This is a genomic window from Allobosea sp. 05T438 (assembly GCF_056396025.1).
On record NZ_JBFTKQ010000003.1, the window covers coordinates 110,808 to 165,780 of the forward strand.

At 67.3% G+C, this 54,973-nt stretch carries 54 protein-coding genes, 1 tRNA gene and 2 pseudogenes (2 of these 57 only partly in view); 27 read left to right on the top strand and 30 right to left on the bottom strand.

Features of this window, described 5'->3' with window-relative positions; translation table 11 throughout:
* The 3 genes from AC1DIN_RS08935 to AC1DIN_RS08945 form a co-directional block, all read right to left on the bottom strand.
* Window positions 1-1,359, bottom strand: the 5' portion of a protein-coding gene (locus tag AC1DIN_RS08935) for a L,D-transpeptidase family protein (protein WP_476809478.1). Its footprint begins 60 nt before the window's first position; the window shows 1,359 of its 1,419 coding nt (coding positions 1-1,359); the start codon lies at window positions 1,357-1,359; the stop codon falls past the left edge of the window.
* A gap of 198 nt (window positions 1,360-1,557) precedes the next feature.
* Window positions 1,558-2,511 carry an acetyl-CoA carboxylase carboxyltransferase subunit alpha gene (locus tag AC1DIN_RS08940; protein WP_441469398.1) on the bottom strand — a complete coding sequence of 318 codons (954 nt, stop codon included), beginning with the start codon at window positions 2,509-2,511 and terminating at the stop codon, window positions 1,558-1,560.
* Window positions 2,512-2,613: 102 nt separating this feature from the next.
* Entirely contained in the window at window positions 2,614-3,381 is a 768-nt protein-coding gene (locus AC1DIN_RS08945) for a class I SAM-dependent methyltransferase (RefSeq protein ID WP_441469397.1), read from the bottom strand.
* 157 nt (window positions 3,382-3,538) lie between these two features.
* On the opposite strand from AC1DIN_RS08945, the gene gloB reads away from it, so the two are divergent.
* The 3 genes from gloB to AC1DIN_RS08960 are packed head-to-tail and all read left to right on the top strand — an operon-like array spanning window position 3,539 to window position 5,527.
* Complete coding sequence (gloB, locus tag AC1DIN_RS08950) at window positions 3,539-4,303, top strand: hydroxyacylglutathione hydrolase (RefSeq protein WP_476809479.1); 765 nt, start codon at window positions 3,539-3,541, stop codon at window positions 4,301-4,303.
* Window positions 4,304-4,311: 8 nt separating this feature from the next.
* Window positions 4,312-4,767 (top strand): cupin domain-containing protein, encoded by a 456-nt coding sequence (locus tag AC1DIN_RS08955; protein WP_476809742.1) that lies wholly within the window; start codon window positions 4,312-4,314, stop codon window positions 4,765-4,767.
* A gap of 1 nt (window position 4,768) precedes the next feature.
* On the top strand, window positions 4,769-5,527 hold the full coding sequence (locus AC1DIN_RS08960; RefSeq protein ID WP_476809480.1) for a GNAT family N-acetyltransferase: 759 nt from the start codon (window positions 4,769-4,771) through the stop codon (window positions 5,525-5,527).
* Between the two features lie 111 nt (window positions 5,528-5,638).
* Here the strand turns inward: AC1DIN_RS08960 and AC1DIN_RS08965 are convergent, their stop codons facing one another.
* Window positions 5,639-6,115, bottom strand: a complete 477-nt coding sequence (locus AC1DIN_RS08965) for a DUF2938 domain-containing protein (protein WP_476809481.1) — start codon at window positions 6,113-6,115, stop codon at window positions 5,639-5,641.
* A gap of 188 nt (window positions 6,116-6,303) precedes the next feature.
* Here AC1DIN_RS08965 and AC1DIN_RS08970 point away from each other — a divergent pair, with 188 nt between their 5' ends.
* From AC1DIN_RS08970 to AC1DIN_RS08990, 5 genes are all read left to right on the top strand, one after another.
* Window positions 6,304-7,407, top strand: coding sequence for an ROK family protein (locus AC1DIN_RS08970; protein ID WP_476809482.1), 1,104 nt, complete (start codon window positions 6,304-6,306; stop codon window positions 7,405-7,407).
* 305 nt (window positions 7,408-7,712) lie between these two features.
* Window positions 7,713-10,244, top strand: a complete 2,532-nt coding sequence (locus tag AC1DIN_RS08975) for a DUF3772 domain-containing protein (RefSeq protein ID WP_476809483.1) — start codon at window positions 7,713-7,715, stop codon at window positions 10,242-10,244.
* Between the two features lie 4 nt (window positions 10,245-10,248).
* A complete protein-coding gene (locus tag AC1DIN_RS08980; protein WP_441469391.1) occupies window positions 10,249-10,773 on the top strand; it encodes a CAP domain-containing protein in 525 nt (174 codons plus the stop codon).
* A 99-nt stretch (window positions 10,774-10,872) separates the two neighbouring features.
* Window positions 10,873-12,075: a winged helix-turn-helix domain-containing protein gene (locus tag AC1DIN_RS08985; protein WP_476809484.1), complete on the top strand. Its 1,203-nt coding sequence runs from the start codon at window positions 10,873-10,875 to the stop codon at window positions 12,073-12,075.
* A 101-nt stretch (window positions 12,076-12,176) separates the two neighbouring features.
* Window positions 12,177-12,878 carry a DUF930 domain-containing protein gene (locus AC1DIN_RS08990; RefSeq protein ID WP_476809485.1) on the top strand — a complete coding sequence of 234 codons (702 nt, stop codon included), beginning with the start codon at window positions 12,177-12,179 and terminating at the stop codon, window positions 12,876-12,878.
* 59 nt (window positions 12,879-12,937) lie between these two features.
* On the opposite strand, the gene AC1DIN_RS08995 is transcribed toward AC1DIN_RS08990, so the two are convergent.
* From AC1DIN_RS08995 to AC1DIN_RS09015, 5 genes are all read right to left on the bottom strand, one after another.
* A complete protein-coding gene (locus AC1DIN_RS08995; RefSeq protein ID WP_476809486.1) occupies window positions 12,938-13,342 on the bottom strand; it encodes a (deoxy)nucleoside triphosphate pyrophosphohydrolase in 405 nt (134 codons plus the stop codon).
* Between the two features lie 11 nt (window positions 13,343-13,353).
* Window positions 13,354-13,869 (bottom strand): peptidase associated/transthyretin-like domain-containing protein, encoded by a 516-nt coding sequence (locus AC1DIN_RS09000; RefSeq protein WP_476809487.1) that lies wholly within the window; start codon window positions 13,867-13,869, stop codon window positions 13,354-13,356.
* On the bottom strand, window positions 13,866-14,795 hold the full coding sequence (locus AC1DIN_RS09005) for a DMT family transporter (protein WP_476809488.1): 930 nt from the start codon (window positions 14,793-14,795) through the stop codon (window positions 13,866-13,868). Before AC1DIN_RS09005 ends, AC1DIN_RS09000 begins: the two co-directional genes overlap by 4 nt.
* Window positions 14,776-16,026, bottom strand: a complete 1,251-nt coding sequence (gene argJ / locus AC1DIN_RS09010; protein ID WP_476809489.1) for a bifunctional glutamate N-acetyltransferase/amino-acid acetyltransferase ArgJ — start codon at window positions 16,024-16,026, stop codon at window positions 14,776-14,778. The genes AC1DIN_RS09005 and argJ overlap by 20 nt, the downstream gene beginning before the upstream one ends.
* 233 nt (window positions 16,027-16,259) lie before the next feature.
* Window positions 16,260-17,120, bottom strand: coding sequence for a peptidylprolyl isomerase (locus tag AC1DIN_RS09015; RefSeq protein ID WP_441469384.1), 861 nt, complete (start codon window positions 17,118-17,120; stop codon window positions 16,260-16,262).
* Window positions 17,121-17,488: 368 nt separating this feature from the next.
* Here AC1DIN_RS09015 and secA point away from each other — a divergent pair.
* Both secA and AC1DIN_RS09025 read left to right on the top strand, forming a co-directional pair.
* A pseudogene (secA, locus tag AC1DIN_RS09020) lies at window positions 17,489-20,030 on the top strand (preprotein translocase subunit SecA); the annotation flags it as partial.
* 47 nt (window positions 20,031-20,077) lie between these two features.
* Window positions 20,078-20,272: pseudogene (locus AC1DIN_RS09025) on the top strand (SEC-C metal-binding domain-containing protein); the annotation flags it as partial.
* 96 nt (window positions 20,273-20,368) lie between these two features.
* Here AC1DIN_RS09025 and AC1DIN_RS09030 read toward each other — a convergent pair.
* A complete protein-coding gene (locus tag AC1DIN_RS09030; protein WP_476809490.1) occupies window positions 20,369-21,424 on the bottom strand; it encodes an acyltransferase family protein in 1,056 nt (351 codons plus the stop codon).
* 197 nt (window positions 21,425-21,621) lie between these two features.
* On the bottom strand, window positions 21,622-22,119 hold the full coding sequence (locus AC1DIN_RS09035) for a c-type cytochrome (protein WP_476809491.1): 498 nt from the start codon (window positions 22,117-22,119) through the stop codon (window positions 21,622-21,624).
* A gap of 250 nt (window positions 22,120-22,369) precedes the next feature.
* On the opposite strand from AC1DIN_RS09035, the gene AC1DIN_RS09040 reads away from it, so the two are divergent.
* The 3 genes from AC1DIN_RS09040 to serA all read left to right on the top strand — a co-directional run bounded on the left by AC1DIN_RS09040 (window position 22,370) and on the right by serA (window position 25,160).
* Window positions 22,370-23,350, top strand: a complete 981-nt coding sequence (locus AC1DIN_RS09040) for an SPFH domain-containing protein (protein WP_441469381.1) — start codon at window positions 22,370-22,372, stop codon at window positions 23,348-23,350.
* Window positions 23,351-23,357: 7 nt separating this feature from the next.
* Complete coding sequence (locus AC1DIN_RS09045) at window positions 23,358-23,804, top strand: NfeD family protein (protein WP_476809492.1); 447 nt, start codon at window positions 23,358-23,360, stop codon at window positions 23,802-23,804.
* Window positions 23,805-23,900: 96 nt separating this feature from the next.
* Complete coding sequence (gene serA / locus AC1DIN_RS09050; RefSeq protein ID WP_441469379.1) at window positions 23,901-25,160, top strand: phosphoglycerate dehydrogenase; 1,260 nt, start codon at window positions 23,901-23,903, stop codon at window positions 25,158-25,160.
* Window positions 25,161-25,178: 18 nt separating this feature from the next.
* Here serA and AC1DIN_RS09055 read toward each other — a convergent pair whose 3' ends face one another.
* A complete protein-coding gene (locus tag AC1DIN_RS09055) occupies window positions 25,179-25,355 on the bottom strand; it encodes a hypothetical protein (RefSeq protein WP_441469378.1) in 177 nt (58 codons plus the stop codon).
* 188 nt (window positions 25,356-25,543) lie between these two features.
* Between AC1DIN_RS09055 and AC1DIN_RS09060 the strand changes: the two genes are divergently transcribed.
* Entirely contained in the window at window positions 25,544-26,551 is a 1,008-nt protein-coding gene (locus AC1DIN_RS09060; RefSeq protein ID WP_476809493.1) for an LLM class flavin-dependent oxidoreductase, read from the top strand.
* 165 nt (window positions 26,552-26,716) lie between these two features.
* Window positions 26,717-27,184, top strand: a complete 468-nt coding sequence (locus tag AC1DIN_RS09065; RefSeq protein ID WP_441469376.1) for a Fur family transcriptional regulator — start codon at window positions 26,717-26,719, stop codon at window positions 27,182-27,184.
* A 25-nt stretch (window positions 27,185-27,209) separates the two neighbouring features.
* Here AC1DIN_RS09065 and AC1DIN_RS09070 read toward each other — a convergent pair whose 3' ends face one another.
* Together AC1DIN_RS09070 and AC1DIN_RS09075 are read right to left on the bottom strand one after the other, a co-directional pair.
* A complete protein-coding gene (locus AC1DIN_RS09070) occupies window positions 27,210-27,482 on the bottom strand; it encodes a GNAT family N-acetyltransferase (protein ID WP_476809494.1) in 273 nt (90 codons plus the stop codon).
* Window positions 27,483-27,498: 16 nt separating this feature from the next.
* Window positions 27,499-29,121 (bottom strand): OpgD/OpgG family glucan biosynthesis protein, encoded by a 1,623-nt coding sequence (locus AC1DIN_RS09075; RefSeq protein WP_441469374.1) that lies wholly within the window; start codon window positions 29,119-29,121, stop codon window positions 27,499-27,501.
* Between the two features lie 274 nt (window positions 29,122-29,395).
* Between AC1DIN_RS09075 and AC1DIN_RS09080 the strand changes: the two genes are divergently transcribed.
* The 4 genes from AC1DIN_RS09080 to AC1DIN_RS09095 all read left to right on the top strand — a co-directional run bounded on the left by AC1DIN_RS09080 (window position 29,396) and on the right by AC1DIN_RS09095 (window position 34,027).
* Window positions 29,396-29,956, top strand: coding sequence for a glyoxalase superfamily protein (locus AC1DIN_RS09080; protein WP_441469373.1), 561 nt, complete (start codon window positions 29,396-29,398; stop codon window positions 29,954-29,956).
* 573 nt (window positions 29,957-30,529) lie between these two features.
* Window positions 30,530-31,675: a type III PLP-dependent enzyme gene (locus tag AC1DIN_RS09085; protein WP_441469372.1), complete on the top strand. Its 1,146-nt coding sequence runs from the start codon at window positions 30,530-30,532 to the stop codon at window positions 31,673-31,675.
* A 228-nt stretch (window positions 31,676-31,903) separates the two neighbouring features.
* Window positions 31,904-32,440 carry a GNAT family N-acetyltransferase gene (locus AC1DIN_RS09090; protein ID WP_476809495.1) on the top strand — a complete coding sequence of 179 codons (537 nt, stop codon included), beginning with the start codon at window positions 31,904-31,906 and terminating at the stop codon, window positions 32,438-32,440.
* 150 nt (window positions 32,441-32,590) lie between these two features.
* Window positions 32,591-34,027 carry a homospermidine synthase gene (locus AC1DIN_RS09095; RefSeq protein WP_476809496.1) on the top strand — a complete coding sequence of 479 codons (1,437 nt, stop codon included), beginning with the start codon at window positions 32,591-32,593 and terminating at the stop codon, window positions 34,025-34,027.
* A 16-nt stretch (window positions 34,028-34,043) separates the two neighbouring features.
* On the opposite strand, the gene AC1DIN_RS09100 is transcribed toward AC1DIN_RS09095, so the two are convergent.
* The 4 genes from AC1DIN_RS09100 to AC1DIN_RS09115 all read right to left on the bottom strand — a co-directional run bounded on the left by AC1DIN_RS09100 (window position 34,044) and on the right by AC1DIN_RS09115 (window position 37,638).
* Window positions 34,044-35,441 (bottom strand): MFS transporter, encoded by a 1,398-nt coding sequence (locus tag AC1DIN_RS09100; RefSeq protein WP_476809497.1) that lies wholly within the window; start codon window positions 35,439-35,441, stop codon window positions 34,044-34,046.
* Window positions 35,438-36,109: an LON peptidase substrate-binding domain-containing protein gene (locus AC1DIN_RS09105; protein WP_441469368.1), complete on the bottom strand. Its 672-nt coding sequence runs from the start codon at window positions 36,107-36,109 to the stop codon at window positions 35,438-35,440. Before AC1DIN_RS09105 ends, AC1DIN_RS09100 begins: the two co-directional genes overlap by 4 nt.
* Before the next feature lie 23 nt (window positions 36,110-36,132).
* A complete protein-coding gene (gene trxA / locus AC1DIN_RS09110; RefSeq protein ID WP_476809498.1) occupies window positions 36,133-37,032 on the bottom strand; it encodes a thioredoxin in 900 nt (299 codons plus the stop codon).
* Window positions 37,033-37,113: 81 nt separating this feature from the next.
* Entirely contained in the window at window positions 37,114-37,638 is a 525-nt protein-coding gene (locus tag AC1DIN_RS09115) for a prolyl-tRNA synthetase associated domain-containing protein (RefSeq protein ID WP_441469366.1), read from the bottom strand.
* Between the two features lie 238 nt (window positions 37,639-37,876).
* On the opposite strand from AC1DIN_RS09115, the gene AC1DIN_RS09120 reads away from it, so the two are divergent.
* Window positions 37,877-37,951, top strand: a tRNA-Gly gene (locus tag AC1DIN_RS09120).
* A gap of 207 nt (window positions 37,952-38,158) precedes the next feature.
* Here the strand turns inward: AC1DIN_RS09120 and AC1DIN_RS09125 are convergent.
* Genes AC1DIN_RS09125 through AC1DIN_RS09160 form a run of 8 tightly spaced genes read right to left on the bottom strand, consistent with a single transcriptional unit; the run spans window position 38,159 to window position 46,420 of the window.
* Complete coding sequence (locus AC1DIN_RS09125; protein ID WP_476809499.1) at window positions 38,159-38,944, bottom strand: SDR family oxidoreductase; 786 nt, start codon at window positions 38,942-38,944, stop codon at window positions 38,159-38,161.
* Complete coding sequence (locus tag AC1DIN_RS09130; protein WP_476809500.1) at window positions 38,944-39,873, bottom strand: dihydrodipicolinate synthase family protein; 930 nt, start codon at window positions 39,871-39,873, stop codon at window positions 38,944-38,946. The genes AC1DIN_RS09125 and AC1DIN_RS09130 overlap by 1 nt, the downstream gene beginning before the upstream one ends.
* Window positions 39,874-39,881: 8 nt before the next feature.
* Complete coding sequence (locus AC1DIN_RS09135) at window positions 39,882-41,321, bottom strand: FAD-binding oxidoreductase (protein ID WP_476809501.1); 1,440 nt, start codon at window positions 41,319-41,321, stop codon at window positions 39,882-39,884.
* 2 nt (window positions 41,322-41,323) lie between these two features.
* Window positions 41,324-42,007 carry an aspartate/glutamate racemase family protein gene (locus AC1DIN_RS09140; protein WP_476809502.1) on the bottom strand — a complete coding sequence of 228 codons (684 nt, stop codon included), beginning with the start codon at window positions 42,005-42,007 and terminating at the stop codon, window positions 41,324-41,326.
* On the bottom strand, window positions 42,004-42,666 hold the full coding sequence (locus AC1DIN_RS09145) for a flavin reductase family protein (RefSeq protein WP_476809503.1): 663 nt from the start codon (window positions 42,664-42,666) through the stop codon (window positions 42,004-42,006). Before AC1DIN_RS09145 ends, AC1DIN_RS09140 begins: the two co-directional genes overlap by 4 nt.
* Before the next feature lie 4 nt (window positions 42,667-42,670).
* On the bottom strand, window positions 42,671-43,915 hold the full coding sequence (locus tag AC1DIN_RS09150; RefSeq protein ID WP_441469360.1) for a Zn-dependent hydrolase: 1,245 nt from the start codon (window positions 43,913-43,915) through the stop codon (window positions 42,671-42,673).
* 7 nt (window positions 43,916-43,922) lie between these two features.
* The gene (locus AC1DIN_RS09155; protein WP_476809504.1) at window positions 43,923-45,272 is read right to left on the bottom strand and encodes a dihydroorotase; all 1,350 of its coding nucleotides are present in this window, start codon (window positions 45,270-45,272) and stop codon (window positions 43,923-43,925) included.
* A 50-nt stretch (window positions 45,273-45,322) separates the two neighbouring features.
* Entirely contained in the window at window positions 45,323-46,420 is a 1,098-nt protein-coding gene (locus AC1DIN_RS09160; protein WP_476809505.1) for a DUF917 domain-containing protein, read from the bottom strand.
* Window positions 46,421-46,535: 115 nt separating this feature from the next.
* Between AC1DIN_RS09160 and AC1DIN_RS09165 the strand changes: the two genes are divergently transcribed.
* The gene (locus tag AC1DIN_RS09165; RefSeq protein WP_476809506.1) at window positions 46,536-47,462 is read left to right on the top strand and encodes a LysR family transcriptional regulator; all 927 of its coding nucleotides are present in this window, start codon (window positions 46,536-46,538) and stop codon (window positions 47,460-47,462) included.
* Between the two features lie 55 nt (window positions 47,463-47,517).
* Here AC1DIN_RS09165 and AC1DIN_RS09170 read toward each other — a convergent pair whose 3' ends face one another.
* Window positions 47,518-47,685 carry a hypothetical protein gene (locus AC1DIN_RS09170; RefSeq protein WP_441469356.1) on the bottom strand — a complete coding sequence of 56 codons (168 nt, stop codon included), beginning with the start codon at window positions 47,683-47,685 and terminating at the stop codon, window positions 47,518-47,520.
* Here AC1DIN_RS09170 and AC1DIN_RS09175 point away from each other — a divergent pair.
* Genes AC1DIN_RS09175 through AC1DIN_RS09190 form a run of 4 tightly spaced genes read left to right on the top strand, consistent with a single transcriptional unit; the run spans window position 47,684 to window position 50,603 of the window.
* The gene (locus tag AC1DIN_RS09175; RefSeq protein WP_476809507.1) at window positions 47,684-48,481 is read left to right on the top strand and encodes a substrate-binding periplasmic protein; all 798 of its coding nucleotides are present in this window, start codon (window positions 47,684-47,686) and stop codon (window positions 48,479-48,481) included. The two genes, AC1DIN_RS09170 and AC1DIN_RS09175, sit on opposite strands and share 2 nt — an antisense overlap.
* 14 nt (window positions 48,482-48,495) lie before the next feature.
* On the top strand, window positions 48,496-49,245 hold the full coding sequence (locus tag AC1DIN_RS09180; protein ID WP_476809508.1) for an amino acid ABC transporter ATP-binding protein: 750 nt from the start codon (window positions 48,496-48,498) through the stop codon (window positions 49,243-49,245).
* 9 nt (window positions 49,246-49,254) lie between these two features.
* Window positions 49,255-49,929, top strand: a complete 675-nt coding sequence (locus AC1DIN_RS09185) for an amino acid ABC transporter permease (RefSeq protein WP_441469353.1) — start codon at window positions 49,255-49,257, stop codon at window positions 49,927-49,929.
* On the top strand, window positions 49,929-50,603 hold the full coding sequence (locus AC1DIN_RS09190; protein WP_476809509.1) for an amino acid ABC transporter permease: 675 nt from the start codon (window positions 49,929-49,931) through the stop codon (window positions 50,601-50,603). The genes AC1DIN_RS09185 and AC1DIN_RS09190 overlap by 1 nt, the downstream gene beginning before the upstream one ends.
* A 20-nt stretch (window positions 50,604-50,623) precedes the next feature.
* Here AC1DIN_RS09190 and AC1DIN_RS09195 read toward each other — a convergent pair whose 3' ends face one another.
* Complete coding sequence (locus tag AC1DIN_RS09195; protein ID WP_476809510.1) at window positions 50,624-51,475, bottom strand: NHL repeat-containing protein; 852 nt, start codon at window positions 51,473-51,475, stop codon at window positions 50,624-50,626.
* Window positions 51,476-51,549: 74 nt separating this feature from the next.
* On the opposite strand from AC1DIN_RS09195, the gene hydA reads away from it, so the two are divergent.
* Complete coding sequence (gene hydA, locus AC1DIN_RS09200; protein ID WP_476809511.1) at window positions 51,550-52,992, top strand: dihydropyrimidinase; 1,443 nt, start codon at window positions 51,550-51,552, stop codon at window positions 52,990-52,992.
* A gap of 18 nt (window positions 52,993-53,010) precedes the next feature.
* Here the strand turns inward: hydA and AC1DIN_RS09205 are convergent, their stop codons facing one another.
* Entirely contained in the window at window positions 53,011-53,958 is a 948-nt protein-coding gene (locus tag AC1DIN_RS09205; RefSeq protein WP_476809512.1) for an N-carbamoyl-D-amino-acid hydrolase, read from the bottom strand.
* Window positions 53,959-54,328: 370 nt separating this feature from the next.
* Between AC1DIN_RS09205 and AC1DIN_RS09210 the strand changes: the two genes are divergently transcribed.
* Complete coding sequence (locus AC1DIN_RS09210; RefSeq protein ID WP_476809743.1) at window positions 54,329-54,496, top strand: sugar-binding domain-containing protein; 168 nt, start codon at window positions 54,329-54,331, stop codon at window positions 54,494-54,496.
* A 237-nt stretch (window positions 54,497-54,733) separates the two neighbouring features.
* Here AC1DIN_RS09210 and AC1DIN_RS09215 read toward each other — a convergent pair whose 3' ends face one another.
* Window positions 54,734-54,973, bottom strand: partial view of an MFS transporter gene (locus AC1DIN_RS09215; protein ID WP_476809513.1) — the 3' portion only. Its footprint extends 999 nt past the window's final position; the window shows 240 of its 1,239 coding nt (coding positions 1,000-1,239); its start codon lies off the right edge, out of view; the stop codon is at window positions 54,734-54,736.

Sequence of the window (54,973 nt, forward strand, 5' to 3'; positions counted from 1 at the left end):
CAGCCCATTGGCCCGGCGCGGCGGCAGCGGCGCGCTGGTGCTGGTCGGCGTTGCCGGGACGACCGAGGCGATGGGCGCGCTGCCCTGGTCAGCCGTGGCGCTGGAACCGCCGCCGAAGACCGGCATGAAGCTGAGCGCGCGCTGCAGCAGGGGCTTTTCCTCGGCGGGTGCGGCCGGGGCGACCGGCGTCGAAGCCGCGCTCGCCAGCACAGGCGCCTGGAGGGCGTTGCCGGGGGCGACCTTGGCGAGCTGCGTCGCGGCCGGGGCTGCTGCCGGGCGCGGTGCAGCGGCAGGCTTTTGCTCGGGCTTGGCCGCCTCTTCCGCAGGGGCGGCGGCGATGGCGGCGAGCACGGCGTCATTGTCGGCCGAGGCAGCGCGGACGGTCGCCTTCGCCTTGCCCGAGTCGTCGAGGACGACGACGCGCGGGCCGACCGAGAGGGCATCGACGCGGCTGACGCCGACATCCCTGGACCCCCAGGACGCCGAGCGGTTGAGCGCATCGGAGCCGCCGGAAAGCAGGGTCTGCTTGAAGGACGAGTGCTGGTCGCCGTCGTCATAGATCAGCTTGATCGCCGGCGTGCCCTTAGCGACGAGCGAGGCGACCTGGACCTCATCCTGCTGGCGCTTCGCGGCGACGGCGGCCGGAGCCGAGCCGCCGTTGAAGACATAGCGGCCGCCGGTCACTGAGACGGCGGGCTCGTCGCGGGTGACCTCGAAATAATCCGTGCCTTCCTTCAGGTTCTTCCAGAAGGCGATGTTGGGGTCGAGGCGATGCTTGGCGAGGTTCTCCGGCGTCATCCGGAAGGGCAGGGCCTGCATCTGCACGGCGCGCTGGCCGGCGTTCTGCGCCTCGCGCACCAGCGCGTAGATCTCGCCGATCTGGTCGTCGGTCATCGAGTAGCAGCCGGCCGAGGAGCAGGCGCCGTGGACCATCAGATGCGCGCCGGTGCGGCCATGCGCCCGGTCATAGGCGTTCGGGTAGCCCATGTTGAACGAGACGTAATAGGACGAGTTCGGGTTCATCTGCTGAGGTGCGATAGCATAGAAGCCCTCGGGAGCCATGCGATCGCCCTCGCGCACCTTCGGGCCGAGCTGGCCGGACCAGCGGCACATCGGGAAGGTCTTGAGCAGGGCGTACTGACCGTCGGCCTTGCGCTTCCAGACCTCGAGCTCCGACTCCTTCTTGTAGGAGCGGATCAGGATCGGCTGATCCTTGCTCATGCCCTTCTCGGACATCAGCGCGTAGGTCGCGGTCGGGATCGGAATGTTGTGCCGGGCGGAGCCGCGATAACGCTCCTCCTCACAGGCTGCCAGCGTCAATGCAACAAAAGCCACGAGCGCGAGTTGCTTGATTGCCACGTCGTCAATCCCATCGAATGGCAGGCCGGGGGTGCGACCTGTGACTTCGCAAGACGGCCAAATTGTGCCCGTCGACTCGTTGTAGAAGCGTTAGCCTTGAGGGTTCCTTACCATAGGCTCGCCGAGTCTGGCCACATGGTCAACGGCCGGTAAAGAGCCCCCGTCTTCGCCGGGGGAGATATCTCATTTCGAGATTGCTCAGAGATTGCGCCCGATCGCGAGGAACTTTTCGGCCCGCTTCGCGACGATATCCTCGCCGCTGAGGCCAGCGAGATCGCCGAGCGCAGCCGCGATCGCGTCGCCAGCGCGGCTGATCGCCGCGTGCGCGTCTCGGTGGGCGCCGCCGGTCGGCTCCTGCACGATCCGGTCGATGACGCCGAACTTCAGCAGGTCCTGCGCCGTGATCTTCATGCCGGTGGCGGCGTCCTGCGCGCGGGCGGTGTCGCGCCAGAGGATCGAAGCTGCGCCTTCGGGCGAGATCACCGAATAGATCGCATGCTCCAGCATCAGCACGCGGCTGGCTGCGGCGATGGCGATGGCGCCGCCCGAGCCGCCCTCGCCGATGACGAGCGCGACGCTGGGGCTGCGCAGCCCCAGCCACGTTTCCGTCGAGCGGGCGATGGCCTCGGCCTGGCCACGCTCCTCGGCCTCGATGCCGGGATAGGCGCCAGCGGTGTCGACGAAGCTCAGCACCGGTAGGCCGAAGCGGTCTGCCATTTCCGCGAGGCGCACGGCCTTGCGGTAGCCTTCGGGCTTGGGCATGCCGAAATTGTGCCGGATGCGGGTCTCGGTCGAATCCCCCTTCTCCTGGCCGATGACGCAGACCGGCTCGCCGCGGAAGCGGCCGAAGCCGCCGACGATGGCCTCGTCCTCGCCAAAGGCGCGGTCGCCGGCGAGCGGCGTGAATTCCTCGATCAGCCCGGCGCAGTAATCCTTGAAGTGCGGGCGCTGCGGATGGCGCGCCACAAGCGTCTTCTGCCAGGGCGTCAGCGCGGCATAGATGTCCTTCAGCGCCTGGCTGGCCTTGGCGTCGAGCTTGCCGATCTCTTCCGACAGGGAAATGCCGTCGCCGCGTGCCTCGAGGGCCCGCAATTCATCCGCCTTCGCCTCCAGTTCGGCGACCGGTTTCTCGAAATCCAGATAGCTACGCATCGTGATCCAGTTCAGAATCCGCGCGAAAATCGGGCGGAACAGCGGTTTACGGCACAACCGGCGCGAAAGGCGGCGGACCTTGGCCGCGCCCCGGCAAAAAAGTCAACCCGTCCGGCTTTCCGTCGGCGGGGCCGCCGCGCGCGGGGTGGGAGCGGGCTGCGGCAGCAGGATTGGACGCAGCGCGAAGCTGCGCCGCGTCGCGCGCAGGGGCGCGCGCCGGTAGAACTGCTTGGTCGCGTCGATGACATGCACGCCCGCGAAGGGCAGGGACAGGCCGGCGCCGATCTGCTCCCAGACAGGGGCGGAACGCATCAGGAGCCGCCGCTGCAGCGGCGGGACGTAGAGCGCCTCCGCCCAATGCTCTGGCGAGAATTCGGCGGCGCGCATCAGCGCCGACAGCTGGCGGCGGCTGAAGGGGCGGCCCTGGCCGAAGGGCGTGCCGTCCATCCGGGCCCAGAGTCCACGCCGGTTCGGCACGACGAGGATCATCCGCCCGCCGGGATTGAGGACGCGCGCGACCTCGTCGAGCAGGTCGTCCGGGCTTTCCGTCTCCTCCAGCGCATGCACGAGGACGACACGGTCGATCGAGGCGGTCGGCAGCGGCAGCAGGGTGGGTTCGACCAGAGCCGAGGCGGAAAGGCCGGGCGCCGGCCAGTTCACCACGCCCTGCGCCGCCGGCATGAAGGCGATGGTCCGCTCGGCATCGATGCCGAGCACGGAAAGATAGGGCGTCGAAAAGCCGAGGCCGAGGAGGCGCTGGCGCGAGCAGTCGGGCCAGAAGCGCAGCATCGTTCGGCCGATGAAGCGCCGGGCCACATGGCCGAGCGGGCTGGCATAGAAGGCGCGCAGGTCGACGACGTCGAGAGGCATGGCGCTTGAGATGGAACGCCGCGCGGCCGAACGCAAGGGCAGGGCGGCGGCGGCAGGGGCCTGCTGTGTCGTTGCGGGTTGATCGGAGGCCGGGCATGGCTCATTCAGGAAGGCGATCATCCGCCCGCGCGACGGGCCGACCCTCCCGGAGGAAGCCATGCCGCTCGACCTTCACGTCTTCCGCACGCTCAGCGACAATGCCGGCGCGCTGCTCCACGATCCCGCCACCGGCGCCTGCGCGGCCATCGACGTGCCCGATGCCGGCGAGATGCTGGCCGCCGCCCGGCAGAAGGGCTGGACGATCAGCGACATCTTCATCACCCACGCGCATCACGATCACACGCAGGGCGTCGCGGAGGTGAAGCAGGTGACCGGTGCCACGGTCATCGGCCCGGCCGACGCTCGCGCCAGCGCGCCGCTAGACAAGGTGGTCGGCGAGGGCGATGCCGTCTCGCTCGGCGGGGAGCGCTTCGAGATCTGGCATACGCCCGGTCATTCCGACGGGCATCTCAGCTATGTCGGGCGCGGTGCGAAGCTCGCCCTCGTCGGCGACGTTGTTTTCGTCATGGGCTGCGGGCGCGTCCAGCCGGGACAGATGGAGCGGATGTGGACCTCGCTGTCGCGGCTGATGGCGCTGCCGGGCGATACGCGTCTCCTCGGCGGCCATGACTACACCCTGGCCAATGCCCGCTTCGCCCGCTCCGTCGATCCGGCGAACGAGGCGCTCAAGGCGCGCTTCGCCGAAGCCGAGAAGGCCAAGGCCGACGGCCGCTTCTGGGCGCTGACCACAGTGGCGGACGAGCAGGCGACAAACCCGTTCTTCCGTGCGGGCGAAGGCGCTCTCGCCGCTGCCGTCGGGCTGGTGGGCGCTTCGGCCGACAAGGTCTTCGCGGCGCTGCGCGAAGCCAAGAACCGGTTCTGACCATGCCGATGCGGCTCGACGGGCTGACGGCGGCCGAGGTCATCCGGCTGCTCGAACTCAAGCCTCATCCCGAGGGCGGCCATTACCGCGAGACCTTCCGCGATCCGGCCGGGCCGGAGGCCAGGGGCTTCTCGACCGCGATCTACTACCTGCTCGACACCGGCGAGACCTCGGAATGGCATCGCGTCGATGCTGCCGAGATCTGGCATCATTATGCCGGCGCGCCGCTGGTCATCACCGTCTCACCCAACGGTCATGACGCCTCGGCCCATCACCTCGGCACCGAGCTTGCCACCGGCCAGCGGCCGCAATTCGTGGTGCCGGCCGGCTGGTGGCAGAGCGCGACCTCGCTCGGCGCCTGGACGCTGGTGGGCTGCACGGTCGCGCCGGGGTTCGAATTTTCGGGTTTCGAGATGGCGCCGCCGGGCTGGCGGCCGACGCCGCGCAAGCCGGCTGGGGGATGACATGCTGACAAAGACGGAAGACAGCGCGCTCGTGCTCGGCTGCGAGCGGCGGATCGTCAATGCCTGGCCGGCCCTCTCGACGCTCATCGTTGGCGATTGGGCGCTGCGCTTTGCCAACGGCTATTCCGGGCGTGCCAATTCGGCGACGCCGCTGGTTTATGGCGCCGAGCTCGACGATGCGACGCTCGACCTGATCGCGGAACTCTATCGCGCCGATGGGCTGGCGCCGAGCATCAGGCTGACCCCGCTCGTCACTGATGCGACCCGCGCCGCGGTGCTGGAGCGCGGCTACCGGGTCAAAGACAAGTCCTTCGGCCAGATCGCGCCGCTCGCTGACATCGCCGCCTCGGAGGAGCCTGAATTGCAGATCGAGGCGCGGCCGAGCCTCGAATGGATCGCCGGCGTCGCCGCCCTTCAGAGCGGAATCAAGACCCATGTCGGCAATCTCGCGGCGATCGTCGAGCGCGTCAGGCTGCCGGCCGCCTTCGCCACCTGGCTGGTCGAGGGCGAGGCCGTCGCCTTCGGCATGAGCGTGGCCGAGCGCGGCATGGCGGAGATCGGCCTGATCTGCGTTCATCCCGGCCATCGCGGCCATGGCTTCGGCCGCAGGATCGTCCGCGGGCTGATGGGCTGGGCCGGCGCGATGAGCTGCCACAGCGCCTATCTGCAGGTCGAACAGAGCAACGCGGTCGCGATCAATCTCTATGGCAGCCTCGGCTTCCGCACGCTCTACCAGTACGAGACGCGCATTCTCGATTGAGGCTGTCCAGGCCGTCATTCTCGGGCTTGACCCGAGAATCGCAGGCCGGAAGAGGCAACCGAGCCTCCGCGTCACGAGATGCCGGGGCAAGTCCGGGCATCTCGGAGGAGATCACCGTATCAGCAGCGCGGTGCCGTAGAGCCCGATGGCGAAGAGGGTGTGGCTGACGAAGTTGAGCAGGCGGATCTGGCCGGCATTCGGCTTCCTGGAGGCGGCGACACCCATGCCCATGCCCGGCTGCAGAACAAACCAGCCGCAGCCGATCGTTGCCCAGCCGACGATCAGTGCCGGCAGGAAGGTCGGGTTGCGAGCCCAGTCCGCGCCCCAGATCGCCAGCACGATGCCGGCGAAGGCGATGCCGACCAGATAGTGGCAGATCCAGCCGATCGCGAGCTCGCCGGCGACGGGCTCGGACTTGGCGATGTCGTCATGCCAGACGCGGCCGCGCGGCAGATGGGCGAACCAGCGCCCCGGCATCGCCCAGTTCGGCTTGGGCAGCCCGAAAAGCCGCAGGAACTGTGCCCACAGATCAGTGAGCGCCGTCGCTCCGGCCCCGATGACGATCATGCGCAAAATCAGATCGGACACGCTTTATCCCCCCAGGCCACACGACATGGCTCGACTGGTTGGAGCGGTGATTGGTGCGTCGGTCAACTGTGGGGCGGGTCCGGACATGCGGGGGTGTGCTGCATGCGGCGCATCGCCCGGGCTTGGGAACCGCGTCCTGCCCTGCGGGGTTTGCCCTGACGAATCCGCGCTGACTGAGGGGACCCTCCATGGCCACGGCAACCGCCGAGACATCACGCAACGCCGCGACCGGGCCGCATGGTGCGACCGAGCTGCCGTCGGTCGCGATTACCAGCTACAATCTGGAGGTTCGGGACGATGACGGCTTCGTCGGCGACAAGGCGAGCCGCAGCGCCTTCGTCGGGCATCTGGATGCGCTGCGCAACCATTTGAGGCGCAATGGCGATGACCCGCTGAAGGGCAAGACCGCCGAGATCAGCAAGAGGGAACTCGATGCCCTGATCAAGGAAGGCGATGCCGCGGAGGCCGCCCTGGTGCTCAGCGCGGTTGAGGGCTTCGCTCAATCGCTCGCCTTCGTCATCCGCCGCTTCGCTCGCCTGAAGAGCTGGGCCTTGGTCGAGCGCATCGTCGTCGGCGGCGGTTTCCGGGAGAGTCGTGTCGGCGAACTCGCCATTGCGCGCGCCGCCATCATCCTGCGCACCGACGGGCGCGCGCTCGATCTCGTACCGGTCAGGCATCATCCGGACGAAGCCGGCCTTGTCGGCAGCGCGCATCTTGCGCCGAAATGGATGTTCGAGGCCTATGACAGTCTCGTCGCGGTCGATATCGGCGGCTCGAACATCCGCGCCGGCATCGTCGAGCTCAGGCAGAAGAAGTCGCCGGATCTGAGCAAGGCGCGGGTCTGGAAATCCGAGCTCTGGCGCCATGCCGACGAGGAGCCGAGCCGCGATCAGGCGATCAAGCGGCTGGGCAAGATGCTGCGGGACCAGATCGAGAATGCCGAGACGGAGGGCCTGAGGGTCGCGCCCTTTATCGGTGTCGGTTGTCCCGGCCTGATCCAGCCGGACGGGGCGATCGAGCGCGGCGCGCAGAACCTTCCGGGCAACTGGGAAAGCAGCCGCTTCAACCTCGTCGACAGCATCCGCCAACTCGTCCCCGCGATCGGCGACCACGAGACGGAAATCGTGATGCACAACGACGCCGTCATCCAGGGGCTGAGCGAGATGCCGGCGATGCAGGATGTCGAGAACTGGGCGGTTCTGACGATCGGGACGGGGCTCGGCAATGCCAGCTACCACAACCGCGACAAGGTCAAGGCCGGCAAGAAGGACAAGGCGGAAGGCAAGCGCTGATCCCGGCACGCTGCAGCGCGATGCCATCTTGAGGTCGTGTTTTGCGGCGATGAGCGGGTCGGAGCCGCTTCCGGCTCATCAGCCCCGCCGTTATCCGAGGAGCCTCAGCCTTGTTGGCCGCCGAATTCCGCTCTCCGTCTTGCCTTGCGGGCACGGCTGTGCCGAGGGTCGAGCCCGAGGCGAATCATTCCAGGGGGCAGGGCGGCACCACCATGGCAGCACGCGTGGCGCAAACGCCGTTCCAAAACCTCACGCGGGTTCTGGTCACATGCTTGCTCTGGCTTGCGTTGGCCATGGCGGCGGCAATGCCCTCCCTTGCCCAGACGACGGCAGCACCAGCCGAACCCGGCAGCCCCCGGGCGCGCCTCGATGCGATCCGCACCGAGCTCGCGCAGATCGAGACGACCCTCGCATCTCCGGAGGCGAGCGATACGGAACTGCAGAGGCAGCGCGTCCGCCTGCAGCCCTCGCTCGACCAGCTGCGCGTCATCATCGATGAGCAGACGCCGCGTGTCGACCAGGCCAAGCTCCGGCTCGACCAGCTCGGCGCGAAACCCGACGCCAATGCGCCGCCCGAGAGCGCCGAGATCACGCGTGATCGCGAGGCCCGCGCCAAGGCCTATGCCGATGCCGACGAGATTCTGAAGATCGCCAAGGCCTCGCTGTTGCAGGCGGAGCAGCTGCAGAGCGCGATCGGCGACAAGCGCCGCGAGATTTTCGCCAAGACGCTCTTCGCCGCCGGACCTTCCGTTGCCAACCCCGAAGTCTGGGGCAACGCCATCGCGACGGCGCCGGAGGATCTGCGGGCCTCCGGCTATATCTTCGGCGGCTGGCTGGAAGGCGTGAGCGATGCCTTCTCCGGCACGCGAGGCGGCGTGGTCGCGCTCGCTTTTCTCGGTGCCATCCTGCTCTATGTCGCCAGGGCGCGCTATCTGCCGCGCTTCAAGGCGCGTTTCAGCAACACGCAGGACACCGGTAACCTGCACTGCCTCTATATCGCGCTGGCCCATATCGTCGCGGGTGCCGCGCCGCCGGTGCTGGCGAGCTGGCTGATCTACAAGGCGCTGAGCACGACCGGGCTCTTGCCGCCGCGCATCCAGCCGGTGATATGGGCCGTGGTCGTCGGCCTTGCCTTCTTCGCCTTCGTCCAGGCCCTGGCCGACGCCCTGTTCGCGCCGTCCAGCCCGCAGCGGCGCATGATCAGCGTGATGGACCCGACGGCGCGCAGCGCCGTCTGGATCGCTTCTTCGCTGGCGCTCGTGATGTCGGTCGGCAAGGTCTTCGAGGCCTGGCTGCAGGCGATCGCGGCCGGCCTCGCGATCTCGATCATCGTCAAGGCGCTCTTTGCCATCCTCTTCGCCCTGACGCTGATCGCCGGACTTTACCAGATCCGCGATGACGACGAGGTCGAGCAGGAGGCGTGTCTCGGCCCCTATGTGCCGGTGGATGGAGCGAGTCTCGGCCCGGTCCGGATCCTCGGCTGGGTCATGGGCTTCCTCATCATCGCCTCGGCACTTAGCGGCTATGTCGTCTTCGCCGCCTTTCTGGCCGAGCAGACGCTCTGGATCGGCATCGTCGCCTGCCTGTTCCTGCTGGCCTTCCAGTTCATCGATCTCGGTGTTCCGCGTCTCCTGACCGGCAAGGGCCGCTTTGCCCTCACGCTCAAGGCCGGAATGGGGCTGCGCAGCACCACACTGGACAAGGTGGCCGTGATCGGTGTCGGCGCGCTGAAGCTGCTGCTGATCGCCGTCACGGTCCTCATGGTGCTTGCGCCCTGGGGCCTGGAATCGACCGATTTCCTGGTTTCGCTGCGGGCCGCCTTCTTCGGCTTCCAGGTCGGCGGCGTCACGATCTCGCTCTCGACCATCGTTGTCTTCGCCTTCGTCTTCGGGCTCGGCCTTGCCGCGACGCGGGCGCTGCAGCGCTGGCTCGACAACCAGTTCCTGCCGACGACTGCACTCGATCCTGGCCTGCGCAACTCGATCAGCACAGCGGCGGGCTATGTCGGCTATATCGGCGCAGTGGCGATCGCGGTTTCGGCGGTGGGCCTGAGCCTCGAGCGTTTGACGCTGGTCGCTTCGGCCCTGTCCGTCGGTATCGGTTTCGGCCTGCAGTCGGTGGTGTCGAACTTCGTCTCGGGTCTCATCCTGCTCTGGGAACGGCCGATCCGCGTCGGCGATCAGGTGCTGGTCGGCGACATCGAAGGCATCGTCAAACGCATCAACGTCCGCTCGACCGAAATCGCGACCTTCGACCGCTCGACGGTGATCGTCCCGAACTCGAACCTGATTTCCGGCGTGGTGCGCAACCGCGTCCGCAACGATCGGACCGGCCGTGTGCTGATTGCGCTCTCGGTCCCGCGCTCCCTGGAGGCCGGGCAGGTCCGGGCCATGCTGTCCGAAGTGGCCGCGAACCATGGCGACGTGATGCAGAAGCCGCCGCCGGTTGTGCAGTTCAAGAAGCTGGGCACCACGACGATGGATTTCGAATTGGTCTGCGTGGTGGGCGATGTCGAGATCGTCGGACGTGTGACCAGCGATCTCAATTTCGCCATCCACAAGCGCCTCGCCGAGATGGAGCCGGTTGCCGAAACGCCGCAGCTGATCGTGCGTGGGCTGGAAGGCGTCGAGCACTCCCTCGACAGCATCGCTACGGCAGTCGGGCGGGGAGATGCAGGCGGGCGGGCGAAGCGGGCGGCTACGAAGCCGGCCGCGTCTGCCGCTGCTCGCCGTTCCCGCAAGCCGCTCGAGGCTGACGAGACCGAGGAGGCCGCCGAAGCGGCGAAGCCCGCACCGCTCCCGGCGCTCGAGCCCGCCAAAGAAGACAGCAAGGAATGATCGGATGCCCAGCTTTTTGCGCCGCGCCGCGGGTTCGCGCGCGATGACCTGCCCGGCTGCGCTGGTCGGCGCGCTCGCCCTTCTCGGTGTCGCGGGCTGCACCGAGCCGCAGCGCCAGGGCCAGCCCGCCTTTTATCGCGATCTCGGCTCGGCCTCGGCCCAGGTCGATGCCGAGCAGGCGCGGGCGATGATCTCGGCCTATCGCCTCAATGCCGGGCTCGGCACGCTGACGCTCGACCCGGCGCTGGTCGAGGCCGCGCAGCGCGAGGCCGCGGCGATGGCGGCGTCCGACAAGCCGGTGCAGGCCGATGCGGTCAAGGCGCGGCTTGCCAAGGAAGGCCAGCCGGGGGCTGAGGCCAATCTCTCCGCCGGCTACCGGCGTCTTGCCGAGGCCTTCTCCGGCTGGCGGGATTCGCCCCAGCATGACCGCGTCATGAAGGATGCTAGGGCCAAGCGCATGGGCATCGCGACCGCCTATGCACCGGGCTCGAAATATCAGGTCTACTGGGCGCTGATCGTCGCGCCGTGAGGGCGTGCGGCTGAGGCTCTCGCGCTCCCGCCATGGGCTGTCAGCGGCCGCGAGCTGCGCCCCTTACGGCGCGGCGCGGACGGGGCTAGCCTGCGGGTCATGCCTCCGCGACCCCGCAAGCCCCATTCTCTGACGACCGAACAGGCCCGGCGCATCTGGCTCCACGCCCAGCGTCTCGACACGCGCGAGCCCTTCGGGGCCGGGCCTGCCGCGGCGCGGAAGGCGGTCGAGCAACTCGGCTATGTGCAGATCGACACGATCAACGTGATCGAGCGCTGCCACCATCACATTCTCTATGCCCGCATCCCCGGTTATCGCCGGGCCGACCTCGCCCATCTGCAAGCGGTCGAGAAGAGCGTCTTCGAATACTGGACGCATGCGCTGTCATATGTACCGACCCGCGACATCCGCTATTTCCTGCCCGAGATGAAGGCGCATCGCGAGGAGCCGAAGCGCTGGTCGGCGGTCGGCGCCCGCGAGGAGACGCGCAAGCTCCTGCGCCGCATCCGCAGGGACGGGGCGCTGACGATCCGCGACATCGAGGAGGAGTTGATCGAGAAGGCGCATCTCTGGGCCAGCAAGAAGCCGTCCAAGGGTCTGCTGGAACGCGCCTTCTACGACGGCGAACTTGCGATCGCGGCGCGCGCGGGCATGCTCAAGACCTATGAGCTGTTCGACCGGCACTTCCAGTGGGAGAAGAAGCCGACACCCGCGAGCGAGCGGCAGGTCACGGCCTACAAGCTCGACAGGGCGCTGCGCGCGCAGGGGCTCGTCAGCCTCGATTCCGCCTGCCATCTCGATGCGCCGAGCAAGAAGGGGGTGGCGGAGCTGATCGCCGCCCGCGCCAAGCGCAAGGAACTGGTCGAGGTCGCGGTGGAGGGGGCCGGCAAGACGCAGCATTGGGCGAAGCCGGCATCGCTGGAGCAGTTGGAAGCGCCGGAGGAGACGCTGATCCACATTCTCTCGCCCTTCGATCCGCTGATGATCCAACGCAAGCGGGCGAAGCTCTTCTTCGATTACGCCCACATCTTCGAGGCCTATCTGCCGAAGGAGAAGCGGGTTTACGGCTATTTCGGCCTCCCGGTGCTGGCGGGGGACCGGATCGTCGCGGTGCTCGACCTCAAGACCGACCGGGCCGCCGGCAAGCTGCTGATGCAGCAATGGAGCTGGCTCGACGGCCATGAGGCACCTCCACTCAAGGCGGCGATCGAGGAGGAGCTGCAGCGCTTCGAGCGCTTCCAGCTCGGGCGGGGCGAAGCCGAGCTGGAGCTGCTGCCCGAGATCACAAAAATGTCGGCTTAATCGGCGCTGTTGCGCTCTTCAGGGGCGAAGCGCGAAACGAGCCGATGGCAGCGAAATTCCGGACCGGTGCCTTCGTGCCGCTGCAGGATGCGGCCTGAGCCGTGCCGGCCGCGAGCCGTACGCGCTGGGCGATGCCCGATCCCGGCCTGCCGGTCGCATCGCTCATCCATGCGGCGCTGCTGGCCTGGCTCGCTTCCGTCGCCATCCAGCAATTTGACGAGATGCCGGCCTTCGTCGAGCAGAGCGTCGATGTCGAGCTGCAGACGCCCGAGCAGTTCGAGGCGATGATCCGCCCGCCGCCACCGCCGCCACTCGCGCCGCCGGCCGAGTCCGCTCCTGTGCCGGAGCCGGCACCGCCGCCCTCCGTGCCAACCGCGCCGATACCCGCGCAACCCCCGGTTTCTGCCGAGCCGGACGGGCTCGTCCGGCCGCGGCGCCTGCTGTCGCAGCAGGTTCTCGCCGATCCGCGCAGCCGCGAGACATTGGCGATGCTGCCGCGCCTGGCACCGGATGAGCGCGTCGAGCAGCTCTGCGGGCTGGAGGCGATGGGCCAGATCCATGCATGGCAGCGCAGTTACGAACCCGACCGGGTCACCGCCTACGCCACGGCCGACATCCGCTATGCCGGCCATATCCTGCAGGCGGAGGGCGCTGCCTTCCGCAGCCGGCGGCGCTGGTATGGGCTGCGTTTCGAATGCACGATTTCCGCCGATCTCAAGCGGGTGACGGCCTTCGCCTTCCAGGTCGGGGACCCGATCCCGCAGGCCCGCTGGCAGACGCTCGGCCTGCCGGCCGTGCATTGAGCGGGTGACTTGGAGCACGCTGATTTGACGGCGTTGTTCCGTCAAAATCCCGGTAGGCTCTAGGCGCCCAGCAGATCGATCAGCGGCGGGATCAGCGGTTCGTCGGCCGGGGGCATGGCGAGGTCGCGCAGCTTGCCGGGGCGGACCCATTTCAGCGCCTGCCCTTCACCGGAGATCACCGTTCCCTCCCAGCGCCGGCAGATATAGAGCGGCATCAGCAGATGGAACTCGGGATAGGCGTAGCTGGCGAAGGTCAGCGGCGCGAGGCAATCCTCCTTCACGGTGATGCCGAGTTCTTCATGAAGCTCGCGGATGAGCGCCGGCTCGGGCCGCTCGCCGGTTTCGAGCTTGCCGCCCGGGAATTCCCAGAGCCCGGCCAGCGCCTTGCCTTCCGGACGCTGGGTGACGAGCACGCGGTCGTCGGCATCAATCAGGGCGCAGGCGACGACGAGGAGCAGCTTCAAGGGGACGTGACTCAGTTGCCGGAGAGGATGACCTGGACGGGCTCGGTTTCCTTGCCCGTCACCGTGACGCTGTCATAGACCAAGCCGCCCTCCCGCGTGAAGGCGTTCTCATCGCCCCAGATGACCTGGGTGGTGATGAGATAGCTGCCGGGCGCGACCTTGTCGAAGGCGAAGCGGCCATTGGACTCGGCCTTGGTCGTGCGCGTGTATTCGGCATAGTCGGGGTCGACCACGTCACTGGCCGGAAAGTTGCGGTACGGGACAAATTTGCCGTTGCCGTACAAATTGGCGAAGCGTTCGCGGGCGAAGCCGGTGGCCGGGATGAGGCGCACGACCTGGCCGGCTGCATTGACCACCGCGCCGCTCGGCTTGGTGCGGAAGGCGTGGCCGACGATGACGCCGGTTCCCGGTTTCTTGATGTAGGCGGCCTCCTCGGCGGAAAAGGCCACCGTTGCCGGTTTGCGCTCGACGCAACCGGCCATGACGGCGCCGGCCAGAATGGCCGCCGCGATAGTCTCGATCCTCATATGGCCCCCACCCTGCGCGGCGCCGTCGTGACGAGGAAGACGCCGGCCAGGATGATGCAACCGCCGAGGATTTGATGCAACCCCAGGTTTTCATGGAGGACGACCACGCCGAGGATAACGGCCACCGTCGGCACGAGATACCCGGTCATCGCGGCCCGCGTCGGCCCTGCCGCCCGGATCAGCCGCATGAAGACGGTGACCGGGATCGCGGTGGCGAAGATGCCGAGCGCCAGCATCGCCGGCAGATGGTCGCCGAGCGGCAGGAAGGCCGCAGGACCGAGCACAGCGAGCGTCAGCGTCGTGGCGATGGTGCCGGAAAACATCTGCTGGCCCAATGCCAGCCGGGCGGGATCGCCCGTCGCGGCCGGCACGGTGCGGACATAAAGGTTGGCGGTGGTGTAGCTCAGCGTTGCGCCGATCATGGCGAGCACGCTGAGCGCGGTGCCGCCGCCCTCGAACAGGCGGGGGCCGATCAGCAGGGCAACGCCGGCCATGCCGAGGAGGATGCCGCCGAAGCGACGCGGGCTCAGCCGTTCCTCGGAGAAGATGAGATGGGCCGCAAGCGCGGTGACGAGCGGCCCCGCCGCCTGGATCATCGCTGCCGGCCCGCTGGCGAGCTGAATCAGCGCGTAGCCGACGAGCACGTTCGGCAGCCAGCCATTGGTGGTGCCGAGCACGATCCAGGGCAGGATCTCGGCGCGCCGTGGCAGCGGGCTGCGTCCGCGCCCCAGGCTCCAGAGCGACAGCACGGCAGTGCCCAGCAGGCCCCGGCTCGCGGCGATCGCCAACGCCGAAACCTCCCCGCTCATCAGCTTGATGAACAGGTAGCTCGACCCCCAGAGCAGGGAGCAGATGAGCAGGTTGACGGCGATGAAGCTGCGGCTGGGCTCCTGCGACGGCGCGGCCTCAGGAGCGATAGTCGCCATTGATCTCGACATAGGCCTTGGTCAGGTCGCAGGTCCAGACCGTGGCCTTGCCGCGTCCGATGCCGAGATCGGCGGTGATGACGATGTTGTCGCCCTTCATATACTCGGATACCGCGCCCTCATCGTAGGATGGCGCGCGGGCACCCTGCTTCGCCACGACGATGTCGCCGAAGCCGATGTCGAGCCGGTCGCGATCGGCCGGCTCGCCGGCCTTGCCGACGGCCATGACGACGCGGCCCCAATTGGCGTCCTCGCCAGCGATGGCGGTCTTGACCAGCGGCGAATTGGCGATCGAGAGCGCGACGCGCTTGGCCGAGCGGGCGGAAGCCGCGCCGGTAACCCGCACCTCGACGAATTTGCGGGCGCCTTCGCCGTCCTTGCAGACGAGATGGGCGAGCTCGAGCAGGATCGAGTTCAGCGCGCGCTTGAAGCCGGAAAGCCTGTTGTCGTTGATCTCGGTGATCGCGGGTACGCCGCGCTCCGCCGCCTTGCCGGTGGCGAAGAGCATCAGCGTGTCCGAGGTCGACGTGTCGCTGTCGACGGTCACCGCGTTGAACGAGCCCTTCACGCCCTTGGAGAGCAGGGCCTGCAGCACGGGCGCAGCGATCGGGGCATCGGTGAAGACGAAGGAGAGCATCGTCGCCATATCCGGCGCGATCATGCCGGCGCCCTTGGCGATGCCGGCGATCACGACCTCCTTGCCGTCGATCTTCGCCTTGCGGGTCAGCGCCTTCGGGAAGGTGTCGGTGGTCATGATCGCCTTGGCGGCGTCGATCCAGGGACCGTCGGCGGCGCGTTTGGCGCAATCGTCGAGCACACCCTTGAACTTGGTCGCGTCGAGCGGCTCGCCGATCACGCCGGTCGAGGCGATGAACACCTCCTGCGGCTTGCACCCGGCCGCCTTGGCCGCGATCTCGGCCGTCAGCTGGACGGAATCACGGCCCTTCAGGCCGGTGAAAGCATTGGCATTGCCGGAATTGACGACGACGGCGCGGGCGGAGCCTTGGCTCAGATTATCGCGGCACCAGTCGACCGGAGCCGACGGGCATTTCGAGCGTGTGAAAACGCCGGCGACCTGCGTGCCCGCATCGAGCAGCGCGAACCAGACATCGGTGCGGCCCTTGTAGCGGATGCCGGCCTCGGCGGTGGCGAAGCGCACGCCCGGAACCGGCGGGACCTTGGGCTGGCGCTTCGGCGCGAGCGGGGAAACGGGGACATCCTTGCCGGCCATCGGAGCTCCTCCTGCGGAGCACTGCTCGAAGACTGGCGAATCGTTCGCTCGCCGGGCAGTGCGTCTCGTTCGAGAGTCCCTCTGCCGCAGGCCGGTGACGAAAACAAGAAGGGCGGCCGCAAGGGCCGCCCGCGAAATTGAGGGTCTGCGTCATGCGCGGGCTCGACCCGAGCATCCCTCGCCGGAGATTCTCGGGTCTGCGCCACGCTTCGCCCGAAAATGACGAGGCTGGATCAGTTCTTCTTCGGCGCGGCCGGGGCAGCCGGAGCGGCGGGCGCAGGAGCTGCCGGCGCGGCCGGCTTGTCGAGGCGCTCGATCTTGGCCTTCTCGCGCAGCGCCACCACAAGGTCCTGCTGGGCCTTGCGCTCGAGGTACTGGTCGATCTGCGGCTTCACCGCGGCGAAGTCCGGCAGCGGCTTGGTGCGCTTGTCCTCCAGCTTGATGATGTGCCAGCCGAACTGGCTCTTCACCGGCTCCGAGACCTCGCCCTTCTTCAGCTTGAAGGCGGCTTCGGCGAATTCCGGAACCATGCGGTCCTTGGTGAACCAGCCGAGATCGCCGCCCTCCTTGCCCGAGCCCGGATCCTTCGAGACGTCGGCGGCGACCTTGGCGAAATCCTCGCCCTTCTTCAGCCGCTCGACCACGGCCTTGGCCTGGGCCTCGTCCTCGACGAGGATGTGGCGGGCATGAGCCTCTTCCTCGGGCGTCATCGCCTTGGTGGTTTCGTCAAAGAGCTTCTTGGCAGCGTCGGCGGTGACGGCCTTCTTGCCCTCGCGGGTCAGGTACTCGTCGAGCAGCACCTTCTCGCGGTAATAGGCGAGGCGGGCCGTGAAGTCCGGCGAATCCGTGATCTTGGCATCGGCGGCCGCCTTGGCGCCGAGCTTGAGGTCGACGAGGTAGTTGATGACCTCGTCGCGCTTGCGGTCCTCGGGGAGCTGGGCAAGGCGCTCGCCGAGATCCTCGCTGGCGAGCTGGATGTCCTTCTCGGTGATCGCGATGCCGTCGACCTTGGCAACGACCTTGTCGGCCTGCGCGAAGGCCGGTCCCGCCAGCAGCGCGAAGCCGAGGACGGCGATGAAACGGGCTGAGTTCATGAGTGACGGCCTTTCGTCGGAAAACCCGAGACGCTTTGGCGGCTGCACTGCCAGTTGAACGCGGCAAAGGCAAGGCGGTTCAAGCGATTGCGGAGGCCGATCACGCAGCTTTGCACCATCCGGCCGAGGGGCATGGTGCCGCAACGTCGCGCGATCTCAAGGTCCCGCCCTTGGAAGCGGCCGGGAAAAACCCCACATCCACACCCGAATTCACTTGCTGTTTCGCTGCCGATTGGACGAAACGCACGCTGGACCCTGCCCGCGCACGCGTCTAAACACGCGGTCGCATTCGAGAATACCGGGCCTCCGACCCGAGCGCGGACCAGACCGCGCGGCCGGGGGCCCAAGCATCACCTGAAAGGCCCAACATGCTTGGCGCGCTCGCAAAGAAACTCTTCGGCTCGTCGAATGACCGCCGCGTCAAGGGCTACCAGCCCCGCGTCGCTGCTATCAATGCTCTCGAGAACGAGCTGTCGGCGCTGAGCGACGAGGCGCTGAAGGCGCGCACTGACGAGTTCAGGCAGCAGCTCGCCAACGGGGCCAAGCTCGACGACCTGCTTGTTCCGGCTTTTGCCACGGTGCGCGAAGCCGCCAAGCGCGTGCTCGGTCAGCGCCCCTACGACGTGCAGCTCATCGGCGGCATGGTGCTGCACGAGGGTGCGATCGCCGAGATGAAGACGGGCGAGGGCAAGACGCTGGTCGCGACCCTGCCGACCTATCTCAACGCGCTCGAGGGCAAGGGCGTCCACGTCGTCACCGTCAACGACTACCTCGCCCGGCGCGACGCCGAGTGGATGGCGAAGCTCTACAACTTCCTCGGCCTCACGGTCGGCATCATCGTGCACGGCCTCGACGACGAGGAGCGCCAGCGCGCCTATGCCTGCGACATCACCTACGGCACGAACAACGAGTTCGGCTTCGATTATCTGCGCGATAACATGAAGTACGACGTCGCGCAGATGAGCCAGCGCGGCCACCACTTCTCCATCGTCGACGAGGTCGACTCGATCCTGGTCGACGAAGCCCGCACGCCGCTGATCATCTCCGGTCCGCTCGACGACAAGTCCGATCTCTATGTCGCGATCGACAAGGTGCTGCCGGGGCTCGTCGCCGGTGATTACGAGGTCGACGAGAAGCAGCGCACGGTTGCGCTGACCGAGGCCGGCAACGAGCATATCGAGGAGCTGCTGCGCGAGGCCGGCCTGCTGACCGAGGGCGATCTCTACGACGCTCACAACGTCACGCTCGTCCACCACGTCAACCAGGCGCTGCGCGCCCACACGCTCTTCACCCGCGACAAGGACTACATCGTCCGTGGCGACGAGGTCGTCATCATCGACGAGTTCACCGGCCGTATGATGCCGGGCCGGCGCTATTCGGAAGGCCTGCACCAGGCGCTGGAGGCCAAGGAGAACGTCACCGTCCAGCCCGAGAACGCGACGCTGGCCTCGATCACCTTCCAGAACTATTTCCGCCTCTACAAGAAGCTCGCCGGCATGACCGGAACGGCGGCGACCGAGGCCGACGAGTTCTTCCAGATCTACAAGCTCGAGGTCGTCGAGATTCCGACCAACGTCCCGGTCGCCCGCAAGGACGAGGATGACGAGGTCTACCGCACCTTCGAGGAGAAGGTCCGCGCCATCATCCGCGAGATCCAGGCAGCGCAGGCCAACGGCCAGCCGATCCTGGTCGGCACCACCTCGATCGAGCGCTCCGAGCTCGTCGCCGACATGCTGGAGAAGGCGGGCTACAAGCTGCTCGACTTCACCAACCCGACGGCGCTGGAGCCTGTCTACCAGGCGGCGCGCGAGGGCAAGACCACCAAGGCCTTCGCCGTGCTGAACGCCCGCTTCCACGAGCAGGAGGCCTATATCGTCGCCCAGGCCGGCGTGCCCGGCGCGATCACCATCGCCACCAACATGGCCGGCCGCGGCACCGACATCCAGCTCGGCGGCAATGCCGAGATGCGGATCAACCACGACCTCGCCGGCATGGAGCCGGGCCCGGAGCGCGACGCCAAGGCGGCGGCGATCCGCGTCGAGGTCGCCGAGTTCAAGCAGCGCGTGCTCAAGTCCGGCGGCCTCTACATCGTCGGCACCGAGCGCCATGAGAGCCGGCGCATCGACAACCAGCTGCGTGGCCGCGCCGGCCGCCAGGGCGATCCCGGTCGCTCGAAGTTCTTCCTGTCGCTGCAGGACGACCTGATGCGCATCTTCGGCTCCGACCGGATGGACGGCATGCTGACGAAGCTCGGCCTCAAGGAGGACGAGGCGATCGTCCATCCCTGGATCAACAAGGCGGTCGAGAAGGCGCAGGGCAAGGTCGAGGCACGCAACTTCGACATCCGCAAGAACATCCTGAAGTACGACGACGTCATGAACGACCAGCGCAAGGTCGTGTTCGAGCAGCGCCGCGACTTCATGCGCCAAGCCAGCGTGCGCGAGACGATCGACGACATGCGCCACGGTGTGGTCGAGGATGTCGTCGCCCGCCACATCCCGGAGGAGGCCTATCCCGAGCAGTGGGATACCGCCGGCCTCAAGCAGGAGGTGATCCAGTATCTCAACCTCGACCTGCCGGTCGAGGACTGGGCGAAGGAAGAGGGCATCGCTGACAGCGAGATCCGCGAGCGCATCCGCAAGCTCGCCGACGAGGACTATGCCGGCCGCATCGAGCGCAATAGCGACGAGGTCATGACCTATGTCGAGAAGCAGGTGCTGCTGCAGTCCCTCGACCATCTCTGGCGCGAGCATCTGGTCACGCTCGACCATCTCAGACAGGTCATCGGCTGGCGCGGCCTCGCCCAGCGCGACCCGCTGCAGGAGTACAAGCAGGAGGCGTTCGAACTGTTCGACGGGCTGATCGGCCAGCTTCGGCAGCAGGTCACCGGCCATCTCTCGCGCGTCGAAGTCCGCTTCGAGCAGCCGGAAGACGAGCAGGCACCGCTGCTGGCGCAGGATGGCGCGGGTTCGGGCTTCGGCGGCGGTGACTATGGCGGCGGCAGTGTGCAGTTCGCCGCTGTCGATGCCGATACGGAGGTGCTGGACCGCAATCCAGCCGATCCTGCGACCTGGGGCAAGGTCGGCCGCAACGAGCCCTGTCCCTGCGGCTCCGGCAAGAAGTTCAAGCACTGCCACGGCCAGTTCGCCTGAGGCAGCCACTCCCGCTCACGCTCTTCGCGCCCGGCCTTGTGCCGGGCGCGCTGCGTTTCGGGGCGTGCGCGAGAGATCGCGGCGAGCGGCCGTCGATCAGAGCGAGGAGCCGATCTCCCGCTGCCCGGCCGCGCGCGGCCGCAGGCCGAGCCAGGCCGGGCGCGCGAACAGGAAGGCCAGGGGCGTGCCCCTGACCAGCCGGTGCATCAGCAGCGGCACGGCGACGGAGATCGCCGTCAGCAGCAGCGCGGCGACGCCGGGATCGAGCGGGATGCCCGAGCGCAGCAGCACCGTCCTGCCGATCACCATCGGCAGGAAGAAGGCGAGGTAGATCGGCAGGGAGTTGCGCCCGCAATAGTCGAGCCAGGGCAGGCGCCCGGCCAGCAGCACCGCGCTGAGCAGGATCCCGGAGACGCCTGCGACGCCCAGCAGCAGATGCACGCCCAGTGGTGCCATCTCTACGTCGTGGCCGAGGAAGGGCGTGGCCAGGGCGCTGACGGCGAACCAGCCGGCCCATAACAGAAAGGTCTTGCCGCTATGGTCCGCGGCCCGGTCGGCTGCGGCGCGGATCTCGGCCGAGAACACGGCGCCGGCGAGGAAAAAGACGAAATAGGCGGTGAACTGGTCGGGCACCATCCAGCCGGTGCTCAGCGGCGCCATCGCCAGCAGCGCGGCCATCATCAGCGCGACGCGGCGGCAGCGCCACACCGCCTTGGCGACGACGAAGAAGATGGCGAGCAGATAGATGAACCAGAGCACGCCGAAGGGGTCGACGAGGCCCAGCGCATAGTTCTGCACGAAGCCCGAGAGGCCTGCCTCACCCCAGGGCGGGGAGCGCATCAACGTGTTGATGCTGAACCAGAGCAGATAGAAATAGGCGAGCGGCACGATCTTGCGATCGAGGAAGGCGCTCCAGCCGAGGTCGACGAGGCGCGGCACGAACAGCCCCGAGAGCAGGAACAGGCCGGGCATGCGGAACTGCTTCGCCCAGGCGATCAGCGGATCGATCCAGCTCTCCTGCCCCGTGGCGCCTTCGAGCCCGCCGGCCACATGCATCAGCACGACCAGGATGATGCAGATGCCCTTGCCCGTATCGACCCAGCCGATGCGGCCGCCGGCCGGGCGCTGGGGCGATGCAGTCGTTTCAGCCATGATGCCGGTTCCTCCAACCGGAGCCTCGCACGGCCGGCTTAGCAGGGGGTTATGATTGCTTCCGGATAGGATCGGGTGCCGTTAAGCTTTCGGCAAGGGCGCGCGCGGCTTCGCGCGCTGCCTTGTGCCGAGCGACCATGGCTTGCGCGGGCCGGCCGCATCGGTTTGAGATCATCAAGGTTTCGTGGGAATGAGGCTCACTGCTCCTTCTCATAGGCGGCATATTGCTCCGCCGACATGCCCGGCAGTTTCTGCACGAAGGCGACGACGGCCCGCAGCTCGTCGTCGCTGTGGGACTCCGCGAAGGCCGGCATGCCTGTCATCCGAACACCGTTCTTGACGATCCAGAAGATCTCGGCGGCGCTCCAGCGCTGGATCGTGTCCGGCAGGAACGGCGGCTCTGGATTGAGGCCCTTGCCGATATCGACCGGGTCTTTCCCGGGGCCGCCGTGGCAGTAAACGCAGGTCTCGTTGTAGAGACGGAACCCGCGGGCAATGTCTGTGGACGGTGCCGGCGCCGGCACGCTGGCCGCGTGGCGAGCCACCGATTGACGCATGGCGGTCTGCAGCAGGAAGAACACCGGAGCGCTGTGCGGCTCGCGGGCGGCAATATTGACGAAGCCACTGAAGACAACGGCGAGTCCGGCGATGGCCAGGGCGATGAAGGCTGTGATGAAACCGGCGATGAATCGCATGGCGCCCTCCCGCGCGGGATGCGGCCCGGCCGTCGCTTCGTGCCGGGCAACCGTTATGCTCAGGCCGGTCGATGCTACCCGATGTCCGCCACCAGGGCGAGCATGACGTTCGCGGTCACCCTGTCCGATGGCGAAGGCCAGCCAGCGCAAGGCGGCGCCTGACCACGCCCGCAGCTTGCATCCGCTCGCGGCAACCGCCAGTTTGGACGTCGTCGGAGGCCGGGCCGGTCGCCGCCGCAAGGGGTGTGGGATGGAACTGTCGGGCTACAATATCGCCGTCATCGTCGTCGTGGCGCTGGTCGTCCTGACGATCGCGCGCGGCGTCCGCACAGTCCCGCAGGGCTACAACTACACCGTCGAGCGTTTCGGCCGTTATTCGCGCACGCTGAGCGCGGGCCTTGGCCTGATCGTGCCCTATATCGACCGCATCGGGCACAAGGTGAACGTCATGGAGCAGGTGCTCGACATTCCCTCGCAGGAAGCGATCACCAAGGACAATGCCGGCGTTCGCATCGATGCCGCCGCCTTCTTCCAGGTGCTCGACGCTGCCAAGGCCTGCTACGAGGTCTCTTCGCTCAACGATGCGCTGATGGTCCTGACCATGACCAATATCCGCACCGTGGTCGGCTCGATGGACCTCGACCAGCTCCTGTCGCATCGCGACGAGATCAACGAGCGGCTGCTGCGCGTCATGGACGCCGCCGCCTCGCCCTGGGGCGTCAAAGTGACCCGTATCGAAATCCGGGACATCCTGCCGCCGGCCGATATCGCCGGCGCGATGAACCGGCAGATGAAGGCGGAGCGCGAGAAGCGCGCCGCCGTGCTGGAGGCCGAGGGCCTGCGACAAGCCGAAATCCTCAAGGCCGAGGGGCAGAAACAGTCGCAGATCCTCGCCGCCGAGGGCCGCAAGGAGGCGGCCCTGCGCGATGCTGAGGCGCGCGAAAGGCTGGCGCAGGCCGAGGCGGCCGCGACCGCGATGGTCTCGGAGGCGATCGGCCGCGGCGACATCCAGGCCGCCAACTTCCTGATCGCCGAGCGCTACACCGATGCGCTGAAGGCGATCGCCTCGAGCCAGAACAGCAAGGTGGTGATCGTACCGATCGAGGCCGCCGCGCTCGCCGGCACGGTCGGCGGCATCGCCCAGCTCACCAAGGCCGTCTTCGGCGAGGAGGCGGTGGCCGAGCGCCGCGGTTCCGGCTCGGTGCCGGCTTCGGGCCGGACGGGCGTCTGAGGTGGTCATGCCGGACTGGCTGATGACACATAGCGGCTGGCTCTGGGCGATCCTCGGCCTGCTGCTGATCGGCGGGGAGATGCTGGCACCCGGCGTCTTCCTGATCTGGCTCGGCGTGGCTGCTCTGCTCACCGGCGCGGTGGTCGGCGTCCTCGGTTTCGGCTGGCAGGCGGCCTGCATCGTTTTCGCGATCCTCGCCGTCGCCTGCGTCGCCGCGGGGCGGTTGCTGACGCGCCGCCGGAGCGAGGAACCGGACGCCGCGACCGGGCTCAACGATCGCGGCCGCCAGCTGATCGGTAAGGTCTTCAGGCTGGAGGCGACGATGACCGGCGGCGAGGGCCGCATCCGCGTCGGCGATTCCTCCTGGCGCGTGATCGGGCCGGAGTTTCTGGCGGGCACGGAGATCAAGGTGGTGCGGGTCGAGGGCGCGACGCTGGTGGTCGAGAAGGCGTGAGTCTGCCACGCGTTTTCGCCGCGGACCTGCATGGAAAGCGTTTCCCTCGCGCGCCATGAGGACTATAGCAACCGCTCCTTCACGAGCGCAGCCACCATGACCAGCCTCAGCGAACGCCTTTCCCTTCCGAAGGACCGCATCAAGGTCCTGCTGCTGGAAGGTATCAACGATTCCGCCGTCGAACTGCTGGAGCAGGCCGGCTACTCCAATCTGGAGCGGCTGCCCAAGGCGCTCGACCGCGAGGCGCTGCTCAAGGCGATCCAGGGCGTGCATGTGCTCGGCATCCGCTCGCGCACGCATCTCACTCCGGAGGTCTTCGCCGCTGCCGACCGGCTCTTTGCCGTCGGCTGCTTCTCGGTCGGCACCAATCAGGTCGATCTCGAGGCGGCGCGCCAGCAGGGCGTGCCGGTCTTCAACGCGCCGTTCTCCAACACCCGCAGCGTCGCGGAGCTCACCATCGGCGAGATCGTGATGCTGCTCCGGCGCATTCCGGACCGCTCGCGCTCGGCTCATGATGGCGGCTGGGACAAGTCGGCCAACGGCTCCTTCGAGGTGCGCGGCAAGACGCTCGGCATCGTCGGCTACGGCAATATCGGCAGCCAGCTCTCGACGCTCGCCGAGGCGATGGGCATGCGCGTGATCTACTACGATCACACCGATAGGCTGCGGCACGGCAACACCGAGCCGACGAAGAGCCTGAACGCCCTGCTCGCTGCAGCCGACATCGTTTCGCTGCATGTGCCGGAGACGCCGCAGACCGCCGGCATGATCGGCGCCGCCCAGGTCGCCAAGATGAAGAAGGGCGCCTACCTCATCAACAACTCGCGCGGCACCGTCGTCGATCTCGACGCGGTCGCGGCGGCGCTGAACAGCGGTCATCTGGCAGGTGCCGCGGTCGATGTCTTCCCGGTCGAACCCGCCTCCAACGCGGAACGCTTCGTCTCACCGCTGCAAGGCTGCGCCAACGTGATCCTGACGCCGCATATCGGCGGTTCGACCGAGGAAGCGCAGGAACGCATCGGCGCAGAGGTTGCGCGCAAGCTTGTCGACTATTCCGATGTCGGCTCGACGGTCGGCGCGGTGAACTTTCCGCAGGTGCAGATTCCGGTCCGCGCTGTGGGCACACGCTTCATCCATGTCCAGCGCAACGTGCCGGGCATGCTGCGGCGCCTCAACGACGTCTTCGCCAACCGGCAGGTCAACATTGCCGCGCAGAACTACCATACCGACGGCGAGGTCGGTTATGTCGTCATCGAGGCCGACAAGGTCTCGATCACAGAGGCGCGGGACATCCTGCGCGAGATCCGTGCCCTCGACGGCACGATCCGCGCTCGGCTGCTCTATCAGCGCGACTGACGCGCCGGGGAAGGCATCTCAGTCGCGCCCCCCCGGTTTGGTCGGCGTTTCCACCGCGACGGGGTCACTGGCGGGGAAGGTGTCCCTCAGCGCCCGGTCGAGTTCAGCGTCCTTGCCGTGCTCGCGCTCGGCCTTGCGCTGTTCCTTCTGCTCCTTGCGCAGGCTTTCCTTGGCCGGATTGGCTGTCGTGTTCATGGTCTCTCCTTCGGCGCGGATGGCTTTGCAGACCAACGCCGCAGGGCGATGGGCGTTCCGCCAGAACGCCAGCGCAGGCGCGCCATGACGAAGCGGGCCTGCCTCTGGACCGGAGCGCGCAGCCTTCCCATCTGGTGAAGCTCAGCCTTCCCGCCGGCGGTCGTCCGGCGCCAGCCAGCAGGGCCGCCATGGTCGCGATCTCCGTCCTCGATCTCGTTCCCGTCGTCGAAGGGGAGGGGCCGCGCCAGGCGCTGCTCAAGTCGATCGATCTGGCGCGTCACGCCGAGAGGCTCGGCTACAGCCGCTACTGGGTGGCCGAGCACCACAACATGGTCGGCATCGCGAGCGCGGCGACCTCGGTCGTCATCGGCCAGCTCGCGGCGGCGACCAGCACGATGCGGATCGGCGCCGGCGGCATCATGCTGCCGAACCATGCTCCCCTCGTCATCGCCGAGCAGTTCGGCACGCTGGAGGCGCTCTTCCCCGGCCGCATCGATCTCGGTCTCGGCCGCGCGCCCGGCACCGACCAGCTCACGCTCAGGGCGCTGCGGCGCAGCCCGATGTCTTCCGACAGCTTCCCGCAGGACGTGCTCGAGCTGCAGGCGCTGTTCGCGCCGGCCGGTCCCAACCAGGCGATCCGCGCCGTGCCGGGGGAGGGGCTGAACGTCCCGCTCTGGATCCTCGGTTCCAGCCTGTTCGGCGCGCAGCTCGCCGCCGAGCTCGGCCTGCCCTATTCCTTTGCTTCGCATTTCGCGCCGGATGCGCTGCTGCAGGCGCTCGCCGTCTATCGTGAGCGCTTCAAGCCGTCGGAACAGCTTGCGGCGTCCTATGCCATGCCGGGCATCAATGTCGTCGCCGCAGAGACCGATGAGGAGGCGCGCCATCTCGCAACCTCGCTGCAGCAGCGCTTCGTCGGCATGGTCCGCGGCGCACGCGGCAAGCTGCAGCCGCCGATCGACGATATCGAGCAGTACTGGTCGCCGGCGGAGAAGGCGCATGTCTCGCAGATGCTGCGCTATGCCTTCATCGGCTCGCCGGAGACGCTGAAGCGTTCGCTCGGCGCCTTCATCCGCGAGACCGGCGCCGACGAGATCATGATCACCGCGCCGATCTTCGACCATGAGAAGCGCAAGCGCTCCTTCGAGTTGGTGGCGGGAATCGCGGCCGATCTCGGCGCGGTTCGGGGCGTAGCCTGAGAACGGCAGGCCTGCCGGAACGCATCGTCATGCTGCGCGATGTTGCGCAGCATGACGGCCGCGACGGTCATTGCGATAGCAAAGCATTTGCAATAATAATGCAAATGAGAGTGATTATCGTATAGGCGAATTTGCAAATTCGCTCGTTCGCGGTATCTCCGTGGCATGATCGAAGTGGACCGGCGCGTTGCCGTTTTCGAAAGCCAGCTCAAGGGTGCCGGGCTGCGCATGACGCAGCAGCGGCGGCTGATCCTGCGCGTGTTGGCGGAGGCGGATGATCACCCCGATGCGAAAGGCATTTTCACCCGTGCCTTCGCCCTCGATCCGACGCTCTCGCTCTCGACCGTCTACCGCACGATGAAGGTGCTGGAGTCGCAAGGGGCGATCGAACGCCACGCTTTCGAGGACGGCGTCTCGCGCTACGAGCATGCCGGCCAGGAGCATCACGACCATCTGATCGACATCGATTCCGGCGAGGTGATCGAATTCTCCTCGGACGCGATCGAGGAGCTGCAGCGGCGTATCGCCGCCGAGCTCGGCTATGAGCTCGTTCGGCACCGGCTGGAGCTTTATGGCCGCAAGAAGCAACCGGCCAAGACGCCGGCGGTGCGCAAGAGCCGCAAGCAGAGCTGACGCGCTGCGGCCTCGGCCGATGCTTTTAGCCGTCGATGATGTCGTCGTATTCGCGATGCTTCGCGATCCAGCCCTTAAGGAACTCGCAGCGGACCACCGCCTTGCGTCCGCTCGCCCGGATCAGCTCGAAGACGCCCTTCGCGAGCCGCGAGCCGATGCCCTGCCCGGCGAACTGCTCGGGCACCTCGGTATGGATCAGCATGAGCCGGTTGCCGTCCTGCCGGTAGGCGACGATGGCCGTGCCGCCGTCGAGCGACAGCTCGAACCGGTTCTGTTCGGGATTCTCGACGACGTTCATGGTCGGCTCCTCCAGATCAGCCTTGCGCTTCGGAGCGCCAGGGGTAGCTCCAGGTTTCGGTGAGCGCTTTGCCGCCGCTCCTCAGGAAGGCCCGCATCTCGGCCAGCTGGCCAGGCTCGACCACCACGTCGATGAAGGCGCGGAAACCCTTGGTCTTCTGGTTCGGCACAATGAAGGCGCGGTCGATCCGGCCATAGGCGATCGATGGCACGATCTCGACCTTTTCCGGCTGCTTGACGTGATAATCGAGGTCGCCGCCGGCGAAGTCGACAATGAAGCGCCGGGCGCCTTCCGTCACAGGCTCGCCCGAACCCAGCGCCTTTGGCTTGGCCTGGTAGGTGTTGATCACCCGGCCGCCCGGATGCAGATCGCTGGAATCGAGCATGGCGGTGAGCTTGTAGGCGAAGGAGAATTCGCGGCCGGGTTCGAGCGGTGTCTTCGGCGCCCAGAGCGCAACGATATTGTCGTTGGTCTCGTCCGCGGTCGCCATCTCGATCAGCTCGACGACGCCCTCGCCCCAGTCGCCCTGCGGCTCGATCCAGTAGGACGGGCGCAGCTCATAGGCGAGGTCGAGATCCTGATAATGCTCGAAGGTGCGGTCGCGCTGCATCAGGCCGAAGCCGCGGACATTGCGCTCGACGAAGGAGGAGACGGCCTGCTGCTTGGGATTGCGCAGCGGGCGCCAGATCCATTCGCCGCTGCCGGAATGGATCATCAGCCCGTCCGAATCGTGCAGTTCGCTGCGGAAGTCGTCGAAGAAGCGGCGGTCGTTCTCCCCCGTGAAGAACATCGAGGTCAGCGGCGCGAGTCCGAGCTTCTCGATCGGCACGCGCGGATAAAGTGTTGCCGCGACATCGATCACCGTGTCGAGATCGGGATAGATGGTGAAGCGGAAGGCGCCGGTCACCGAGGGGGAATCGAGCAGCGTGTGGATGATGACGCGCTCGGCATCGGCGGCAGGCTGCTCGATCCAGAATTCACGGAAGATCGGGAACTCTTCGCTCGCGGTGCCCGCGCCGATCGAGAGCCCGCGTGCCGAGAGGCCGTAGCGCTGGCCGCGACCGAGCACGCGGAAATAGCTCGCGCCGATGAAAGAGATCAGCTCGTCGAAGACGCGGGGGTCGTTGAGAGGAAAGTGCAGGCGGAAGCCGGCGAAGCCGAGATTGACCGGCAAAGGCTTGTCGAACTTGACCTTGCCGTAATCGAACAGGTTGGCGGCATAGGGCACAGGGGTCGGCACGCCGTCGCGCACCACGTTCACCGTGACCGGCCGGGTGAACAGGAAGCCCGGATGGAACATCTGCATGCGGAAGGGCGAGCCGTTCTGCGCCAGCAGCGCCCGCTCCGGCCGGAAACGGATGTCGCGCCAGGAATCGTAGTCGAGCTTCGCCAGCGCCTCGGGCAGGCTCGCGCTCGGCTCATAGGCGACGGCAGCGATCTCGCGTGCCCGGCGCTGCACGTCCTCGAAGCTGAAGCGCGGCTGCGGCGCCGCGTTCTGAGGAGGCGGCGTCTGCGGCTGACCTTGCGGCGGCGGTGTCTGAGGCCGCGGCTGCTGCGCCAAAAGGACGGAGGGCGCTGCCGAGAGGCAGAGCGCGGCTGAGAGTCCGCCCAAAACCCGGCGGCGATCTGTCGTGGTCATGCGTGGTCCGTCTTCCCCGTCGCGTCGGCTGCGCAAAATAGGCGTTAGCCGAGACTTAAGGCCATCAAATAGGGCCGGTCTAGGGCATCCGCCATTGACAGGAGATGAAGATATCGCAACCTTCGCGACCGGCCGGATGCGGCCAGCCGCTCGCGCCCTAAAGGGCAAGGTGAACGCATCCCTCAAGCCCCTGTCCTGATCCCGATCGACTCGTGGACGGATATCGGTAAGGCGAGCCCCGATCCCACCGTCCGCAGCGAGAAGGATCACGACGATGCGTAGCTTCCGCGATGCGAAGCTGATGGCGAAAAGTCTGCGCGAGACCATGGTCGCCAGGCAGGTGCCGCTTTCCCATTCCGAAGCGCTGGAAATCGTGGCGCGCCAGTTCGGCTATGACGACTGGAACGTGCTGGCGGCAAAGATCGGCGAGGCTGCGCCCGATGTGTCGGCCGCGGCGACGGATGAAGCGGTGCGCCTGCAGATGGGGATTCCCGTCCTCAGGATCTTCGACGAGGCCAAGGCGAAGCAATTCTATCTCGACTTCCTCGGCTTCTCGATGGACTGGGACCATCGCTTCGGGCCGGACATGCCGCTCTATATGCAGGTGTCGCGCTCCGGGCTGCAGCTCCATCTCTCGGAGCATCACGGCGACGCGAGCCCCGGCTCGACCGTCTTCGTCTGGATGCAGGGCGTCGACGCCTATCGCGCCGAGCTCATCGGCAAGCGCTATTCCTATTCGCGGCCGGGCATTCAGGAGGACGGGCCGGGTGGCCGGACGCTTGAAGTGCCGGACCCGTTCGGCAACCGGATCCGCTTCTGCGAGAAGCGCGACTAACCCATAGCCAGCGAAGCGGTTTCGGCGGTGAACCCGCTCTGGCCCGGGTGCGGATCGGCCCTGCAAAAAAATGCGGCTCCGGGCTCACAAAACACTTGTAGTCGGGAGTCGCGGTCCGTATATCGCCTTCACCCAATTCGCACGTGCCTGTGGCCGCGTGCTGGTCGGTGGGCATTCGGACAAGAGGCCGGACAGCCGCCAGGGGTTGGAGGACGGATGGAGGGGATGGACATCCCTCAAATCACGCCTCCCAGTCTCCGCAAGGAGATTGTTCCCCGACACAGACCAGCAGCCGGAGGCAAAACCGGCGAACCCCGAATCTCCACGGGGGACGCAGCTTAAAGCAACGACGGAGCGGGCTTTTTTGGTCTCGCCGGCTTTCCACAGGCCGGCACCGAAGAGGCTTGTCCTTCATTGCCGGCCGTGCGGGGTTTTCCCCAATCGAACGGTGTTTCGGGTCCGGACGTTTCGTCCGCTGTAGCAGGCGTCTCCACAGCGCCTTGCGGCCGCGAACGACTCATTCCGGCGATACATCGCATCGACGCCGCTTGCGTCGTAGGGGAGTCGCGTCTCATGACCGACCGCATCCGTGAGTTTCTTCGCACCCGACGTGAGGACGGGCCCTGCGTCGTCATCGACACCGATGTCGTGCGCGAGAATTATCATGCCTTCGCCCGTGCGCTGCCCGACACCCGCGTCTTCTACGCGGTGAAGGCGAACCCGGCGGCGGAGGTGCTTGCCCTGCTGGCCAAGCTCGGCTCCTGCTTCGACTGCGCTTCGGTCGTCGAGATCGAGCTCGCGCTGGCTGCCGGCGCTACCGCCGACCGCATCTCCTTCGGCAACACCATCAAAAAGGAGCGCGACGTCGCGCGCGCCATGGAGCTCGGCGTGCGCCTCTTCGCCGTCGACTGCACGGCCGAAGTCGAGAAGGTCGCCCGTTCCGCCGAGAAGACCGGCACGAAGGACGCGCGCATTTTCTGCCGCATCCTCTGCGACGGCGCCGGCGCCGACTGGCCGCTTTCGCGCAAGTTCGGCTGCGTGCCCGAAATGGCCGCGGACGTGCTCGAGCATGGCCATCGCCTCGGCCTGCTGGCCTATGGCATCTCGTTCCACGTCGGCTCGCAGCAGGCGAATGTGAATGCCTGGGATTCCGCCCTGGCCTCGGCCTCGGCGATCTTCAAGGAGTGCGCCACCCGTGGCATCTCGCTGTCGATGGTCAACCTCGGCGGCGGCTTCCCGGCGCGCTACCTGAAGCCGATTCCGGGCGTGCCGTCCTATGGCGACGCGATCTTCCGGGCGCTGTCGAAGCATTTCGGCAACCAGCTGCCCGAGACGATCATCGAGCCGGGCCGCGGCATGGTCGGTGAGGCCGGCCTGATCGAGGCCGAGGTCGTGCTGATCTCGAAGAAGGCCGAGTCGGACGAGGTCCGCTGGGTCTATCTCGACATCGGCAAGTTCAACGGTCTCGCCGAGACCATGGACGAGGCGATCCGCTACCCCATCCGCACGACGCGCGATGGCGATGCGACCGTCCCGTGCGTGCTCGCGGGTCCGACCTGCGACTCGGTCGACGTCATGTACGAGAAGACCCCGTACATGCTGCCCTTCTCGCTGGAGATCGGCGACAAGGTGCTGATCGAGGGCACGGGCGCCTATACGACGACCTATTCGGCCGTCGCCTTCAACGGCTTCCCGCCGCTGAAGCAGTACGTCATCTGACGTCGGAAGGAGCGCGAGCTCCTTCCTCAACCATCGGGTCCGGCGAAGCGCCCTGTCTGAGACGGCAGGCTGCCCGGTCAAACGGGCGGAGCGTTCGTATCTCCAGAACGGAGATGCGGTCGTGGCTCCCGCCGGACCCCCTTCCACACAACCCATCCGCTTGTGGCCGCGCTCGCGCGGCGCCGGGAAGGTCTGCGTGAAAGCAGGCGCTCCGGCAGGAGGTGCGTTATGATCACGATCCGCGACGAGCTCGCCACCGACATTCCCGCCCGCGAGGCGCTGCTCGACCGTTGCCTCGGCGAGCGCCGGACCGCCAAGTCCAGCGAGCGCCTGCGCGAGGGCCGTCTGCCGGCCGAGGGCCTGGCCCTGACCGCCGAACGCGACGGCGAGCTGCTGGCGACCGTCCGGCTCTGGCATGTGGAGGCCAATGGCGTGCCGGCGCTGCTGCTCGGCCCGCTGGCGGTCAAGCCCGAGCTGCAGGGCGAAGGGCTGGGCAAGGCGATGATGCGCGAGGCGCTCTGGCGCGCCGCCTGCCGCGGGCACGGCGCCGTCATCCTTGTCGGCGACGCGCCCTACTACGCCCGCTTCGGCTTCGATCCGGCGCTGACGCGCGAGCTCGCCATGCCCGGCCCGGTCGAGCGCGAGCGCTTCCTCGCCATCGAGCTGCGCGATGGCGCGCTCGACAGTGCAAGCGGCGTGCTGGTCGCCACTGGCGTTGCCATTCCCGCCGCCTTCGAAGTGCAAGAGGTGGCGCAGGCCGCCTGACGCTTCAGACATTCGTCATCGCGCCGTCATCGCCCGGCGCTTTCCATGCGCTCACCCGCGTGGAAGGCGTCCCAGGCGATTGACGGCGCGATTTTGCGCTCATACGACCCTTTCGACCTTTTTATCCCCAGAACCCAGGAGTTACAGAGAATGACGAATTGGCCCGTCTACGGCGAGATCACCGGCCCGATCGTGATGATCGGCTTCGGCTCGATCGGCCGCGGTACGCTGCCGCTGCTCGAACGGCACTTCAAGTTCGACAAGAGCCGCTTCGTCGTCATTGCTCCAGATGATTCCAACCGCCATCTCCTCGACGAGCGTGGCATCCGCTTCATCCAGGAAGCGCTGACGCCGGCTAACTACAAGGAAATCCTGGAGCCGCTGCTGACCGCCGGCGGCGGGCAGGGCTTCTGCGTGAACCTGTCCTGCGACACCGGCTCGCGCGACCTGATGGAGTTCGCCTCAAGCCTCGGCGCGCTCTATATCGATACGGTCAACGAACCCTGGCTCGGCTTCTATTTCGACGACAGCAAGGGGCCGGCCGAGCGCTCGAACTATGCGCTGCGCGAGATGACGCTTGCCGCCAAGCGGGCGCGGCCGGCCGGCACGCCGACGGCGGTCTCCTGCTGCGGCGCCAACCCCGGCATGGTCTCCTCGCTGGTGAAGCGGGCGTTGACGAACCTCGCCGCCGACATGCGCCTCAATGCGACGCAGCCGACCACCCGCGAGGAATGGGCGGCGCTGATGCACCGCGTCGGCGTCAAGGGCATCCACATCGCCGAGCGCGACACGCAGCGCTCGCGGAACCCGAAGCCGCCGAACGTCTTCGTCAACACCTGGTCTGTCGAGGGCTTCATCGCCGAGGCCGTCCAGCCGGCCGAGCTCGGCTGGGGCACCCACGAGAAATGGATGCCGGMGAATGCCMATGGTCACGAGACAGGCTCGCAAGCGGCGATCTATCTGATGCAGGCCGGCGCCGAGACCAAGGTCCGCAGCTGGTGCCCGACACCGGGCGCGCAGTACGGCTTCCTGGTCACGCATAACGAGTCGATTTCGATTGCGGATTATTTCACCGTGCGCGACGAGACCGGCAAGGCGACCTACCGGCCGACCTGCCATTACGCCTACCACCCGGCGAACGATGCCGTGCTCTCGCTGCACGAGATGTTCGGCAATGCCGGCCGGCCACAGGAGGAGCACCACATCCTCGAGGAGAAGGAGGTCGTCGACGGCATCGATGAGCTCGGCGTGCTGCTCTACGGCCACGACAAGGGCGCCTACTGGTTCGGCTCGCAGCTCTCGACCGAGGAGGCGCGTTCGCTCGCGCCCTATCAGACCGCGACCGGCCTGCAGGTCACCTCTTCCGTGCTGGCCGGCATGGTCTGGGCGCTGGAGAACCCGCGCGCCGGCATCGTCGAGGTCGAGGAGCTCGATTACAATCGCTGCCTCGAGATCCAGCAGCCTTATCTCGGGCCGGTGAAGGGCTACTACACCGACTGGACGCCGCTCGATGGCCGCCCGGGCCTGTTCCCGGAGGATATCGATACCAGCGATCCCTGGCAGTTCCGGAACATCCTGGTTCGCTGAGGAACCGGAACGGGCGCTACGGCGCCCGTTTCACTGTGACACCGGCGAGTAACGCCGCGCCGGCCAGGAAGAAGACGATCAGGACGGCAAGCCCTGCACGCTGACTGGCGAAGGCGCTTGTCGCCAGCGCGACCAGCGTCGGGCCCATGAAGGACGTGACCTTGCCTGACAGGGCGAACAGCCCGAAGAACTCGCCGATGCGGCCGGGTGGAGCGAGCCGTGCCATCAGGCTGCGCGAAGCGGCCTGCAATGGTCCGGCAACGAGGCCGATCAGCAGGCCGAGACCGAGATAAACCCGCTCCGGCAGCGTTGCGTAGAGCCCGTCGCCGGGGGCGTGCGGGGCGGCCGGGATCACGAACAGGATATGGTCTGCACTGAGCGAGAGGATGCCCAGGCAGGCAAAGAGCAGGCAGGCGATCGAGCCCAGAATCACCGGCTTGCCGCCGATGGTGTCGTCGAGCTTGCCGCCGAGCCAGGCGCCGAGCGTGCCGGTGACGGTGAGCAGTATCCCGAAGATGCCGAGCTCGATGGTCTGCCAGCCGAAGACGCCGGCCGCATAGATGCCGCCGAAGGCGAAGAGGGCGACCAGCGCATCCTGGTAGATCATGTTGGCGAGCAGGAAGCGGCCGAGCGAAGGCAGCTTCGGCAACTCGGCCAGCGTAGCCTTCAGCCGCCCGACGCCACCTTTTGCCGCTTCGGCGAGGCTCAGGCCCGTCTTGCTCGAATCCGGCGTGAACAGGAACATCGGCGTGACGAAGACCACGAACCATAGTGCGGTGAGCGGGCCGGAGAAGCGGTCGCCCTCGCGTGCGGCTGCATCGAGCCCGAGGATCGGCGCGATGCCCGCCAGCGTCTTGCCGGTCTGAGGTTCCGCCGCGAGAAGGCCGAGCGTGATCGCGAGCGACAAGAGCCCGCCGAGATAGCCGATGGCCCAGCCGGTTCCGGAGAGCCAGCCGAGGCGCTCCGGCGGCACCAGCCGCGTCATCATCGCGTTGTTGAAGGTGGTGGCGAACTCCGCGCCGACCGTCGCGACGATGAAGCCGGCGAGCGCGATCGGCACCGCCGAAGCCGAGCCCGGCACGGCGAACCAGAGCATGGCCGAGCCGATGACGAGCAGCGCGCCGAAAGCCGCGATCCAGGGCTTGCGCGGCCCGGTCCTGTCCGCGATGCCGCCGAGCAGGGGCGAGAGCAGGGCGATGCAGAAGCCGGCAAAGCCGGTGGCATAGCCCCAGAGGGCCTGGCCGGCGGCCGCATCCTTCGCGAGCGCCGAGGCGAAGAAGGGCGCGAAGACGAAGGTGGTGATCAGCGTGAAGAAGGGCTGCGCCGCCCAGTCGAAGAATAGCCACGCCGTGACCGCGCTGCGCGGCGGCCAAACTTTCGGCGGGGCTTCGGCGGGCGGCGTGGATACGGTCACTGCAGGGTGGTGTCCGGATCACTGCCGCCGCGGGCGAGCTCGATCTCGGTGATCGCGACCAGCACCTCGGCCCGGTCCTTCAGCGTCCGCGCCTCGAGCAGGGCCTGCTTTTCGCGCGGTCCGAACGGACACATCATCGAGAGCGCGTTGACCAGGGCCTCGTTTGGCGCCTCGTTGACGCCCTTCCAGTCGATCTTGAGGTCGTTCGCCTTGGCGAAGTCTTTGAGCGCCTTGAGCAGGCCCTTGCGGTCGACCTCCTCCTCGCCTGTCCGCGCCACGAAATCGGCGGCGAAGGGCTGGTAGTCGACCCGTGCCTGCCGATAGGCCGTGGTGACCGACAGTTCGTCCAGCAGCCGGAACCGGCTGATCCCGGTCAGGGTGACGATGTAGCGCCCGTCGCCGGTCTCTGCGAGCTGGGTGATGCGGCCCAGGCAGCCGACCTTGAGCAACGGAGGGATCTCCGGCTGGCGGCCAACCTCGGGCTCGGGCTGGATCATCCCGATGACGCGCTCGCCTTTCAGCGCGTCGTCGATCATGGCGAGATAGCGCGGCTCGAAGATGTTGAGCGGCATCTGGCCGCGCGGCAGGAGCAGCGCGCCGCTCAAGGGGAAGAGCGGGATCACCTCAGGGCAATCCCCGGCCCCCTCATAGACGGCGTTCATGCCCATGCGCGGTTCCGTCCTCTCGGCGGTCAGGAGAACAACAGGGTCGACAGCTTGCGGCGGCCGGTAACGCTTGCATCGTCCATCGGGCCCCAGGCCTCGAAGAGCTGGAGCAGCTGCTTGCGTGCACCGTCGTCGTTCCACTTCCTGTCGGCCTTGATGATGGCGATCAGATGGTCGACCGCGTCGTCGCGTCTGTCACGGGCATTGAGCGCCAGCGCCAGGTCGAAACGAGCCTGGTGATCCTTCGGATCGGCAGCGACCTTTGCCTCGAGCCCCGCTGTGTCGCCGAGGGAGGCAGCCTGCTCGGCGAGCTCGATCGCGGCGCGCAAGGCCGTGATGGCCGGGTCGCCGGCCTTGTCCTGGGGCGTCATGGCGAGGATGCCCTTGGCGCCTTCGGTATCGCCGGTGTCGAGGTGCAGCCGTGCCAGCCCCGCGATGGCGGCGAGGTTGTCGGGTTCGGTCTGGAGCACGCCCGCATAGAGCTCGCTCGCGCCGGCCGGGTCGCCGGCCTCGGCGGCGGCCTGCGCGGCCGCAATCAGTTCCTCCGTCGCGCCGGGCCCCATCGGGCCGACCAGGCGTTCGATGAAGGCCTTCACCTGGCTTTCCGGCTGTGCGCCCATGAAGCCGTCGATCGGCTGGCCCTGCTTGAAGGCGATGACGGCGGGAATCGACTGGATGCCGAGCTGGCCGGGGATCTGCGGGTGTTCGTCGATGTTCATCTTGACGAGCTTGACCTTGCCGCCGGCGGCCTTGACCACCTTCTCGATGACAGGGGTAAGCTGCTTGCAGGGGCCGCACCAGGGCGCCCAGAAATCGATCAGCACCGGCTGCTTCATCGATTCAGCGATGACGTCCTGGCGGAAGGCCTGCGTCGTGGTGTCCTTGATCAGGCCGGATTGCTCGGCCGCCTCGCCATTGACCAGCATGGGTCGCCCTTCGTGATGCTTCGTAGAGGCGCCGGCGCGCCGATGCGGCCGCCTGCGCAGTCGCCCCATAGATGGGGAGCTTTAGCTGTTCTGTCCATCGGGTGGGACGGGCAAATCGACGATCAGCGGCTCATGGCCGGTCTGCCTGAGGAAGGCGAGGAAATCGTCGCGCCCGACCCTGAGCGTGGCCGTATTGATCAGCGGGTGGAAGTTGACGTCCTCGCCCGTCACCAGATTGGCGTCGAGCACCATGGTGACGTCGCCGGCGCGGTCGTTGATCACGGCGAAGGCGGTGACCGAGCCCGGCGTGACGCCGAGTTTCTCCAGCAGCAGCTCGGCCGACCCGAAGGAGAGCCTGCCGCTGGCGCCGATCCGCTCATGCAGGCGCTTGAGATCGATCCGGGCATCGGCCTCGGCCGAGACGAGGAACAGCCGCCCCTTCTTGTCCTTCAGGAACAGGTTCTTGGTGTGCAGGCCCTGCAGCGGCTCGCGATGAACAGTCGATTCGGCGACGGTGAAGACCGCGGGATGGTCCATCCGATGGAAGGCGATGCCGCGCGCGGAGAGATGTTCGCAGAGCTGCTCGGGAGTGACGGGCGTGTTCATCGTGGGGAGGCCGGTGATCGCAAGCGTCGGAATCGGTCTGGCATGGCACGTTTCCACCACTTCGGCCGGGGAAAGCGTGCCATTCGCGATGCCTAACCTCCCCTTGCGCAGACGGCAAGATGTCGCGTCAGAGGGCGGGTTATCAACGGCCGGCAAAAAACTTTCGTCAGGTGCTTGCACTCCGCCGCGCTTTGGGGCAATAACCCGACCGCGCCGCCACGGCGCCGCTGTCTCGGATGCGGGTGTAGCTCAGGGGTAGAGCACAACCTTGCCAAGGTTGGGGTCGAGGGTTCGAATCCCTTCGCCCGCTCCAGACAATCTCAGGACTTGAGAAGCATGCAAGCGTCGGATCTTCCGGCGCTTTTTGCTTTTTTGGTGCGGCGCGCCGAGGACGTGCGAAGCGATCCGCGCCTGTGCTGATGACGAGCCGCAGGTATTCCACCCAGCAGATCGATACGGCGAGCGCCACGTCCAGGCGTCTGCGCCAGCTCTCTTGTCGCTGGCGCAGACGAGTCCGGGTTCAGATGCCTCTGATCAAGCCGCCGTCGATACGGATCTTCGCGCCCGTCACATAGCTTGCCCGCTCGCTGGCGAGGAAGGCGACGACATCGGCAAATTCCTGCGGTTTGCCGTAGCGTCCGGCGGGGATCGTCGCCATCGAGGCCTGTGCCACCGCGTCGCGCGTGCCGCCGCTGCGCGCGGCCGCGGCATCGTCGAGCTGGTCGACGCGCTCGGTGTGGATGCGGCCGGGCAGGACGACATTGACCGTCACGCCGCTGCCCGCAACCTCCGAAGCCAGCGTCTTCGACCAGCCGATCACGGCGGCGCGGATGCCGTTGGAGAGGGCGAGACGCGGGATCGGCTGCTCGACACCGGAGGAGGCGATGGTGACGATGCGGCCCCAGCCGCGCTCCGTCATGCCGGGCAGGAGCTGCTGCGCCAGATGGAAGAGATTGGCTGCCATGCCCTCGAAGTGCTTCAGCCAGTCGCCGCGCTTGGCGTCGCGCGCCTCGCCGGGCGGCGGGCCGCCGGAGTTGCCGATCAGGATGTCGACGCCGCCTTCCGCGACGAGACGCTCGGCAAGGGCGTCAACCGAGGCKAGATCGGCAAGGTCCAGTTTCGCGGCGCTGACGCGGCCGCGCTGGTCCGCCGGCAGAGCGGCGATCCAGCTTTCCGTGACATCGGTGCTGCGGGCGGCGGCGATGACGGTCGCGCGCTCTGTGGCAAGAGTCTGTGCGATCGCGGCGCCGAGCCCGCGGCTCGCGCCCAGCACGAGTGCGCGCTTTCCAGCAAGTCCCAGATCCATCAGCCGATCTCCTTGAGGCGCCGCTCCTGCCGCGCGATGAGCCGTTCGATATCGGCGATATCCGCTTTCGACAACGCCCCGCCCGGCTTGCGCAAGGTGGCGGAGGCGATGGCGCCGCGCTTCGCCAGGGTGTGCTTGCGGATGGCGAGGCCGAGGCCGGGCTGCTGCTCGTAGCGGGCGAGCGGCAGATAGGCGTCGAAGAGATCATGCGCGCGCTCGACATTGCCGGCGGCATGGGCCTTCCAGACATCGACCATCATCTCGGGATAGGCGAAGCCGGTCATGGCGCCGTCGGCGCCGCGCGAAAGTTCTTCCGGCAGGAACATGCCGCCATTGCCGACGAGGATCGAGATGCGGCGGCCGCCATTGTCGCTCGCCGCGCGCAGCGCCGAGATCTTGGCGAGGCCCGGCCAGTCCTCGTGCTTGAGCATGACGCAGCTCGGATGGGCGGCGACGATCTTCAGGATCACGGCCGGGGTGATCTGCACCTGGGTGACCAGCGGGAAATCCTGCAGCACGAAGGGCGTCTTCGGCCCCAGCGTCTCCGCCGCCATCGCATAATAGGAGACGATCTGGTCGTCGGTCCGCAGGTTGGAGGGCGGGGCGACCATGACGCCGGCGGCGCCGTCACCCATCACGCTCTCGCTGAGCTCGCGCATCGCGGCGAAGCCCGGCGCCGAGACGCCCGCGACGACGGGCACGCGCCCCTGCACGCGCGCCAGCACGCGGCGCACGAAGATACGGGATTCGTCCGCCGTCAACTTGGGCGCCTCGCCCATCATGCCGAGGACGGTGAGGCCGGTCGCGCCCTTCTCCAGGTAGAAATCGACCATCCGGTCGGTGCTGTCGAGATCGAGCGCGCCGGCTTCGGTGAAGGGCGTCACCGCGATGACGTAGACACCCCCAGCGGTTTCATCGAGCAGAGCCATGGTCGTCCTCAGTTCTTGGTGGAAGCGGGCAGGAGCTTGCCCGGCAGAAGTTTGCCCGGATTGAGCAGGCCTGCCGGGTCGAGCAGGTGCTTGAGCTGGTGCATCAGTTCGAGTTCGAGCGGCGCCTTGCGCAGCTTCATCTCGGAGACGCGCAGCTGGCCGATGCCATGCTCGGCGCTGATCGAGCCGCGCCGGCGGCCGATCTCGTCATGGACGATGCAGGTGAGTTCGGGAGTGAGGGCCGCGAAATCGGCTGGGTCCTGCCCCTCGGCCGGCAGCAGGTTGTAGTGCAGGTTGCCGTCGCCGAGATGGCCGAAGACGATCGGCCTGATGCCGGGCGCTACGGCGCGGACGGCGGCATCGGCTGCGGCGACGAAATCGGCCATGGCCGACACCGGCATGGAGACGTCGTGCTTGGCGGCCTTGCCCTCGCGCACCAGCGCTTCCGACACGCCTTCGCGGATGCGCCAGAAGGCTCTGGCCTGCGTGCCGTCCTGCGCGATGGCGGCGTCGAGGACGAGGCCGGCCTCGATGCTCTCGGCCAGCGCGGCTTCGAGGCGCTCGCGCAGGCCCTGCTCGTCGTCCTGGTCCGAAAGCTCGATCAGCACTGCCGCCGGCGGCAGCGTGGCGAGCGGCAGGCGCGCATCGCCGATATGGCGCAGGATCAGCGACAGGCAATCGCCGGTCATGAACTCGAAGGCTGTCAGCCGGTCGCCGCAACGGTCGCGAACCGCCGACAAAAGGGATAGCGCCGCTTCAGCGTCCTCGACGGCGACGAAAGCACCGGCACGGGCATGCGGCTGGGCGAAGAGCTTCAGCACCGCGCCGGTGATGACGCCGAGCGTGCCTTCCGAGCCGATGAAGAGGTCGCGCAGGGCGTAGCCGGTATTGTCCTTGCGCAGCGCCGTCAGCCCGTCCCAGACGCGTCCGTCCGCCAGGACGACCTCGAGGCCGAGGGTGAGCTCGCGCATCGTGCCGTAGCGCAGGACGGCGACGCCGCCGGCATTCGCAGCGAGATTGCCGCCGATGGTGCAACTGCCCTCGGCCCCGAGGCTGAGCGGAAAGAAGCGCCCGGCCTTCTGCGCCGCCTGCTGGACCTTGGCGAGGACTACGCCGGCATCCACGGTGATCGTATTGCTGACAGCATCGATGTCGCGAATGCGGTTCAGCCGCGCGAGCGAAAGGACGACGGCGTTGCCGGATTCATCCGGCGTCGCGCCGCCCGACATGCTGGTGTTGCCGCCCTGCGGAACGACAGGCACCTTGTGGCGTGTGCAGATGCGCATCACGGCCGCGACCTCCGCGGTCGAGCCGGGCCGGGCGACGGCCCGCGCGGCGCCGCGATATTTGCCGAGCCAGTCGGTGAGGAAGGGCGCCTGGTCCTGCTGGGAGACGAGGACATTCGCCTCGCCGAGAGCCCCGGCGAGTTCGGCAATCAGATCGTCCATGTTCAGCCTCCGCGAAGAGGGCGCCCGCCCCAGCCCAGCCGCACGCGCCCGATCGCCATCGTCACCGCCGCCTGGGTCGGCTCGACGATCGGGATGCCCAGTTCTCGTTCCAGCGGCTCGCGGAAGCGCGCCATCCCGGCGCAGCCCATCACCAGCACATCGGCATGGTGCATGTCGCGCAGGGTGCGGCCGACGCCGATCATGCGGCCGAGCGTCAGTTCATCGTCGGCCATCTCCGCGATGGTGAGGTTCACGGGCAGGTCGCCCGCGAAACGGTCCATCATCCCCATCGCACCGAGATAGCGCAGATGACGCGGGATCGAGTTCTGCAGCATCGCGACGATGCCGAAGCGTTGGCCCAGAGTCAGCGCCGTCAGCACGCCGCATTCGGCGATGCCCAGCACCGGTTTCGTGCTCTGCTCGCGCAGGGCATGCATGCCGGGGTCGGAGAAACAGGCGATAACAAAGGCCGCGGCTTCGTTCTCGAGGCCTGCGGCGCGCTTGAGCAGGGCGGGGATCAGCCCGTCGACATCGCGCTGCGACTGGATGCCGGGCGGACCTTCGGCCAGCGTCAGGCATTCGATCGCGGGGCCGCCGGCGATGCGCAGCGGTGCGACCGCGACATCGATCTCCCTGGTCACGCGCTCGGTCGAATTGGGATTGATGACGTAGATCGTGCCGCTCACGATACCTCTCCTTCCGGGATGGTCCGCGACCGTTCGCGCCAGCTTGCGAGTGTCTGACGTGGAGCCTGGAAACGGTCGCGCAGCGTGACGTACCAGTCGGCACCGTGCAGGCGGCCGACGAGGTCGAGCTTGTCGATATCGACATGCAAGCGCTCGTCGACGACGCCGTCGCGGATATGGATGTGCTGGATTTCGCCGACGACGAGATTGCGATTGCGGGTGCCGAGCGAGAGCGAGACCGTCTCGCGGCATTCGAGCTGGACCGGGGAGGCGGCGAGCCTGGGCGCGGCAATCGTGGCGCTCGGCGCGGTCGCGAGCCCCGCCGCCTCGATCTCGTCGACCTCGCCGGGGAAGTCGATGGCGCAGATCTGCATCGCCTCGACCATGGCGCGATCGACCAGATTGACGACGAAGCTACCGGTCTCGCGGATATTCCGCATCGTATCTTTCAGCGGCGAAGTCGCTCCATCGCGGCCCTCGATGCCGAGCACGACCAGCGGCGGCGCATGGCTGAAGACGTTGAAGAAGCTGAAGGGCGCGGCGTTGGCGCGCCCTTGCGCATCGACCGTGGTGACGAGCGCGATCGGGCGCGGCAGCACGGTGTTGACGAGGAGCTTGTAGAGGTCGCGTTCCGCCAGATCGCTTGCGGCCCAGTCCATCGGCTCAGCCCAGGCTCACATCGAGCAGGCGCACCGTCTCGGCCAGCACGCGGGCGCCGTCTCCGGCCTGCTCGGGCGTGATCGATTCCTCCGGCGCGTGGCTGCGGCCTTCGAGGCAGGGTACGAAGATCATCCCGATCGGGCCGGTATGGGCGACCTGGACGCCGTCATGGCCGGCGCCGCTCGGCAGGTCGCGCGTGGCGAGCCCGAGCGAGGTGGATGCATTGGCGATGGCCGAACGGATTTCCGGCGCGCAGGCCGTCGGCGCGACATGGCTGATCGGCTCGACGGCGATGGAGAGCCGGAGTTCTTCGAGCGCGGGGCGCAGGTCACGTACCAGCGCTTCCCCGAAGGCCTTGACCGCCGCCTCGTTGCCGGAGCGGACCTCGAGCGTCAGCACGGCCTCGCCCGGTACGGCATTGGCCGCGTTGGGGCTGACCTCGATGCGCCCGAAGGTGGCGACCAGAGGCTGGTTGTCCCGGGCTGTCGCGAGCGCCCGCTTATAGGCGGCCTCGACCAGCTTGGCGGCACCGACCAGCGCATCGGCCCTGAGCGGCATCGGAGTCGCGCCGGCATGGTCGGCCCGGCCGGTCACGGTGATGCGCTCGCGGCGGATGCCGACGATGTCGGTGACGATGCCGATCGGGATGCGCTCGTTCTCCAGCACGCGGCCCTGCTCGATATGGACCTCGACATAGGCCGCGACGCTGCCGGCCGCGCGCTTGACCGCGGCCAGCTCTTCGGGCCGGCCGCCGACGAAAGCGATGCCTTCGCGCAGCGTCATGCCGTCAGGGCGGGTGAGGGCGAGATGCTGCTCGGTCAGCGCGCCTGCGAGGGCGCGGCTGCCGATGCAGGACAGACCGAATTCGCTCGGCTCCTCGGCCAGGAAGTCGACGACCTCCAGCGTATGGCGCAGACGGTCGCCGCGCTCGCTGAAGCTCTGCGCGACTTCCAATGCGGCGAGCACGCCGAGAATGCCGTCATAGCGTCCGCCGGACGGCACGGTGTCGGAATGCGAGCCGATCAGGATCGGCTTCAGCGACGGATCCGCCCCGGTGAGTCGGCCGACCAGGTTGCCGGCAGCGTCGAGCTCCGTCTCCAGCCCGGCGTCGCGGAATTCCGCCGTGAGCCATTCGCGGCCTTCGAGGAAGCGCGGGGTGAAGGAGCGCCGCGTCCAGGGGCGCTCCGGATCGGTGATCCGCGAGAGCGCCTCGATGCGCCGCCAGAGACGGTCCTGATCGATCGACATGATGTGCCTACGCCGCCGGACGCAGGAAGCGGCCGTCGCCTGCCTTGTTGCGGATCTCGGTGCCGTTCCAGGCGAGCTGGCCGCGTACGTAAGTTGCGGCGACGCGGACGCGGAACTCGCGGCCCTCCATCGAGCTCCACTTCACCGCCGCGAGGCTCTTGCTGGGATCATGGATGAAGCGGCCCGGCTCCAGCACGGTGATGTCGGCGTCGGCGCCGGCTTCGAGCCGGCCCTTGTCGGCGAGCAGGAAAGCCTTCGCCGGCCCCTCGCAGAGCTGCTTCACGACGATGGTCGGGGAGAGGCCGTGCTCTTCGCAGCCGGTCCAGAGGGCCGGCAGCAGGGTCTCGATGCCCGGGCCGCCCGAGGTGTTCTTGAAGATCATCGGGTCGCCCTTCTTCTCCAGGCCCCAGGAGACGTGGTCGGACGAGATGAAATCGCAATGGCCGGCGGCGAGATGGCTCCAGAGCAGCTCGCTCTCGGCCTTCGGGCGGATCGGCGGATAATGCTTCACCTTGGCGCCGAAGCGCGGGACGTGTTCCTCGGCGTTGAGCATGAAGTACTGTACGCAGCTCTCGACCGTCGCCTTGTAGCCGGCGCGCTTGTACATGTTGCAGATCTCGAAGCCGCGCGAGGTCGAGACGTGGACGGCGTGGGCGCGGGCGCCCGTCTCGGCACCGATCTCGTAGATACGGGCGGTGGCGAGGTTCTCGATCAGCGGGGTGTGGGCACGCAGGAAGGCGTCCGGGCCGGTATCGCCGGCTTCGATCAGCCTGGCGATGTTGCGCCGGGTCATCTCCTGGTCCTGGTTGTGGACACCGCAGAGCAGGCCCGTCGGCTCGATCAGCCTGAAGGCTTCGTAGAGCGTGTCGTCGCCGATGCGCGGAAAGCGCGTCGGGTTGGCCTCGAAGGTCGAGAACTTGAAGGCGCAGGCGCCGGCTTCGACGAGGCCGGGAATGGCATGGAGCCCGTTCTCGATGGTGATGGTCGCGTAGAGCGCGACATCGACATGGGCGTCGCGCTCGACCACCGCGACCTTCTCGTTGAAGAGCTTGGCGCTGGTGACGGGCTCGGGCTCGTCATAGGGCATGTCGACCATGACGGTGACCCCGCCGGCCGCCGCAGCGCGCGAGCACATGCCGATGCCCTCGTGATTGGCCTGGCTGCCGGAATGGACCTGCCCGTCGATGACGCCGGGCATGATCCACTGGCCGCGGAAATCCTGCGTCTCGCGGGCCGAGGGCGGCGTGCCGGAGCCGACCTTGCCGATCTTGCCGCCGGTGACGGCGACATAGCCGTCCTCGATGATCGTGTCGGACAGCACGATGTTGCCGCGGAGGACGAGGTCGAAATCGCTCATGGTCGGGGTATCCGGTTGATCCTGCGGGCTATGCGGAAGGGCGGCGCTGACTAGCCTTCGCGGCCGAGCGCGTATTCGGTGAAGTTCATGCCGAGCGCCTTCTCGACGATCGGATAGACGCTGGGGTCGGTCACGCTGGAGCTCAGCGGGATCTTGTCCTTGGGCACGCGCAGGACCGAGAGCTCCATGCCCTCGCGGACATGGCCGGCGCTGACTGGTTGGCCGTCATTGTCGAGCGTGGTGATCACGTCCGGGAAGCAGGCGTGCCGGGCGCCATCCAGGTCGGTGACGGCCATGTACTCGTTCATGACGTGGATGATGCGCGCGGCCGCACCGGTGCCGACCTGGATCGTGCCGATGTCGAAGGCCTCGTTGGTGTAGCGGACATCCTTCTTGGCGACGGGGCCGCGCGCGATGATCGAACCGCCGGTCTGGTCGCAGATCGCGTCGATCACGGCCGAACCGCCCTTCGGCCTGGCATCGAGGATGCGCTCGCCTAGCGCCAGCGCCATCGAGATGCCGCCGAGCGCGGCATTCTGGCGAACGTAAGCCGCCGAGACGGGGTTGCGGCAGGAGGCGATGAAGCCGCCGGACATGTCCGAAGCGGTGCGCAGGATCGGCGAGACCTTGGCCGTGGCGCCGCGGGTCACCAGCTCGATATACTGGTTCTTGGCACGGTTGCCGCCGACCGCGACCTGAATGGTCGCTTCCGGGCTGTTGGCGAGGCCTATCGAGCCCATGTCGCCGGTGGGGTGGGCGCGGATGTCGCCGACGGCGTCGACCACTTTCACCCCGAGGATCGCGCTGGGAAGCCAGGCGTTCAGCGTGCTCGACATGCCGTTCTGGCCGATGATGAGGCCGTAGACTGGCTTGCCCAGTGCCTCCTGCAGCAGCTGCACGGCCTTGACGTAGTCGATGCCCCACATCTCCCACTCGGTCGTGCCGGCGGGTGCGCCGATGGCGGCGGCGGTGGCGATGATGGCGTCGTCGGGAATCTCGTCCATGGTGACGAGCTCGGGCCTGCCGGTGTTGACCGCGGCGGTGCCGAGCATGCGGCCATGATCGGCCCAGCCGCCTCCGCCCGCGGCGAAGACCGAACCGCCGGCCACAGCGGCCTCGACATCCCTCATCGTCAGAAAGCGCCTCATCGGCCGGCCTCGTCCCTTGTGACCGGTCGTTGCCGGCGCGAGATCGAGCTTAGAGCGCTATGCGCGAAATGAATCATGCTTATTATGCGGCCGACCATAATCGGATGTTATCCTCATGCGCCTCAATCTCCGGCAGATCGAAGTCTTCCGTGCCATCATGATCACTGGATCGATCAGCGGCGCGGCGCGGCTGCTTTCGGTCTCGCAGCCCGCGATCAGCCGTCTCCTGGCCTATACGGAGGACCGGTTGGCGCTGCGCCTGTTTGAACGGGTGCGCGGCCGCGTGCAGCCTACGCCGGAGGCACGTCGCCTGTTCCAGGAGGTCGATCAGGTCCATCAGGGCGTGGTCCGGGTCAACGAGCTGGCGGAGGAACTGCGCGAGCGCGGCACCGGCTCGGTGCGGATCGTCGCGAGCCCGAGCGTCGGGCAGGCGCTGGTGCCGGACGCCATTGCCCGCCTGCGCGAGCGCTTCCCGGATCTGCGCGTCGAGTTCGAGGTGCTGACCCTGCTCGAGATCGTCGCCAAGGTCGTGGCCGGCCGGGCCGATCTCGGCGTCTCGATCCTTCCCGTCGACGAGCCGACACTCGACATGGAGGTGCTGACAGAGGGGCGGCTGATGGTGATCATGCCACGCGACCATGCGTTGGCACGGCTGCGCGTGATCCGCCCTGCCGATCTCGTTCCCTACCCCCTGATCGGGTTCGGGCCGCAGACGCCCTATGGCGACGTCGTCGGGCGTGCGCTCGCTCTGAAAGCCGCGCCGCTCCGCATAAGCACCGTCGTTCGCTTCACGCCCGTCGCCTGCGCAATGGTGCGGGCCGGCGCCGGCATCGCGGTCGTCGACGAGTTCGTGCTGCGCGGGCGGACCTGGCCGGAGCTGGTGTCGCGCCCGCTCGCGCCCAAGACGCGGGTCCGCGCGCATCTTCTGACGCCGCGCTTCGAGCCGCTTTCGCGGACGGCGAGCGCCTTCGTCGATATTTTGCGCGGATTGGTGCCGCCCTTGCCCAGGGGCAAGGATGCGGAGCCGCCCGAAGACGCTTAACATCATGTTATGGAAACCTGACAATAAATAATTGGCAGGGCATGATTTCGCCCTGTTAGGCTTCGCTCCAGACGTGGCCGGATTGTTGCTGGAACAGGGGCGCAACGATCGCGGCGGCGCCGTCGCACAACGGGAGCGGAAGCATGAAACTGAATTCGATCGGGATGGCGCGCGCCGCCATCAGGGGCTTGGCGTTGGCCGCCCTCATCGCGATGCCGGCCATGGCTGAGGACGCCGATCATCCGCAGAACGAAAAGCTGAAAGTGGCCTGCGACCTCGGTTTCGCGCCGTTCTGCTTCAAGACACCGGCCGGCGAGACCACCGGCTTCACCTATGACATGTCCCTCGCGATCGCCCAGAAGCTCGGCCGCCCGGGCGTCGAGGTCACGGATTCGAACTTCTCGGCGATCTTCGCCGGCCTGTTCTCCAAGCGCTACGAGATGATCCCGGCGCCGACCAACATCACGCCCGAGCGCGCCGCGCAGATGCTGTTCAGCGAGCCCTACATGCCGACGGGCCTCGGCTTCCTCGTCAAGAAGGGCAACAAGATCGCCAATCTCGAAGACCTGAAGGGCAAGGCGCTGACCGTCAACAACGGCTCGATCTCGGACAAGTGGCTGACCGACAACGAGTCCAAATACGGCTTCACCATCCAGCGCTACAACAAGAATGCCGACGCCGTGCAGGCGGTCATGATCGGCCGCGCCTTCGCCAACGTCGCCGATGCGCCGGTCTCGCGCTATGTCTCCACGCAGACGCCAGCTGCGGAAGTTGCCTTCGTGCTCGACAGCGGCCGCAACTTCGGCATCGCCTTCCGCAAGGAGGACGCCGCCTTCCGGTCTCAGGTCGAAGGTGCGCTGGAATGCATGAAGACCGACGGCACGCTCGCGAAGATCCACGAGAAGTGGTTCGGCGTGAAGCCGGATGCCAATTCCTCGGCGGCAAAGGTCTATCCGGGCACCGGCGCGCCGGATTTCGAGGGCTATGACGCGACCGAGCGCAAGGCTGCCTGCAAGTGAACTCGCAGCCCGCCATGACGGCCACGCCTGCTGAGACGATCGTTTCGATCGAGGGGCTGCGCAAGAGCTTCGGCAATGTCGAGGTGCTGCGCGGCGTCGACCTCAAGGTCGGCAAGGGCGAGGCCGTCGTGATCGTCGGCTCCTCCGGTTCGGGCAAGAGCACCTGCCTGCGCTGCATCAACCGGCTGGAGGAGCCGACGGCGGGCACCATCCGCGTCGGCGGGCAGGAGATCACCGGTCCGAAGGTGGACCTCAATCTCCTGCGCCGCCGGATCGGCATGGTCTTCCAGGGCATCCATCTCTACCCGCACAAGACGGCGCTGGGGAACGTGATGCTGGCGCTGCGCAAGGTCGTCGGCCTCGGCAAGGAGGAGGCCGAGCGCAAGGCGCGGCACCATCTCGAGGTCGTCGGCCTCGCCCACAAGGCCGATTCCTATCCGGCGGAGCTGTCAGGGGGGCAGCAGCAGCGCGTCGGCATCGCCCGCGCCATGGCGCTGGAGCCGCAGGTCATGCTCTTCGACGAGCCGACCTCGGCGCTCGATCCAGAACTCGTCGGCGAAGTGCTCAACGTCATGGTCCGCACCAAGGAGATGGGCATGACCATGATCGTGGTGACGCATGAGATGAAGTTCGCGCGCGATGTCGCCGACCGCGTCGTCTTCATGGACCATGGCGCGATCCTGGCCGAGGGCACGCCGCAGGAGATCCTGATCAACCCGCAGCACCAGCGCATCCGCGACTTCGTGATGCGCTCGCACGGCTGACGGGCGCACATGGATCAGATCGTCCGCTACTTCTTCGATTTCGGGCTGCTGTCGGCCTACTGGCCCGACATCCTGCGCGGCTTCCTGATCACCGTCGAGATGTCGATCCTGACGGTGCTGATCGGCATCCCGCTCGGCCTCGCGCTCGCGATCCTCAGGCTCTACGGCATCCGGCCGCTGAACTGGCTGATCATCTTCTATATCGACTTCTTCCGCTCGATCCCGCAGCTCGTCCTGATCGTGCTGGCCTATTTCGCGCTGCCCTATTTCGGGCTGGTGCTGGAGCCGGTCACGGCGACTGTGCTGGCGCTCGCGATCGTGCTCTCAGCCTTTGCCGAAGAGATCTTCTGGGCCGGCATCAACGCCGTGGCGAAGGGGCAGTGGGAGGCGGGGCGCTCGACGGGCCTCGGCTTCACCCAGACGCTGGCCTACATCATCCTGCCGCAGGTGGTGCGCATGTCGATCCCGCCGCTGACCAACCGCGCCATCGGCATCAGCAAAGGCACGACGCTGGGCTCGGTCGTGGCCGTGCCGGAACTGCTCAACGTGACGTCGAGCATCCAGTCCAACGTCGCCAATCCGACTGCGCTGACCGTCGGCGCGCTGCTCTTCCTCCTGCTGTTCCTGCCCTTCGTGCGCTTCACGCGCTGGCTGGAGCACGTCTACGCGCATCCGAGGTCATGATGGACGAGCTCGTCACGACCTTCTTCAATTTCGACGTCCTCAAACAGGTCTGGCCGCTGCTGCTGCAGGGCTTCTGGATGACGCTGGCGCTGGCCGCGGTCGCCGTGCCGCTCTCGGTGCTCACCGGCATCGCCATCGCGATGGCGCAGGACGTGCCCAGCAAGCTGCTGCGCTTCCTGCTGATCGCCTATGTCGACGTGATGCGTGCGATCCCGCCGCTGGTGCTGCTGATCTTCATCTTCTTCGGCCTGCCGTTCCTGGGCTTGAAGCTCAACGAGTTCACCGCGGCCGTGCTGGCGCTGACGCTGAACGGGTCGAGCTATTTCGCCGAGATCTTCCGCGCCGGCATCGAATCCGTGCCGAAGGGCCAGCGCGAGGCGGCGCGCTCGACGGGGCTGAGCTGGTACCAGAGCATGATCTACGTCGTCGTGCCGCAGGGCACGCGCAATGTGCTGCCTGACTTGATCAGCAACACGGTCGAGCTGGTGAAGCAGACTTCGATCGCCTCGGCGGTTGCGTTGCAGGAGCTGCTGCGCTCGGCGCAGCTCGCACAGGGCCTGCTCTACAATCCGACCCCGCTGATCGCGGTGGCGATCGTCTACTTCCTGATGTTCTGGCCCTTCGTGCGGCTGGTCTCGCGGCTGCAGAACCGCACGGCTCCGTCGGCCGCGTGAGTCGTCGCCGATCCGCCGCGTCAGGACGCGATGGGGAAGAGGCGGGTGATGCGGTTCGGATTGGTCTCGGCGAGGAAGATATCGCCGGCAGGCCCGAGCCAGAGGCCATGGGCTCCGTTGAGAACCGGCCGGCAGCGGCCGAGCAGGGCGCCGCCCGGCGAGAGCAGGCTCAGCGTCGGGATGGAATCGCAGACATGAATCCGGTCTTCCGCATCGGCGACGACATCCTGTGGCCGCAGGAAGGCGTCCCATACCGCCAGAAGCTCGCCATCGGCCGTGAAGCTCTGCACCCGGCTGTTCTCGCGATCGGCGACGATGACGCGGCCGTCGCTGAGCACGCAGATGCCGTGCGGCGTCAGGAAGGCGCCCGGCGCCGTGCCGACCGCGCCCCAGCGACCGAGCGGGCGGCCCTCGGCGTCGAAGCGATGGATGAGCCCGTTGCCGTAGCCGTCGGCGACATAGAAGCCGCCATCGGGCGCGAAGGCGATGTCGCTGGGATGATTGAAGGGATGGCCGGGCCGATGGCTTTCGCCGATCTGCTGCCGGACCTGTCCCTTGGCATCGCAGAAGAGAATGCGGTGGGCGTCGCGGTCGACGATGGCGAGACCGCCATCGGGCATCCCCGCGATCTTGTGCGCGTCGAGGCAGAGCGCCTCGCCCCAGCTCCGCAGGAGCCTGCCGTCGGCTGCGAGCGTCACGACGCAGGGGCCGTCGGGATCGACGGCGCTGTCGCGGCGCAGCAGGACATGGACGAGCCCGTCCCTGTCGATGGCGAGATCGGTGATCCTTCCCGGCATCGAGGGCAGCGCGCCCCAGGGGCGTTCGACGCCGAAGAGCCTGTCGCCGAGCGCAACGCGCAATTCCGTTTTCATTCTGACCTCGTCGCTGTTTCGCGCGCTGTGGGTGGCCGCCACTTCAGGGCCCCGGCCGCATGGGGAGAAAGACCATGAGCGATTTCGATCTCGTCATCCGCGGCGGAACGGCCGTGACCGCCTGCGATATCGGGCCTTTCGATATCGGTGTCGTCGACGGCATCATCGCCGCGATCGGCGAGGGGTTGCCGGGCGGCCGGGAAGAGATCGATGCGCGGGGCCAGCTCGTGCTGCCCGGCGGCGTCGACAGCCACGTCCATCTCGATCAGCCCTTTTCCTCGGGGGCTGATATCGCGGATGGATTTGACAGCGGTACGGCATCCGCCGCCGCGGGCGGGACGACCACGGTCGTCTGCCATGCGCCGCAGATCCGGGGCGGCTCGCTGGCCGGCGCAGTCGCCGCCTATGCCGAGAAGGCGAAGCAGGCGCGGATCGACCATGCCTTCCACCTGCTGGTCAACGACCCGACGCCGGAGGTGCTGGAAAGCGAGTTGCCGGCGCTGGTCGAGGCCGGGCATCGCTCCGTCAAGATTTTCATGACCTATGACAGCAACCGCCTCGGCGACGCGCAGATCCTGCAGACGCTGGCTGCGGCGCGGCGGGCGGGCGCGCTGGTCTGCGTCCATGCCGAGCATCATGAATTGATCACCTGGTTGACGCAGGCGCTGCTGGCGGCCGGATTGACGGCGCCGCGTCATCTCGCCTGGGCCAAGCCCATGGTGGTGGAGCGCGAGGCGACGCATCGGATTCTGGCACTGGCCGAGGCGCTGGATACGCCGATCCAGATCTTCCACGTCTCCGGCGCGCAATCGGGCGAGGAGGTTGAGCGGGCGCAGGCGCGCGGGCAGAAGGCCTGGGCGGAGACCTGCACGCAATATCTCGTGCTCGACGAGGCCGACATGGACAGGCCGGGCTTCGAAGGCGCGAAGTTCATGATCTCGCCGGCCCTGCGCAACGCCGCCGACCGCGAGGCGCTCTGGCAGTACCTGCGCGACGGCGTCATCGACATCGTCTCGTCCGACCATTCGCCGCTGCGCTACGACGATCCGCGCGGCAAGAAGCAGCATGGCGAGAATGCGCCGTTCAACAAGATTCCGAACGGCGTGCCCGGCCTCGCGGCGCGGCTGCCCATTCTCTACTCGGAAGGCGTCGCGAAGGGGCGCATCGACCTGCGCCGCTTCGTCGATCTCGTCGCGACCAATCCGGCCCGGCGTTTCGGGCTGGCGCCGCGCAAGGGCGCGCTCGCGATCGGGGCCGATGCCGATATCGTGCTGCTCGATCCAAACCGGCGCGTCACCCTCACCAATGCCATGCAGCATCACGGCAGCGACTACACGCCCTATGAGGGGATGGAGGTGCAGGGCTATCCGACGGCCACCTATCAGCGCGGCCGCCTCGTCTTCGACGGCGAACGCGTGCTGGCGCAGCCGGGGCAGGGGCAGTTGCTGGCGCGCGGCCCCTATGCCGAGATCGCGCCGGTGGGCCGCTTCCCCACTCCGTTCGACCCGTTCCGATGAGAGAGCCAAGGAGGGCGCTCAGGCGCCCTCCGTCTTTCCGAGCGGGGCGCCGACGCCGGTGCGCTCGGTCAGCAGGCCGTAATGCTCGACGCGGCGGTGGCGGGCGAAGTCGAAGATCGTCGCCTTGCCGAAGCGAGTGTCGTCGAGATCGCAGGGATGGACGAGCACGCCATCCTCCTCGTGGTCGAGTTCGCCGACGATCTTGCCATCCGGCGCGGCGATCAGCGTGCCGCCGAAGAGGTGGTGGCCGTCTTCCGTGCCGGCCTTGGCGACAGCCACGACCCAGGTCGAGTTCTGGTAGGCGCCGGCCTGAACCGAGAGCCGGTGATGGAACAGGCGGTCGGCTGCCGTCTCATTGGGAGATTGCGAGTTGACGGAGGGAGTGTTGTAGCCGAGCACGACCATCTCGACGCCCTGCAGCCCCATGACGCGATAGGTCTCGGGCCAGCGCCGGTCGTTGCAGATCGCCATCCCGAACAGCCCGCCTTCGAACTCCCAGACGGGGAAGCCGAGATCGCCGGGCTCGAAATAGCGCTTCTCGAGATGCTGATGCGCGCGCTCAGGGTCGAACTCGACATGGCCGGGAAGGTGGATCTTCCGGTACTTTCCGACGATCCGGCCCGTGCGGTCGACGAGGATCGAGCTGTTGAAGTGGCGTCCCTCCGGGGTGAGCTCGGCATAACCGAAGCTCATGGCCATCCCGAGTTCCTTCGCCTTGTCGAAGAGCGGCTGCGTCTCCGGGCCGGGCATAGCGCGCTCGAACCAGTGGTCGGCCGCGGCGCGATCCTCGCTGTACCAGCGCGGGAAGAAGGTGGTCAGCGCCAGCTCGGGATAGACGATGAATGTCGCGCCCTGCGCCTTGGCCGCCTCCATGAGCGCGATCATGCGCTCGACGACCTGCTTGCGGCTCTCGGCCCGCTGGATCGGGCCCAACTGGGCGGCGGCGACTGTGACGATACGTGGCACGGGCGTTCCTGATCGGATGAAAGTGGAGGGCCGCCCGATCACGACCTCCTTCGAGATCGATATGCCGCGTCCGAGCGTGGCTTTCGTCGAGGCTGCCCCTTTGGGGTTGCTGGGCCGTATCAAAGCCTTAGATCGTTGCCTCCCATTCTTCATATGCTTTGTTTGCGATCAGCTATAATGCGGCGTTATGCTTTCTCCGCCGACTTGGTTTTCCGACCGGAGCTGAAACGAGGCCGATTGGATTTACGCTTCGCCACGCAGGGCCGATCGGTGCCCCAGGCCCACTGTGGAAGCTGCCGATCGCATTGTGAAGCGCCGGGAAGGCGATGTAAGTCGCGGGAGATAGCGCCGTCCCGGCGATCGGTGTGCGATTGCCCTGCCGCTGGAGGGATTGCGCCGCAATCCCACCGTGATCCCGGCTTGCGGCAGCAGGAACAAGGCGGCGGTGATTGCGGCTACGCTGCGTGCCGGGCGGGCTTCCATCCTGATCACCGATGAGGACGCCGCAGTGGCAGCGCTGGCGCTACACAAGGGCTGATCGAGCCGGCGCGGTCAGGCGCCCCGGATCGCGTCCAGAAGCTCCTCATGGATCAGGCTGTTCGACGCGACCTGTCGGCCTTCAAATGGATGAAGCCATCGAGCTTCCCTGCCGCGACCAGCGGCATTTCGAGAGGCAGGGCTGGCTTGCCCGCGCTGGTTGCAGATGCGTCTTGAAGCGGCTGGCGCGGCCTCCGCGCCAGCAGTCCCGCAGTGCGTCCTGTCGCGACGGCGCGGCTTACAGCAGCTCTTCGCCGCGCTTCTCGGGGATGAGGAGCCACATCGCGAGGATGTCGAGGACATAGAGGGTCGCGAGCAGCGCGATGGCGGTCTGGAAGCCATAGGCAGCGGCGATCGCTCCCACGACGACGGGGCCGAAGCCGCCGACGCCGCGGCCGATGTTGAACAGCACGTTCTGCGCGGTGGCGCGGGCGGCCGTCGGGAAGAGCTCGCTCATCAGCGCGCCGTAGCCGCCGAG

Bases quoted from the DNA above. Each gene is read 5' to 3' on its own strand.
- serA (WP_441469379.1), top strand. From the start codon at position 23,901: ATGACCAGCCTCAGCGAACGCCTTTCCCTTCCGAAGGACCGCATCAAG.
- AC1DIN_RS08960 (WP_476809480.1), top strand. From the start codon at position 4,769: ATGCTGACAAAGACGGAAGACAGCGCGCTCGTGCTCGGCTGCGAGCGG.
- AC1DIN_RS08955 (WP_476809742.1), top strand. From the start codon at position 4,312: ATGCGGCTCGACGGGCTGACGGCGGCCGAGGTCATCCGGCTGCTCGAA.
- AC1DIN_RS09005 (WP_476809488.1), bottom strand. From the start codon at position 14,795: ATGGCGACTATCGCTCCTGAGGCCGCGCCGTCGCAGGAGCCCAGCCGC.
- gloB (WP_476809479.1), top strand. From the start codon at position 3,539: ATGCCGCTCGACCTTCACGTCTTCCGCACGCTCAGCGACAATGCCGGC.
- AC1DIN_RS09070 (WP_476809494.1), bottom strand. From the start codon at position 27,482: ATGAACGTCGTCGAGAATCCCGAACAGAACCGGTTCGAGCTGTCGCTC.
- AC1DIN_RS09165 (WP_476809506.1), top strand. From the start codon at position 46,536: ATGCGCCTCAATCTCCGGCAGATCGAAGTCTTCCGTGCCATCATGATC.
- AC1DIN_RS09185 (WP_441469353.1), top strand. From the start codon at position 49,255: ATGGATCAGATCGTCCGCTACTTCTTCGATTTCGGGCTGCTGTCGGCC.
- AC1DIN_RS09190 (WP_476809509.1), top strand. From the start codon at position 49,929: ATGGACGAGCTCGTCACGACCTTCTTCAATTTCGACGTCCTCAAACAG.
- AC1DIN_RS09015 (WP_441469384.1), bottom strand. From the start codon at position 17,120: ATGAACTCAGCCCGTTTCATCGCCGTCCTCGGCTTCGCGCTGCTGGCG.
- AC1DIN_RS09090 (WP_476809495.1), top strand. From the start codon at position 31,904: ATGATCACGATCCGCGACGAGCTCGCCACCGACATTCCCGCCCGCGAG.
- AC1DIN_RS08945 (WP_441469397.1), bottom strand. From the start codon at position 3,381: ATGCCTCTCGACGTCGTCGACCTGCGCGCCTTCTATGCCAGCCCGCTC.
- AC1DIN_RS08980 (WP_441469391.1), top strand. From the start codon at position 10,249: ATGCCCAGCTTTTTGCGCCGCGCCGCGGGTTCGCGCGCGATGACCTGC.
- AC1DIN_RS08970 (WP_476809482.1), top strand. From the start codon at position 6,304: ATGGCCACGGCAACCGCCGAGACATCACGCAACGCCGCGACCGGGCCG.
- AC1DIN_RS09150 (WP_441469360.1), bottom strand. From the start codon at position 43,915: ATGTCGATCGATCAGGACCGTCTCTGGCGGCGCATCGAGGCGCTCTCG.
- AC1DIN_RS09145 (WP_476809503.1), bottom strand. From the start codon at position 42,666: ATGGACTGGGCCGCAAGCGATCTGGCGGAACGCGACCTCTACAAGCTC.
- AC1DIN_RS09080 (WP_441469373.1), top strand. From the start codon at position 29,396: ATGCGTAGCTTCCGCGATGCGAAGCTGATGGCGAAAAGTCTGCGCGAG.
- AC1DIN_RS09040 (WP_441469381.1), top strand. From the start codon at position 22,370: ATGGAACTGTCGGGCTACAATATCGCCGTCATCGTCGTCGTGGCGCTG.
- AC1DIN_RS09180 (WP_476809508.1), top strand. From the start codon at position 48,496: ATGACGGCCACGCCTGCTGAGACGATCGTTTCGATCGAGGGGCTGCGC.
- AC1DIN_RS09060 (WP_476809493.1), top strand. From the start codon at position 25,544: ATGGTCGCGATCTCCGTCCTCGATCTCGTTCCCGTCGTCGAAGGGGAG.
- AC1DIN_RS09160 (WP_476809505.1), bottom strand. From the start codon at position 46,420: ATGAGGCGCTTTCTGACGATGAGGGATGTCGAGGCCGCTGTGGCCGGC.
- AC1DIN_RS09105 (WP_441469368.1), bottom strand. From the start codon at position 36,109: ATGGGCATGAACGCCGTCTATGAGGGGGCCGGGGATTGCCCTGAGGTG.
- AC1DIN_RS08940 (WP_441469398.1), bottom strand. From the start codon at position 2,511: ATGCGTAGCTATCTGGATTTCGAGAAACCGGTCGCCGAACTGGAGGCG.
- AC1DIN_RS09065 (WP_441469376.1), top strand. From the start codon at position 26,717: ATGATCGAAGTGGACCGGCGCGTTGCCGTTTTCGAAAGCCAGCTCAAG.
- AC1DIN_RS08985 (WP_476809484.1), top strand. From the start codon at position 10,873: ATGCCTCCGCGACCCCGCAAGCCCCATTCTCTGACGACCGAACAGGCC.
- AC1DIN_RS09075 (WP_441469374.1), bottom strand. From the start codon at position 29,121: ATGACCACGACAGATCGCCGCCGGGTTTTGGGCGGACTCTCAGCCGCG.
- argJ (WP_476809489.1), bottom strand. From the start codon at position 16,026: ATGGCCGGCAAGGATGTCCCCGTTTCCCCGCTCGCGCCGAAGCGCCAG.
- AC1DIN_RS09175 (WP_476809507.1), top strand. From the start codon at position 47,684: ATGGCTGAGGACGCCGATCATCCGCAGAACGAAAAGCTGAAAGTGGCC.
- AC1DIN_RS09085 (WP_441469372.1), top strand. From the start codon at position 30,530: ATGACCGACCGCATCCGTGAGTTTCTTCGCACCCGACGTGAGGACGGG.
- AC1DIN_RS09115 (WP_441469366.1), bottom strand. From the start codon at position 37,638: ATGAACACGCCCGTCACTCCCGAGCAGCTCTGCGAACATCTCTCCGCG.
- AC1DIN_RS09030 (WP_476809490.1), bottom strand. From the start codon at position 21,424: ATGGCTGAAACGACTGCATCGCCCCAGCGCCCGGCCGGCGGCCGCATC.
- AC1DIN_RS09155 (WP_476809504.1), bottom strand. From the start codon at position 45,272: ATGAGCGATTTCGACCTCGTCCTCCGCGGCAACATCGTGCTGTCCGAC.
- AC1DIN_RS08975 (WP_476809483.1), top strand. From the start codon at position 7,713: ATGCCCTCCCTTGCCCAGACGACGGCAGCACCAGCCGAACCCGGCAGC.
- AC1DIN_RS09130 (WP_476809500.1), bottom strand. From the start codon at position 39,873: ATGGCTCTGCTCGATGAAACCGCTGGGGGTGTCTACGTCATCGCGGTG.
- trxA (WP_476809498.1), bottom strand. From the start codon at position 37,032: ATGCTGGTCAATGGCGAGGCGGCCGAGCAATCCGGCCTGATCAAGGAC.
- AC1DIN_RS09055 (WP_441469378.1), bottom strand. From the start codon at position 25,355: ATGAACACGACAGCCAATCCGGCCAAGGAAAGCCTGCGCAAGGAGCAG.
- AC1DIN_RS09170 (WP_441469356.1), bottom strand. From the start codon at position 47,685: ATGGCCGGCATCGCGATGAGGGCGGCCAACGCCAAGCCCCTGATGGCG.
- AC1DIN_RS09135 (WP_476809501.1), bottom strand. From the start codon at position 41,321: ATGGACGATCTGATTGCCGAACTCGCCGGGGCTCTCGGCGAGGCGAAT.
- hydA (WP_476809511.1), top strand. From the start codon at position 51,550: ATGAGCGATTTCGATCTCGTCATCCGCGGCGGAACGGCCGTGACCGCC.
- AC1DIN_RS09000 (WP_476809487.1), bottom strand. From the start codon at position 13,869: ATGAGGATCGAGACTATCGCGGCGGCCATTCTGGCCGGCGCCGTCATG.
- AC1DIN_RS09035 (WP_476809491.1), bottom strand. From the start codon at position 22,119: ATGCGATTCATCGCCGGTTTCATCACAGCCTTCATCGCCCTGGCCATC.
- AC1DIN_RS09195 (WP_476809510.1), bottom strand. From the start codon at position 51,475: ATGAAAACGGAATTGCGCGTTGCGCTCGGCGACAGGCTCTTCGGCGTC.
- AC1DIN_RS09045 (WP_476809492.1), top strand. From the start codon at position 23,358: ATGCCGGACTGGCTGATGACACATAGCGGCTGGCTCTGGGCGATCCTC.